At 61.1% G+C, this 55,291-nt stretch carries 56 protein-coding genes, 1 tRNA gene and 1 riboswitch (2 of these 58 only partly in view); of the genes, 31 read left to right on the top strand and 26 right to left on the bottom strand.

Going from position 1 to position 55,291, the window contains the following annotated elements; all coding sequences use genetic code 11:
- The 3 genes from BLQ55_RS00535 to BLQ55_RS00525 form a co-directional block, all read right to left on the bottom strand.
- A protein-coding gene (locus BLQ55_RS00535) for an NADH:flavin oxidoreductase (RefSeq protein WP_060740686.1) crosses the window boundary here: on the bottom strand, positions 1 to 56 show its beginning. 1,048 nt of this gene lie to the left of the window's left edge; the window shows 56 of its 1,104 coding nt (coding positions 1-56); its start codon is at positions 54 to 56; its stop codon lies beyond the left edge, outside the window.
- 324 nt (positions 57 to 380) lie between these two features.
- The gene (locus BLQ55_RS00530; RefSeq protein ID WP_072409398.1) at positions 381 to 863 is read right to left on the bottom strand and encodes a glutathione peroxidase; all 483 of its coding nucleotides are present in this window, start codon (positions 861 to 863) and stop codon (positions 381 to 383) included.
- A 114-nt stretch (positions 864 to 977) separates the two neighbouring features.
- Entirely contained in the window at positions 978 to 1,463 is a 486-nt protein-coding gene (locus BLQ55_RS00525; RefSeq protein ID WP_060740684.1) for an FKBP-type peptidyl-prolyl cis-trans isomerase, read from the bottom strand.
- On the opposite strand from BLQ55_RS00525, the gene BLQ55_RS00520 reads away from it, so the two are divergent.
- Genes BLQ55_RS00520 through BLQ55_RS00510 form a run of 3 tightly spaced genes read left to right on the top strand, consistent with a single transcriptional unit; the run spans position 1,432 to position 4,839 of the window.
- Positions 1,432 to 1,770 (top strand): DUF3565 domain-containing protein, encoded by a 339-nt coding sequence (locus tag BLQ55_RS00520; protein ID WP_060740683.1) that lies wholly within the window; start codon positions 1,432 to 1,434, stop codon positions 1,768 to 1,770. The two genes, BLQ55_RS00525 and BLQ55_RS00520, sit on opposite strands and share 32 nt — an antisense overlap.
- A 60-nt stretch (positions 1,771 to 1,830) precedes the next feature.
- The gene (pta, locus tag BLQ55_RS00515; protein ID WP_092202555.1) at positions 1,831 to 3,930 is read left to right on the top strand and encodes a phosphate acetyltransferase; all 2,100 of its coding nucleotides are present in this window, start codon (positions 1,831 to 1,833) and stop codon (positions 3,928 to 3,930) included.
- A complete protein-coding gene (locus tag BLQ55_RS00510; RefSeq protein WP_092202553.1) occupies positions 3,931 to 4,839 on the top strand; it encodes an acyltransferase in 909 nt (302 codons plus the stop codon).
- Between the two features lie 183 nt (positions 4,840 to 5,022).
- On the opposite strand, the gene cysN is transcribed toward BLQ55_RS00510, so the two are convergent.
- From cysN to BLQ55_RS00495, 3 genes are all read right to left on the bottom strand, one after another.
- Positions 5,023 to 6,921 carry a sulfate adenylyltransferase subunit CysN gene (cysN, locus tag BLQ55_RS00505; protein ID WP_092202551.1) on the bottom strand — a complete coding sequence of 633 codons (1,899 nt, stop codon included), beginning with the start codon at positions 6,919 to 6,921 and terminating at the stop codon, positions 5,023 to 5,025.
- Positions 6,922 to 6,930: 9 nt separating this feature from the next.
- The gene (gene cysD / locus BLQ55_RS00500) at positions 6,931 to 7,848 is read right to left on the bottom strand and encodes a sulfate adenylyltransferase subunit CysD (protein WP_003178041.1); all 918 of its coding nucleotides are present in this window, start codon (positions 7,846 to 7,848) and stop codon (positions 6,931 to 6,933) included.
- A 253-nt stretch (positions 7,849 to 8,101) separates the two neighbouring features.
- Positions 8,102 to 8,860, bottom strand: coding sequence for a Nif3-like dinuclear metal center hexameric protein (locus tag BLQ55_RS00495; protein ID WP_092202549.1), 759 nt, complete (start codon positions 8,858 to 8,860; stop codon positions 8,102 to 8,104).
- A gap of 103 nt (positions 8,861 to 8,963) precedes the next feature.
- On the opposite strand from BLQ55_RS00495, the gene algW reads away from it, so the two are divergent.
- From algW to BLQ55_RS00480, 3 genes are all read left to right on the top strand, one after another.
- Positions 8,964 to 10,124 carry a Do family serine endopeptidase AlgW gene (gene algW, locus BLQ55_RS00490; RefSeq protein WP_092251796.1) on the top strand — a complete coding sequence of 387 codons (1,161 nt, stop codon included), beginning with the start codon at positions 8,964 to 8,966 and terminating at the stop codon, positions 10,122 to 10,124.
- Between the two features lie 297 nt (positions 10,125 to 10,421).
- On the top strand, positions 10,422 to 12,527 hold the full coding sequence (locus BLQ55_RS00485) for a TonB-dependent siderophore receptor (RefSeq protein WP_092251794.1): 2,106 nt from the start codon (positions 10,422 to 10,424) through the stop codon (positions 12,525 to 12,527).
- A gap of 13 nt (positions 12,528 to 12,540) precedes the next feature.
- Positions 12,541 to 13,260 (top strand): DUF4198 domain-containing protein, encoded by a 720-nt coding sequence (locus tag BLQ55_RS00480; RefSeq protein ID WP_092251792.1) that lies wholly within the window; start codon positions 12,541 to 12,543, stop codon positions 13,258 to 13,260.
- 138 nt (positions 13,261 to 13,398) lie between these two features.
- Here the strand turns inward: BLQ55_RS00480 and BLQ55_RS00475 are convergent, their stop codons facing one another.
- From BLQ55_RS00475 to BLQ55_RS00465, 3 genes are read right to left on the bottom strand one after another with little or no spacing between them, the layout of a single operon-like run.
- Positions 13,399 to 14,022, bottom strand: coding sequence for an SOS response-associated peptidase (locus BLQ55_RS00475; RefSeq protein ID WP_092202541.1), 624 nt, complete (start codon positions 14,020 to 14,022; stop codon positions 13,399 to 13,401).
- Positions 14,023 to 14,061: 39 nt separating this feature from the next.
- Entirely contained in the window at positions 14,062 to 14,322 is a 261-nt protein-coding gene (locus tag BLQ55_RS00470; RefSeq protein ID WP_092251790.1) for a putative signal transducing protein, read from the bottom strand.
- 10 nt (positions 14,323 to 14,332) lie between these two features.
- A complete protein-coding gene (locus BLQ55_RS00465) occupies positions 14,333 to 14,515 on the bottom strand; it encodes a CPXCG motif-containing cysteine-rich protein (protein WP_092202537.1) in 183 nt (60 codons plus the stop codon).
- 139 nt (positions 14,516 to 14,654) lie between these two features.
- Here BLQ55_RS00465 and BLQ55_RS00460 point away from each other — a divergent pair, with 139 nt between their 5' ends.
- Positions 14,655 to 15,821 (top strand): 1-acyl-sn-glycerol-3-phosphate acyltransferase, encoded by a 1,167-nt coding sequence (locus BLQ55_RS00460; RefSeq protein ID WP_092202535.1) that lies wholly within the window; start codon positions 14,655 to 14,657, stop codon positions 15,819 to 15,821.
- A gap of 232 nt (positions 15,822 to 16,053) precedes the next feature.
- On the opposite strand, the gene BLQ55_RS00455 is transcribed toward BLQ55_RS00460, so the two are convergent.
- Complete coding sequence (locus BLQ55_RS00455; protein ID WP_060740672.1) at positions 16,054 to 16,335, bottom strand: hypothetical protein; 282 nt, start codon at positions 16,333 to 16,335, stop codon at positions 16,054 to 16,056.
- 356 nt (positions 16,336 to 16,691) lie between these two features.
- Between BLQ55_RS00455 and BLQ55_RS00450 the strand changes: the two genes are divergently transcribed.
- Positions 16,692 to 16,898 (top strand): hypothetical protein, encoded by a 207-nt coding sequence (locus tag BLQ55_RS00450; RefSeq protein WP_003185312.1) that lies wholly within the window; start codon positions 16,692 to 16,694, stop codon positions 16,896 to 16,898.
- 29 nt (positions 16,899 to 16,927) lie between these two features.
- On the opposite strand, the gene BLQ55_RS00445 is transcribed toward BLQ55_RS00450, so the two are convergent.
- Positions 16,928 to 17,512, bottom strand: a complete 585-nt coding sequence (locus tag BLQ55_RS00445) for a YajG family lipoprotein (protein ID WP_003205489.1) — start codon at positions 17,510 to 17,512, stop codon at positions 16,928 to 16,930.
- Positions 17,513 to 17,717: 205 nt separating this feature from the next.
- On the opposite strand from BLQ55_RS00445, the gene BLQ55_RS00440 reads away from it, so the two are divergent.
- Positions 17,718 to 17,951, top strand: coding sequence for a hypothetical protein (locus tag BLQ55_RS00440; RefSeq protein WP_092202533.1), 234 nt, complete (start codon positions 17,718 to 17,720; stop codon positions 17,949 to 17,951).
- A gap of 737 nt (positions 17,952 to 18,688) precedes the next feature.
- A complete protein-coding gene (mqo, locus tag BLQ55_RS00435) occupies positions 18,689 to 20,194 on the top strand; it encodes a malate dehydrogenase (quinone) (protein ID WP_092251788.1) in 1,506 nt (501 codons plus the stop codon).
- A 64-nt stretch (positions 20,195 to 20,258) separates the two neighbouring features.
- Here the strand turns inward: mqo and BLQ55_RS00430 are convergent, their stop codons facing one another.
- The 3 genes from BLQ55_RS00430 to BLQ55_RS00420 form a co-directional block, all read right to left on the bottom strand.
- Positions 20,259 to 20,720 carry a hypothetical protein gene (locus tag BLQ55_RS00430; RefSeq protein WP_092251786.1) on the bottom strand — a complete coding sequence of 154 codons (462 nt, stop codon included), beginning with the start codon at positions 20,718 to 20,720 and terminating at the stop codon, positions 20,259 to 20,261.
- A gap of 190 nt (positions 20,721 to 20,910) precedes the next feature.
- Positions 20,911 to 21,198 carry a PA4642 family protein gene (locus tag BLQ55_RS00425; RefSeq protein WP_060740669.1) on the bottom strand — a complete coding sequence of 96 codons (288 nt, stop codon included), beginning with the start codon at positions 21,196 to 21,198 and terminating at the stop codon, positions 20,911 to 20,913.
- Positions 21,199 to 21,260: 62 nt separating this feature from the next.
- Positions 21,261 to 21,746 carry a hypothetical protein gene (locus BLQ55_RS00420; RefSeq protein ID WP_092202528.1) on the bottom strand — a complete coding sequence of 162 codons (486 nt, stop codon included), beginning with the start codon at positions 21,744 to 21,746 and terminating at the stop codon, positions 21,261 to 21,263.
- Positions 21,747 to 22,081: 335 nt separating this feature from the next.
- On the opposite strand from BLQ55_RS00420, the gene dauA reads away from it, so the two are divergent.
- A complete protein-coding gene (gene dauA, locus BLQ55_RS00415; protein WP_092251784.1) occupies positions 22,082 to 23,821 on the top strand; it encodes a C4-dicarboxylic acid transporter DauA in 1,740 nt (579 codons plus the stop codon).
- A gap of 192 nt (positions 23,822 to 24,013) precedes the next feature.
- Here dauA and BLQ55_RS00410 read toward each other — a convergent pair whose 3' ends face one another.
- Together BLQ55_RS00410 and BLQ55_RS00405 are read right to left on the bottom strand one after the other, a co-directional pair.
- Positions 24,014 to 24,487 (bottom strand): WbuC family cupin fold metalloprotein, encoded by a 474-nt coding sequence (locus tag BLQ55_RS00410; protein WP_092202524.1) that lies wholly within the window; start codon positions 24,485 to 24,487, stop codon positions 24,014 to 24,016.
- Between the two features lie 3 nt (positions 24,488 to 24,490).
- Complete coding sequence (locus BLQ55_RS00405) at positions 24,491 to 25,048, bottom strand: hypoxanthine-guanine phosphoribosyltransferase (protein ID WP_053125250.1); 558 nt, start codon at positions 25,046 to 25,048, stop codon at positions 24,491 to 24,493.
- 164 nt (positions 25,049 to 25,212) lie between these two features.
- Between BLQ55_RS00405 and upp the strand changes: the two genes are divergently transcribed.
- Together upp and BLQ55_RS00395 are read left to right on the top strand one after the other, a co-directional pair.
- A complete protein-coding gene (gene upp / locus BLQ55_RS00400; RefSeq protein ID WP_003185330.1) occupies positions 25,213 to 25,851 on the top strand; it encodes a uracil phosphoribosyltransferase in 639 nt (212 codons plus the stop codon).
- Between the two features lie 2 nt (positions 25,852 to 25,853).
- The gene (locus BLQ55_RS00395; RefSeq protein ID WP_072409362.1) at positions 25,854 to 27,128 is read left to right on the top strand and encodes a uracil-xanthine permease family protein; all 1,275 of its coding nucleotides are present in this window, start codon (positions 25,854 to 25,856) and stop codon (positions 27,126 to 27,128) included.
- 143 nt (positions 27,129 to 27,271) lie between these two features.
- Here BLQ55_RS00395 and hemH read toward each other — a convergent pair whose 3' ends face one another.
- Positions 27,272 to 28,297, bottom strand: a complete 1,026-nt coding sequence (hemH, locus tag BLQ55_RS00390) for a ferrochelatase (RefSeq protein WP_092202522.1) — start codon at positions 28,295 to 28,297, stop codon at positions 27,272 to 27,274.
- Positions 28,298 to 28,310: 13 nt separating this feature from the next.
- Positions 28,311 to 29,210, bottom strand: a complete 900-nt coding sequence (locus BLQ55_RS00385; RefSeq protein WP_092202520.1) for a TIGR01777 family oxidoreductase — start codon at positions 29,208 to 29,210, stop codon at positions 28,311 to 28,313.
- A 196-nt stretch (positions 29,211 to 29,406) separates the two neighbouring features.
- On the opposite strand from BLQ55_RS00385, the gene BLQ55_RS00380 reads away from it, so the two are divergent.
- From BLQ55_RS00380 to BLQ55_RS00355, 6 genes are all read left to right on the top strand, one after another.
- Positions 29,407 to 30,393, top strand: coding sequence for an NAD(P)/FAD-dependent oxidoreductase (locus BLQ55_RS00380; RefSeq protein ID WP_092202518.1), 987 nt, complete (start codon positions 29,407 to 29,409; stop codon positions 30,391 to 30,393).
- A gap of 176 nt (positions 30,394 to 30,569) precedes the next feature.
- Positions 30,570 to 31,532: a YbgA family protein gene (locus BLQ55_RS00375; RefSeq protein ID WP_092202516.1), complete on the top strand. Its 963-nt coding sequence runs from the start codon at positions 30,570 to 30,572 to the stop codon at positions 31,530 to 31,532.
- Positions 31,532 to 32,479 carry a MerR family transcriptional regulator gene (locus BLQ55_RS00370; protein WP_092202514.1) on the top strand — a complete coding sequence of 316 codons (948 nt, stop codon included), beginning with the start codon at positions 31,532 to 31,534 and terminating at the stop codon, positions 32,477 to 32,479. Before BLQ55_RS00375 ends, BLQ55_RS00370 begins: the two co-directional genes overlap by 1 nt.
- Before the next feature lie 12 nt (positions 32,480 to 32,491).
- Positions 32,492 to 33,943 carry a deoxyribodipyrimidine photo-lyase gene (phrB, locus tag BLQ55_RS00365; protein ID WP_092252120.1) on the top strand — a complete coding sequence of 484 codons (1,452 nt, stop codon included), beginning with the start codon at positions 32,492 to 32,494 and terminating at the stop codon, positions 33,941 to 33,943.
- A 120-nt stretch (positions 33,944 to 34,063) separates the two neighbouring features.
- A complete protein-coding gene (locus tag BLQ55_RS00360; RefSeq protein WP_092251781.1) occupies positions 34,064 to 34,837 on the top strand; it encodes an SDR family NAD(P)-dependent oxidoreductase in 774 nt (257 codons plus the stop codon).
- 27 nt (positions 34,838 to 34,864) lie between these two features.
- Entirely contained in the window at positions 34,865 to 35,170 is a 306-nt protein-coding gene (locus tag BLQ55_RS00355) for a YkgJ family cysteine cluster protein (RefSeq protein WP_060740657.1), read from the top strand.
- 113 nt (positions 35,171 to 35,283) lie between these two features.
- Here BLQ55_RS00355 and BLQ55_RS00350 read toward each other — a convergent pair whose 3' ends face one another.
- The 6 genes from BLQ55_RS00350 to hemA all read right to left on the bottom strand — a co-directional run bounded on the left by BLQ55_RS00350 (position 35,284) and on the right by hemA (position 40,662).
- On the bottom strand, positions 35,284 to 35,802 hold the full coding sequence (locus BLQ55_RS00350; protein WP_092202509.1) for an acyloxyacyl hydrolase: 519 nt from the start codon (positions 35,800 to 35,802) through the stop codon (positions 35,284 to 35,286).
- 113 nt (positions 35,803 to 35,915) lie between these two features.
- The gene (gene murI / locus BLQ55_RS00345; protein ID WP_092251778.1) at positions 35,916 to 36,707 is read right to left on the bottom strand and encodes a glutamate racemase; all 792 of its coding nucleotides are present in this window, start codon (positions 36,705 to 36,707) and stop codon (positions 35,916 to 35,918) included.
- A complete protein-coding gene (locus BLQ55_RS00340) occupies positions 36,700 to 37,455 on the bottom strand; it encodes a molybdopterin-synthase adenylyltransferase MoeB (protein ID WP_092252118.1) in 756 nt (251 codons plus the stop codon). Before BLQ55_RS00340 ends, murI begins: the two co-directional genes overlap by 8 nt.
- On the bottom strand, positions 37,449 to 38,279 hold the full coding sequence (gene prmC, locus BLQ55_RS00335) for a peptide chain release factor N(5)-glutamine methyltransferase (RefSeq protein WP_092202505.1): 831 nt from the start codon (positions 38,277 to 38,279) through the stop codon (positions 37,449 to 37,451). Before prmC ends, BLQ55_RS00340 begins: the two co-directional genes overlap by 7 nt.
- A 14-nt stretch (positions 38,280 to 38,293) precedes the next feature.
- The gene (gene prfA / locus BLQ55_RS00330; protein ID WP_092202503.1) at positions 38,294 to 39,376 is read right to left on the bottom strand and encodes a peptide chain release factor 1; all 1,083 of its coding nucleotides are present in this window, start codon (positions 39,374 to 39,376) and stop codon (positions 38,294 to 38,296) included.
- Positions 39,373 to 40,662, bottom strand: a complete 1,290-nt coding sequence (gene hemA / locus BLQ55_RS00325) for a glutamyl-tRNA reductase (RefSeq protein ID WP_092202501.1) — start codon at positions 40,660 to 40,662, stop codon at positions 39,373 to 39,375. The genes prfA and hemA overlap by 4 nt, the downstream gene beginning before the upstream one ends.
- A gap of 172 nt (positions 40,663 to 40,834) precedes the next feature.
- Here hemA and BLQ55_RS00320 point away from each other — a divergent pair, with 172 nt between their 5' ends.
- The 11 genes from BLQ55_RS00320 to BLQ55_RS00270 all read left to right on the top strand — a co-directional run bounded on the left by BLQ55_RS00320 (position 40,835) and on the right by BLQ55_RS00270 (position 53,447).
- A complete protein-coding gene (locus tag BLQ55_RS00320; RefSeq protein ID WP_092202499.1) occupies positions 40,835 to 42,559 on the top strand; it encodes a tetratricopeptide repeat protein in 1,725 nt (574 codons plus the stop codon).
- Between the two features lie 4 nt (positions 42,560 to 42,563).
- Positions 42,564 to 43,181, top strand: coding sequence for a lipoprotein insertase outer membrane protein LolB (gene lolB / locus BLQ55_RS00315; protein WP_092251776.1), 618 nt, complete (start codon positions 42,564 to 42,566; stop codon positions 43,179 to 43,181).
- 1 nt (position 43,182) lies between these two features.
- On the top strand, positions 43,183 to 44,034 hold the full coding sequence (gene ispE, locus BLQ55_RS00310; RefSeq protein ID WP_092251774.1) for a 4-(cytidine 5'-diphospho)-2-C-methyl-D-erythritol kinase: 852 nt from the start codon (positions 43,183 to 43,185) through the stop codon (positions 44,032 to 44,034).
- A 37-nt stretch (positions 44,035 to 44,071) separates the two neighbouring features.
- A tRNA-Gln gene (locus tag BLQ55_RS00305) sits at positions 44,072 to 44,146 on the top strand.
- Positions 44,147 to 44,193: 47 nt separating this feature from the next.
- Positions 44,194 to 45,135 (top strand): ribose-phosphate pyrophosphokinase, encoded by a 942-nt coding sequence (locus BLQ55_RS00300; protein WP_003171603.1) that lies wholly within the window; start codon positions 44,194 to 44,196, stop codon positions 45,133 to 45,135.
- A 142-nt stretch (positions 45,136 to 45,277) separates the two neighbouring features.
- Positions 45,278 to 45,880, top strand: a complete 603-nt coding sequence (locus BLQ55_RS00295; protein WP_060740648.1) for a 50S ribosomal protein L25/general stress protein Ctc — start codon at positions 45,278 to 45,280, stop codon at positions 45,878 to 45,880.
- Between the two features lie 166 nt (positions 45,881 to 46,046).
- Positions 46,047 to 46,631, top strand: coding sequence for an aminoacyl-tRNA hydrolase (gene pth / locus BLQ55_RS00290; RefSeq protein ID WP_003185374.1), 585 nt, complete (start codon positions 46,047 to 46,049; stop codon positions 46,629 to 46,631).
- A gap of 22 nt (positions 46,632 to 46,653) precedes the next feature.
- Positions 46,654 to 47,754: a redox-regulated ATPase YchF gene (ychF, locus tag BLQ55_RS00285; protein ID WP_060740647.1), complete on the top strand. Its 1,101-nt coding sequence runs from the start codon at positions 46,654 to 46,656 to the stop codon at positions 47,752 to 47,754.
- A 155-nt stretch (positions 47,755 to 47,909) separates the two neighbouring features.
- Positions 47,910 to 48,239 carry an Arm DNA-binding domain-containing protein gene (locus BLQ55_RS00280; protein ID WP_256326503.1) on the top strand — a complete coding sequence of 110 codons (330 nt, stop codon included), beginning with the start codon at positions 47,910 to 47,912 and terminating at the stop codon, positions 48,237 to 48,239.
- Positions 48,240 to 48,498: 259 nt separating this feature from the next.
- The gene (locus tag BLQ55_RS00275; protein ID WP_092251772.1) at positions 48,499 to 51,744 is read left to right on the top strand and encodes a DUF726 domain-containing protein; all 3,246 of its coding nucleotides are present in this window, start codon (positions 48,499 to 48,501) and stop codon (positions 51,742 to 51,744) included.
- Entirely contained in the window at positions 51,744 to 53,447 is a 1,704-nt protein-coding gene (locus BLQ55_RS00270; protein ID WP_092251770.1) for a LeoA/HP0731 family dynamin-like GTPase, read from the top strand. Before BLQ55_RS00275 ends, BLQ55_RS00270 begins: the two co-directional genes overlap by 1 nt.
- A gap of 93 nt (positions 53,448 to 53,540) precedes the next feature.
- On the opposite strand, the gene BLQ55_RS00265 is transcribed toward BLQ55_RS00270, so the two are convergent.
- The gene (locus tag BLQ55_RS00265) at positions 53,541 to 54,128 is read right to left on the bottom strand and encodes a hypothetical protein (RefSeq protein ID WP_092251768.1); all 588 of its coding nucleotides are present in this window, start codon (positions 54,126 to 54,128) and stop codon (positions 53,541 to 53,543) included.
- A gap of 3 nt (positions 54,129 to 54,131) precedes the next feature.
- The gene (locus tag BLQ55_RS00260) at positions 54,132 to 54,575 is read right to left on the bottom strand and encodes a DUF3592 domain-containing protein (protein WP_092251766.1); all 444 of its coding nucleotides are present in this window, start codon (positions 54,573 to 54,575) and stop codon (positions 54,132 to 54,134) included.
- Between the two features lie 145 nt (positions 54,576 to 54,720).
- Positions 54,721 to 54,916, top strand: a riboswitch (cobalamin riboswitch).
- Between the two features lie 127 nt (positions 54,917 to 55,043).
- Between BLQ55_RS00260 and BLQ55_RS00255 the strand changes: the two genes are divergently transcribed.
- Positions 55,044 to 55,291, top strand: partial view of an ABC transporter substrate-binding protein gene (locus BLQ55_RS00255; RefSeq protein ID WP_092202487.1) — the start only. Its footprint extends 766 nt past the window's final position; 248 of the gene's 1,014 nt are visible here — the first part of the coding sequence; it begins with the start codon at positions 55,044 to 55,046; the stop codon falls past the right edge of the window.

Genomic DNA, 55,291 nt, shown 5'->3' with positions numbered 1-55,291 from the left:
GTTGGCAACTCGAACGCGCCGAGGTGGAAGGGTTTGAACAGGGCTTTTGCAGGCATGGGGCACTCCACGGGACGAAGTCACAGGTCGGATATGACGACGATAATATGGAGCATGGAAGGCGCTGGGTAGCACTATTGATTTGAATGATTAAGGATCAGAAGAAAGCGCTGAGGGGCGCTCAACCAGAACCCCCGTGGCGAGGGAGCTTGCTCCCGCTGGATTGGTAGGAGCTGCCGAAGGCTGCGATCTTTTGATCTTTCGCTGGAGACTCAAGTGTCTGGGGAAAGATCGCAGCCTCGTTGCACTCGACAGCTCCTACGGGCACAGCCCAGCGGGAGCAGCTCCCTCGCCACAGAGTGATTGTCACAACTTCCTGGGGATCAACCCAGTGCTTTTTCGATCGCCTGGATCACCGTGGGATCATCCGGCGCCGTACGCGGCGAAAAGCGCGCCAGCACCCGGCCGTCCTTGCCGAGCAGGAACTTTTCGAAGTTCCAGGTAATGTCCCCGGGAAACTCGGCCCCCTCGCCCGCCAGCAGGCGATACAGCTGATGACGATCATGACCGTTCACGTCCAGCTTGCTGGACAGCGGGAACGTCACGCCGTAGTTGAGGCTGCAGAATTCCTGGATTTCCTGCTCGGTCCCCGGCTCTTGCCCGGCGAACTGATTGCAGGGCAGGCCCAGCACACTGAACCCCTTGTCCTTGTATTGCTGGTAGAGATTTTCCAGCGCCGCGTACTGAGGCGTCAGGCCACATTTGGAGGCGACGTTGACCACCAGCACGACTTGCCCCTTGAACGGCGCCAGAGCAAGCTCCTGACCATCCAGGGCTTTGAGTTTAAGGTCGTGGAAAGCACTCATGACGAACTCCAGGTTTGCGGATCTTTTCGAAACAGCCATGGGTGATGCTAACAGCAAGCGACTAAAAAGGCGCCATAGGGCGCCTCTCCAGTCAACTTGAGCGTAGCGCACAAATCAATGGTGATGGCCACCTTCGCCATGGACGTGACCATGGGCGATCTCTTCCTGGCTGGCGTCACGGATGTCGACGATCTTGACCTTGAAGTTCAAGCGCTGGCCAGCCAACGGGTGGTTGCCGTCAACGGTGACGTCATCGCCTTCCAGGTCGCGGATGGTGACGATCTGCATCTGGCCATCGGGTGCCGAGGCGTGGAACTGCATGCCCACTTCCAGCTCATCCACGCCTTCGAACATGCTGCGGCTCAGGGTGCTGACCAGTTCGGCGGAGTATTCGCCGTAAGCGTCTTCCGGCTCGACGGCAACGTTCAGGTCGTCACCGACCGCTTTACCTTCCAGGGCTTTTTCCAAGCCCGGGATGATGTTGCCTGCGCCATGCAGGTAGACCAGCGGAGCGCCGCCGGCAGAGCTGTCGATGACCTCACCAGCGTCGTTGGTCAGGGTATAGTCGATGGAGACAGCCTTATTGGCGGCGATCAGCATGGGGCGAGACCTTTTGCATAAGAATGAAGAACGGACAAGTCTAAACAAGGATTTGCCCGAAAGCGAACGGAACCCGGACAAACGGGCCTGCTCGAACAGACCGACGGTCACCGGTTTGCATCAGGATGAGGACGGGCACTGGGTGGCCGAGCTGTCCTGCGGCCATACCCAGCACCTGCGCCACCAGCCACCCTGGCAGTCCCGGGCCTGGGTACTGGACCCTGTGCAACGTATTGAAAAAATAGGCCAGCCCTTTGCTTGCGGCTGGTGCGCTCAAGGCCCGGTTAGCGATAACCTTGGCGACTGAATTGTGGGTAGACGGCCAGTCATAGGCCGCGCCATTGCCATGCTCCTTTAGAGAATCCGCATGCAAACTTTTTTTATCGCACCCACCGATTTTGGTGTGGGCCTGACCTCCATCAGCCTCGGGCTGGTGCGTACCCTCGAACGGGCCGGGCTGAAAGTCGGCTTTTTCAAACCCATTGCCCAGCCGCATCCCGGCGACACCGGGCCGGAGCGTTCCACCGAGCTGGTGGCCCGCACCCATGGCCTCAAGCCTCCGCAGCCCCTGGGCCTGGCGCACGTCGAGCGCATGCTCGGCGACGGCCAGCTCGATGAGCTGCTGGAAGAAATCATCACCCTTTACCAGCAAGCGGCCATCGGCAAGGACGTGCTGGTCGTTGAAGGCATGGTCCCGACCCGCAACGCCAGCTACGCCGCCCGGGTCAACCTGCACCTGGCCAAGAGCCTCGACGCCGAGGTCATCCTGGTGTCGGCACCGGAGAACGAAGTGCTGACCGAGCTTTCCGGGCGGGTGGAGTTGCAGGCGCAGCTGTTCGGCGGGCCGAAGGACCCGAAAGTCCTCGGGGTGATCCTGAACAAGGTGCGCACCGAGGAAAGCATGGAGGCGTTTTCCGCACGGCTCAAGGAGCACTCGCCCTTGCTGCGCAGCGGCGATTTCCGCCTGCTCGGTTGCATCCCGTTTCGCCCAGAACTCAATGCACCGCGCACCCGCGACGTGGCCGACCTGATGGGCGCTCAAGTGCTCAATGCCGGCGACTACGAAACCCGGCGCATGAGCAACATCATCATTTGCGCCCGCACCATGCGCAACACGGTGGAACTGCTCAAGCCCGGCGTGCTGGTGGTGACCCCCGGCGATCGCGACGACATCATCCTCGCCGTGAGCCTGGCGGCGATCAACGGCGTGCCACTGGCCGGCCTGCTGCTGACCAGCGACACCCTGCCCGACCCGCGCATCATGGACCTGTGCCGCGGCGCCTTGCAGGCAGGGTTACCGGTGCTGTCGGTGAGCACCGGCTCCTATGACACCGCCAACCTGCTCAACGGCCTGAACAAGGAAATTCCCATCGATGACCGCGAACGTGCGGAGATCATCACCGATTTCGTCGCCAGCCACCTGGACGCCAAATGGCTGCACCAGCGCTGCGGCACACCGCGGGAAATGCGCTTGTCGCCGGCGGTGTTCCGCTATCAGTTGATCCAGCGCGCCCAAGCCGCCAACAAACGCATCGTGCTGCCCGAAGGCAGCGAACCGCTGACCGTCCAGGCCGCCGCCATTTGCCAGGCCCGGGGCATTGCCCGCTGCGTGTTGCTGGCCAAACCGGCCGACGTCGAAGCGGTGGCCCGCGCCCAAGGCATCGAGCTGCCGCCGGGGCTGGAGATTCTCGACCCGGATTCGATTCGCGAGCGTTATGTCGAACCGATGGTGAGGTTGCGCAAGAGCAAAAGCCTGAACGCGCCGATGGCCGAGCAGCAACTGGAAGACACCGTGGTCATCGGCACCATGATGCTGGCCCTGGATGAAGTGGACGGGCTGGTATCCGGGGTCATCCACTCCACCGCAAACACCATCCGCCCCGCGTTGCAACTGATCAAGACCGCGCCAGGTTGCTCCCTGGTGTCCTCGGTGTTTTTCATGCTGTTTCCCGAAGAAGTGCTGGTCTACGGCGACTGTGTGATGAACCCGCACCCCAGCGCCGCGGAACTGGCGGAAATCGCCCTGCAGAGCGCCGATTCGGCCGCCGCGTTCGGCATCGTGCCGCGGGTGGCGATGCTCAGTTATTCCAGCGGCGAGTCGGCCAGTGGTGAAGAAGTGGAAAAAGTCCGTGAAGCCACCCTGCTGGCCCACGAAGCCCAGCATGGCCTGCTGATCGACGGTCCGCTGCAATACGACGCCGCCGCCAATGAAACCGTGGCGCGGCAATTGGCGCCCAACAGCCAGGTGGCCGGCCGGGCGACGGTGTTCATCTTCCCCGACCTCAACACCGGCAACACCACCCACAAGGCCGTGCAGCGCAGCGCCGATTGCGTCAGCCTCGGGCCGATGCTGCAAGGCCTGCGCAAACCGGTGAATGACTTGCCCCGCGGGGCCCAGGTCGACGACATCGTGTACACCATCGCCCTGACCGCGATCCAAGCCGCCAACCGACCTCTGGATATTTAAATGCTGGACTTCCTGCCTCCCCCTTTGCGCGGCGTCATTGCCTCGCTGCTGTTGGCGCTGAACACCATCGCCTGCTGCACGCCGCTGTTCATCGTGGCGATTTTCAAGCTGTTGCTGCCCTTCCCCGCTGCCCAGCGCTTCACCGACTGGCTGATGGGCCACATCCACGAGGCCTGGATCAGCAACAACAAGGCCTGGATGAACCTGCTGCGCCGTACCCGCTGGCACCTCAGTGGCCTGGAGGGCCTGGACTACCAGCATTCGTACCTGATCACCAGCAACCACCAGAGCTGGGTCGACATCATGGTGTTGCAGTACGTGCTGAACCGGCGCATCCGGCCATTGAAGTTCTTTCTCAAGCAGGAACTGATCTGGGTGCCGGTGATCGGCCTGGCCTGGTGGGCCCTGGGCTTCCCCTTCATGAAGCGCTATTCCAAGGCGTACCTGGAAAAACACCCGGAAAAGAAAGGCAAGGACCTGGAAACCACTCGCAAGACTTGCGCGAAGTTTCGCAACAACCCCGTGGGCATTTTCAACTTCGTCGAAGGCACGCGTTTCACCGACGGCAAGCATGCCCAGCAGCAGTCACCGTTTCGCTATCTGCTCAAGCCCAAGGCCGGTGGTATCGCGTTCGTACTCGATGCCATGGGCGAGCAACTGGAATCGATCATCAACGTAACCATTCATTACCCGGGCGGGCGTCCGGGTTATTGGGATTTGCTCTGCGGCAACGTTGGGGAAGTGGTGGTGCACTTCCAGGAACTGAAGATCCCGCCGCAGTTCATCGGCAGGAACTACGACCAGGACGGTGTGTATCGCCTGGAGTTCCAGGGCTGGATCAACCAGCTGTGGCAGGACAAGGATGCGTTGCTGGAGCAGATGCACCGCGAGTATCCCGGTCAATCCTGAGGTGTCTGTACTGGCCTCATCGCGAGCAAGCTCGCTCCCACAGGAGATGGGGGTGAGCTCCGGTCCTGTGTCCACTGACCACCCCCTGTGGGAGCGAGCTTGCTCGCGATAGCGCCCTTCCAGACAACAAAAAGCCCGCAGACGATCACTCATCCGCGGGCTTTTTACTGACAGCGGCGTTCCTTAGATCGCCCCACGCTTGCGCAGCAGATCCAGCACCTGCTTGACGCTCTCTTCCAGGGTCAGCGCCTGGGTGTCGATGACCAGGTCGGCATCCAGCGGCACGTCATACGGGAAGGACTCACCCGGGATGTTGTCGCCGGCGGCGGCATACAGCCCCTGCGGATCACGCTGGGCACATACCGTTGGCGAGGCCTGGACGTAGACCGTCAGCAGACGCTCACGGCCGATCAGGTCCTTGGCCTGCTCACGCCCTTCGGCACTCGGCGCGACGAACGCGGCGAGGGTCAGCAGGCCGGCTTCGTTGAACTGACGAGCGACATGCGCCGCACGGCGCCAGTTCTCGGTCCGTCCGGCACGATCCTGGGGCAGGCCCTTGTTCAGGTCATGGCGCAGGTTCTGGCCATCGAGGACAAAGACCGCACGACCCGAGTCGAACAACTTGCGCTCGACCGCATAGGCCAGCGTGCTTTTACCCGCGCCCGACAGGCCGCTGAACAAGACCGTGGCCGGTTGCTGGCCGAAGCGCTGGGCGCGTTCTTCCACCGACACATGGGCCAGTTTGCCGTGGTGCGTGCTGCTGCCGTGGGTCAGCGGCTGGGCGACGATCATACCGGCGCCGACCGTGCCGTTGGTCAGGCGATCGATGACGATGAAGGCGCCGGTGGTGCGGTTGCTTTCGTACCCGTCCAGAGCGATCGGCGCATCCAGGGCGATCCTCACCTTGCCGATTTCGTTGAGCTGCAGCGCGCTGGCAGGGCCTTCTTCAAGGGTGTTCACATCCACCTTGTTGACGATACTGGCAATGGAGCCCGGCACGTAGCTGGTGGCGCGCTTGATGTCGTATTTCTTGCCCGGCAGCATCGGCTCTTCGGCCATCCACACCAGCATCGCTTCGAAGCTGTCGGTGACCGGCGGAACGTTGTCGGCATGCACCAACAGGTCGCCACGGGAGATGTCGATCTCGTCTTCCATGGTCAGCGTGACCGCCTGGCCTGGACCGGCATGCTCCAGCTCGCCTTCGAAGGTGACGATGGATTTCACGCGGCTGCTCTTGCCCGACGGCAGCACCACCACTTCGTCGCCCTTGTGCACGATGCCGCTGGCGAGGGTGCCGGCGAAACCGCGGAAGTTCAGGTTCGGACGGTTGACGTATTGCACCGGGAAACGCAGGTCGGTGAAGTTGCGGTCGCCCGCCACTTCCACGGTCTCGAGGATTTCCATCAGCGACTGGCCGGTGTACCACGGCGAACGCTCGGACTTGTTCACCACGTTGTCGCCCTTGAGGGCGGACATCGGCACGAAGTGCATGCTGGTGGGCTTCATCTTCAAGCCTTCGGCGAACTTCAGGTAGTCGGCCTTGATCGACTCGAACACGCCCTGGTCGAAGTCCTTGAGGTCCATCTTGTTGATGGCCACGACGATGTGCTTGATGCCCAGCAACGAGGCGATGAAGCTGTGGCGACGGGTCTGGGTCTGCACGCCGTAGCGGGCATCCACCAGGATGATCGCCAGGTCACAGGTGGAGGCACCGGTGGCCATGTTGCGGGTGTACTGCTCATGGCCGGGGGTATCGGCGATGATGAACTTGCGCTTGGCGGTGGAGAAGTAGCGGTAGGCGACATCGATGGTGATGCCCTGCTCGCGCTCGGCCTGCAGGCCGTCGACCAGCAACGCCAGGTCGATATCGTCCCCGGTGGTGCCGACTTTCTTCGAATCGCGGGTGATGGCTTCCAGGTGATCTTCGTAGATCATCTTGGAGTCGTGCAGCAGGCGCCCGATCAGGGTGCTCTTGCCGTCGTCGACGTTACCGCAGGTCAGGAAGCGCAGCAGCTCTTTACGCTCGTGCTGGCCCAGGTAGGCGAGGATGTCCTCGCTGATCAAATCAGATTGGTGCGACATGACAACCCCTTAGAAATAACCCTGACGTTTCTTATCTTCCATCGAGCCTGCGCCATCGTGGTCGATGACCCGGCCCTGGCGCTCGGAAGTTCGCGTCAGGAGCATTTCCTGAATGATGTCCGTCAGGCTCTCGGCCTCGGACTCCACCGCGCCCGTCAACGGGTAGCAGCCAAGGGTACGGAAACGCACTTTTTTCTTGACGATACGGGCTTTGTCTTCGTCGGACAGGTGCTCGAGGATGCGCTCGTCGTCGATCATGATCAGCGTGCCGTTCTTCTCGATCACCTCGCGCTCGGCGGCGAAGTACAGCGGCACGATCGGGATACCTTCGAGGTAGATGTACTGCCAGATGTCCAGCTCGGTCCAGTTCGACAGCGGGAAGACGCGGATCGACTCGCCTTTGTTGACCTTGCCGTTGTAGACGTTCCACAGTTCCGGACGCTGGTTCTTCGGGTCCCAGCGGTGCTTGCTGTCACGGAACGAGTACACGCGCTCCTTGGCGCGGGATTTCTCTTCATCGCGACGGGCACCGCCGAACGCGGCGTCGAAACCATATTTGTCCAAGGCCTGCTTGAGGCCTTCGGTCTTCATGATGTCGGTGTGCTTGGCACTGCCGTGGGTGAACGGGTTGATGCCCTGCGCCACGCCGTCCGGGTTCACATGGGTGATCAGGTCCAGGCCCAGTTCCTCGACCATGCGGTCGCGGAACTTGTACATTTCCTGGAATTTCCAGCGGGTGTCGACGTGCATCACCGGAAACGGCAGCTTGCCCGGGAAGAACGCCTTGCGTGCCAGGTGCAGCATCACGGCGGAGTCTTTACCGATGGAGTACAGCATCACCGGGTTATCGAACTCGGCGGCCACCTCGCGGATGATGTGGATGCTTTCCGCCTCCAGCTGTTTCAGATGCGTCAGTTTGTCGACCATGGCTACTCACGAAAACTTTCTTATGAACGGCCAGCGGGCCGTGTTCGAGCGGGGAATCCTAGCACAGCGACCTCTTCTAATCAGGGCGCCAACTAGATCGAAACAGCATATGGATATGCCTGGTGGTTCGGGTACTGCAACCGCTTTTTTGTGGGAGCGAGCTTGCTCGCGATAGCAGTGTATCAGTCAGCACCGAGGTTGACTGACCCACCGCCATCGCGAGCAAGCTCGCTCCCACAGGGGTTATAAGCAGTCAGATGGGATTCGGGCAATCGATGAAGATGTGTTCCAGGGCAAACCGTCGCGCCAGGTAGTCACCCAGCGCCTGGACACCGTAGCGTTCGGTCGCATGATGCCCGGCGGCGATGAAGCTGATGCCGTTTTCCCGGGCGCTGTGGAAGGTCTGTTCCGATGCCTCGCCGCTGAGGTACAGGTCGACCCCGGCCAGCACCGCCTGGTCGATATAACCTTGGCCGCCACCGGTGCACCAGCCGACCCGGCGGATCATCTGCCCGCCTTCGATCAGCAAGGGCTCGCGCCCCAGGGCATCCTGGACCTTGCGCGCGAAATCCCGCGCCGTCATCGGTTCGGACAGGGAGCCGACCAGCCCGACAATCTTGGGGTTATCCGGGTCCAGGGGGCCCTCGACGGTGATGTCCAACTGGCGGGCCAGCTGCACGTTATTGCCCACCTCGGGGTGCAGGTCCAGGGGCAAGTGATAGGCCAGCAGGCTGATGTCATGCTTGAGCAACGTCTTGAGGCGACGCTGTTTCATGCCGGTGATGCAAGGATTCTCGCCCTTCCAGAAATAACCGTGATGCACCAGCACCAGGTCGGCCTCGGCCTCGACGGCAGCATCGAGCAGCGCCTGGCTGGCGGTGACACCGCTGACGATGCGCATCACCTGGGGCGCGCCTTCGACCTGCAGGCCGTTGGGGCAATAATCGGCAATCCGGCTGCTGGCCAGGTAACGGTCCGCTTCTTCAACCAGGGTGTTCAGGGCTACGGCCATAAAAGACTCCTAAATATCCCGTTCAGAGGCGCGCGCGGCCTCGTATAATGCGCGACATTATGGGCGGTCTCATACCGCCTGCAACCTTTGTAGGACATGCTTAATGCTCAAGGCGCTGCGTTTTTCCGGCTGGCCGCTGTTGGCCGGCGTGCTTGTCGCTCTACTGATTATCCAGCGCTACCCGGAATGGGTCGGCCTGCCGAGCCTCGACGTCAACCTGCAGCAGGCGCCGCAAACCAAGGCGGTGCAGCAGGGGCCCGTGTCCTATGCCGACGCCGTGACCATCGCCGCGCCGGCCGTGGTGAACCTGTACACCACCAAGGTCATCAACAAGCCCAGCCATCCGCTGTTCGAAGACCCGCAATTCCGTCGTTTCTTCGGCGACAACTCGCCCAAGCAGAAACGCATGGAGTCGAGCCTGGGGTCGGGCGTGATCATGAGCCCGGAAGGCTACATCCTGACCAACAACCACGTCACCAGCGGTGCCGACCAGATCGTGGTGGCCCTCAAGGACGGCCGTGAAACCCTGGCCCGGGTGATCGGCAGCGATCCGGAAACCGACCTCGCGGTGCTGAAGATCGACCTCAAGAACCTGCCGGCCATCACCATCGGCCGCTCCGACAGCATCCGCATCGGTGACGTCGCCCTGGCCATCGGCAACCCGTTCGGCGTCGGCCAGACCGTGACCATGGGCATCATCAGCGCCACCGGGCGCAATCAGTTGGGCCTGAACAACTACGAGGACTTCATCCAGACCGACGCCGCGATCAACCCCGGCAACTCCGGCGGCGCGCTGGTGGATGCCAACGGCAACCTCACCGGGATCAACACGGCGATCTTTTCCAAGTCCGGCGGCAGCCAGGGCATCGGTTTCGCCATTCCGGTAAAGCTGGCGATGGAGGTGATGAAGTCGATCATCGAACACGGCCAGGTGATCCGTGGCTGGCTGGGCATTGAAGTCCAGCCGCTGACCCAGGAACTGGCGGAGTCCTTCGGCTTGTCCGGGCGGCCCGGCATCGTGGTGGCGGGAATTTTCCGCGACGGTCCGGCGCAGAAGGCCGGCCTGCAACTGGGCGATGTGATCCTGAGCATCGATGGCGAACCGGCCGGCGATGGCCGCCGCTCGATGAACCAGGTGGCGCGGATCAAGCCCACCGACAAGGTGACGATCCAGGTCATGCGCAACGGCAAGGAGCTCAAGCTCACCGCTGAAATCGGCCTGCGCCCACCGCCGGCGCCGGTAGTACTCAAGGAAGAGCAGTAGCCGCAGGGCACATCCTGGGGGCCTGAAAAAACTTGTGGCAAGGGGATTTATCCCCGCTGGGTTGCGCAGCAACCCCAAAATCAGACACCGCGGTCCATCTGACGAACCACACAAACTGGTCTACGGCTGCTGCGCAGCCGAACGGGGATAAATCCCCTCGCCACAAAGATGCCTACCTGCACCTCCCATGTGATCCCCCTGGCAAACCTATCCAGATTCCACTTGAAATTACAGATAGCATAAATTCTCATTAGTAGTGTTATATTGTTTCAATATCAAGAATTGGAACAATATAACATGCCACCCATGAAACGGATTTCGGCTGTCAGCCTCGCCCTGGGCCTGTTGGGCGATCCGGCCTACGCCGAAGAAATCCAACCCCTAGAGCTGGACGCCATCACCGTGACGTCCGACTACGAATCCGCCACCGGACCGGTCACGGGTTACCGCGCCACCCGCTCGGCCAGCGCCACCAAAACCGACACCGCCCTGCGCGACATCCCGCAATCGATCAGCGTGATTCCCGCCAGCGTGCTCAAGGACCTGGGCAGCACCAGCGTCGAGCGGGCCTTGGAATATGCCGGCGGCGTGTCGAAGCAGAACAACTTCGGCGGCCTGACGCTCTACGAATACAGTGTGCGCGGCTTCACCACTTCGGAGTTCTACAAGGACGGCTTCAGCGCCAACCGCGGTTATCCAAGCACGCCGGACACTGCGAACATCGAACGCATCGAAGTGCTCAAGGGCCCGGCCGCCAGCCTGTATGGCCGGGGCGATCCCGGCGGTACGGTGAACATTGTCACCAAGAAACCCCAGCCCGAAGCCTTCACCACCTTGCAAACCAGCGCCGGCAGCTGGGATCGCTACCGCACCGCGCTGGACGTCAACACGCCACTGGATACCGAAGGCAACCTGTTATCGCGGGTCAACCTGGCGGTCGAGGACAACCACAGCTTTCGCGATCACGTCGACAGCAAGCGCGTTTTCGTCACGCCTTCCATCAGTTGGCAGTTGAACCCTGACACGCGGTTGCGGGTGGAAAGCGAAATCGTTCGCCACAGCTCGACATTCGACCGAGGCATCGTCGCCCCGAACAATCGCTGGTGCGGCGTTTCCCGTTCGACCTTCTTGGGCGAACCCAACGACGGCGACATCGACAATCACAACAACATGCTCCAGGCCGCCCTCGAACACCAGCTCAACGACACCTGGCAATTGCGCCTGGCCAGCCACTACAAGCAAGGTGAACTCTGGGGCTTCGCCTCCGAAGCGCGCCCGCTGAACGCCGACGGCCATACGGTGAACCGCCGCTATCGCGAGCGCGACAACAATTGGCACGACAGCATCACCCAGCTGGAATTGCGTGGCCTGTTCGACCTCGGCCCGTGGCAGCACGAACTGCTGGTCGGCAGCGAGTACGAGGACTACCGCAAGCACGAGCGCGTGACCACCATCGGTGGCGGCCTCTACCCTATCGACCTCTATCAGCCGATCTACGGCCAGCCGAAACCCAATGGTGCCCGGACCGGCACAAACTTCTTCGAACATGTGCAAAGCCGGGCGCTGAACCTGCAGGACCAGATCATCTTCACCGACAAGCTGCGGGGCATGCTCGGCGTGCGGTATGAGCATTTCGAGCAGCGCATCGACGACCACACCCGCAGTGAAACCAGCCGTCAGCGCCACGACACCCTGACGCACCGGGCCGGCCTGCTGTACCAACTGACGCCCGAAGCCGGGCTGTTCGCCAACGCCTCCACCTCGTTCAAGCCCAACAACGGCCTGGACGCCAGCGGCAAGACTTTCGATCCCGAGGAAGGGGTCGGCTATGAAGTGGGGATCAAGAGCGAACTGTTCGACGATCGCCTGAGCACCACCCTGGCGGCCTTCCATATAGAGAAGGAAAACGTCCTGAGCCCGGTCGCCGGGACCGACTTCAGCCGCGCCATCGGCAAGGCCCGTAGCCAGGGCATCGACCTGCAAGTGACTGGGCAGGTGACCGACGCCGTGCGCGTGATCGGTGCCTATGCCTACATCGATGCCGAAGTGACCCGGGGCGACCGGGACAATCCCGCCGGCAGCCGGATTCTCGGCGTCGCCAAACACAGCGGCAGCGTGCTGGGAGTCTACGAATTCCAGGACGGGCACCTGCGCGGTTCGGACCTCGGCGCGGCGTTCACGTATGTCGGCGATCGCTCGGGCGAAGCCGGCAAGGATTTCGAATTGCCGGCCTACCACACCGTGGACCTGCTGGCCCATTACAAGGCCAGCGACGACGTCACCGTGGGCCTGAACCTGAACAACGTCTTCGACGAAAAGTACTACGAACGCGCCTACAGCAACTACTGGGTCACCCCCGGCGAACCACGCAATTTCACCGTCAGTCTTACCCTCGCTCTGTAAAAGGAAAAACGCCATGAAACACCCCAAGACCTTCGCCCTGCTCGGCCTGCTCCTGGCCACACAGGCCTCGGCCCATGGCCTGTGGACCGAACAGCGTCGCGGCAACATCGAAGTGATCTACGGCCACGGTGCCGAAGACAATGCCTTCAAGGCACAGAAAGTCAGCGGTGCCTGGGCCTATGACCTGGGCGGCAAGATGATTCCGGTCACCGTAGAGCGCCTGCCGGACCACGCCCGCCTGCAACCGCTCAAGCCGCCGGCCGTGCTGGCGGTGGCACTGGACAATGGCATGTGGTCCCAGACGGCGGACAAGAAGTGGATCAACGAAGGCCGCAGCAAAGTGCCCGGGGCGATCGAGTCGACCCAGACGTTCAAGTACAGCCTGGCGATCTATGAGCCGGGGGCGAAACTGCCGGCGCTTGCACCGATCAAGTTCGTGATCCTGCCGGAAGTCGACCCGCTGACCGTAGGCCCGGGCCAGTCATTGCCGGTACGGGTGCTGCTGGATGGCAAACCGGCGGCCGGTGTGAAACTGGTGGGCGACTACCGCAGCGCGCCGAACACCGTCTCGACTGAAACCGACGCGGAAGGCCGGGCCAAGGTGCTGGTGCGCAACGAAGGCCTGAATGTGATCGCGGCGCAGATGGAAATAGCGCTCAAGGACAACAAGGACGTGGCCACCCGCGGCGTGTTCACCTCGCTGACCTTCCTGGGCGAACCGCATCACGAGTAGGTTGATTGACACGACGCCATCGCGAGCAAGCTCGCTCCCACAGTGGGTTACTGGGGTGTTCACAAAAAATGTGTTCACCGCCTAACCCCTGTGGGAGCGAGCTTGCTCGCGATGAGGCCGGCACAATCACCGCAAAGCTCAAGCCGGGGTCAAGCATTCCGGCCCATTGAGCTTCGGATCATTGACCATATTGGCCAATACCCGCTCACGCAGTGGCGCCGGCTCGCTTGCCAACAACCCTTGCAAGGCATGCAGCGGTGTCTGCGGGTCGAGCCACAGGCGCTGGCCTTCGTCATCCAGGATCAACGGCCGGCGCTGGCCCGCCGCCGGCTGGGTGATGACCGCCGTGCTCAGCCACACCTGCTCCTGCACCGGATACGCTTCCCAGATCGCGGCAAAAAACAGTGACGAGCCCTCCCCCGGCGTTAGCCAGTACGGACGCTTGCGCGTGCCGCCGCGCCACTCATAAAAACCGTTGGCCGGCAGCAGGCAGCGGCGCAGGCGCAAGGCCTCGCGAAACATCGGCTGCTCGGCCACGGTTTCGGCCCGGGCGTGGGCCGGGGTGCGGGACAGATCGGTCAGCCACGGCGGCGTCAGGCCCCAGCGCGCCCGGGCCAGCTCGCGCTGGCCCTCGGCGCCGGCCCGCAGTATCAGCACCGAATCGTTGGGCGAAATATTCCACTGGGCCTTCTGATCGGCGGGAAAACCGGGCAGGGCCGCAAAGGTGGGGTTCCAGCGAAACAGGGCATAACGTCCACACATGGGGCAACACGACTCTTGATCGAACGAACGACCGCCAGCCTAACAGACCAGCGTGCCGGGGTAGCTGTCCGGTTCATCGCCGGGCAGCGGCAGCGCGGCATTGTACGCGGCGATCAACTCACGGGCGTATTGCGCCTGCTCGTCCTCCACCGCCAGCCCCAGCAGGCCCTGCATGGGCAACTCTCCCGCGCCGCCCAGCAAATCACGCCCCACCAGATGCGCCGTGATGCCTTCGCTCGCAAGCATCCCTTGCAACAACTCGCCTTCCATCAGGTTTTCCAGCTCGTAGATTAGCTGCATGGGCGCCCCATCATTCGTTTTCGCTGAAGACTTCGAGATGCCATTCCTCGCCATGGACCTGCAGCACAAAGGTGATCGGTCGACAGCACACCTGACAGTCCTCGATGTAGGTCTGGTCGCCGCCAGACAAGTCCACGGTTGTCTCCACATCCTCCCCGCAATAGGGACAATCATAACGAGCCTGCTCCAGCATCGCGGTCTCCCAAGTGACTTGTGCGTATAATCGCCGGTCTATTTGCAGGGCTATTTTCGTCTGGCTTATCTTCCAGGCCGTGCCCCGTCGTTTTTTCGATCGAACCTTTACTTACCCTAGCCGTTTCCAACAAGAGAGCATGATGGGCGAATTCGATGCCATCCGACCTTACGACGACAGCGAAGTCCCAGCGGTGCTGGCACGGCTGCTCGGCGACAAGGCGTTTCTAGATATCCTCACCCACTTCCGCTTCCCACGCCTGGCCGGCGCCTTCGGCTGGATGCTCAAACCCCTTATAGCGCAAAGATTGCGCCGTGAGTTCGCCGGTGTGACGTCGGTCGCCACTTTGCAGGACAAGGTGGAGTTCTACGTCGACCACACCATCGAGCGCGCCACCGATGGCGTGACCTACACCGGCGTGGAGCAATTCAAGTCCGGCAGCGCGTACCTGTTCATCGCCAACCACCGCGATATCGTGATGGACCCGGCCTTCGTCAACTACGCCGTCTACCACGCCGGCCTGCCGACGCCGCGCATCGCCATTGGCGACAACCTGCTGCAAAAGCCTTTTGTCAGCGACCTGATGCGCCTGAACAAGAGCTTCATCGTGCACCGCTCCATCACCGGACGGCGGGAAAAAATGGCGGCGTACCAGTTGCTGTCGGCGTACATCAACCATTCGATCCGCAACGACTGCGCCTCGATCTGGATCGCCCAGGCCGAAGGGCGGGCCAAGGACGGCGACGACCGGACCGAATCGGCGATCCTCAAGATGTTCCACATGAGCCGCAAGGACGAGCCGTTCGGCGAGGTGATCCAGTCGCTGAACCTCACGCCGGTGTCAATCAGCTACGAATATGACCCGTGCGACCAGGCCAAGGCCCGCGAGTTGTACATCCGCGCCACCACCGGCACCTACACCAAGGCACCGGGCGAGGACGACGTGAGCATCGCCAAGGGCATCACCGGCTACAAGGGCCGGGTCCATGTGAACTTCGCCGCGCCCATCACCGAGCTGTTCGAGGACACCAAGCAATTGGCCCTGGAAATGGACCGGCAGATTCTCGGCGGCTACCGCCTGTTCCCGGTGCATTACCTGGCTTACGCCCAATGGGCCGACGCCGACCCGCAGTTGCAGGTGCCGGCAGCGGCCGAGGTGTTTGGTGCCGATGAACTGGCCAAGGCCCAGGAAGAATGGCAGCGCCGGCTGGACGCTTGCCCGCCGGAACACCGGCCGTTCCTGGTGCTGCAATACGCGACGCCGGTGCGTAATCAGTATCGGGTCAAGGCGGGGTTGGCGCTTTAAGCGACAGGTCTGAGGACATGGGTCCCTGTGGCGAGGGAGCTTGCTCCCGCTGGGTTTGGTAGGAGCTGCCGAAGGCTGCGATCTTTTGATCTTTCGCTTGAGACTCAAGTGACAAGGGAAAGATCGCAGCCTCGCTGCACTCGACAGCTCCTACGGGCACAGCCCAGCGGGAGCAAGCTCCCTCGCCACAAAAGCACCTTTGCCTGGTGGCCCTCGCTTGCCCTCTACGCAGTCAGAACTGCGTACTGATCCACGACACCAGCAACGCCAGCGCCAGGCAGCCAAAGCCGAACCGATAGAAGAACCGGTTCATGCGCTGGGTGGCCAGGTCCAGCAGTGCTTCGAAGCGCTCCTCGCCATTGCCATTGCGTGCTTGCAAGCAGGCTCGCGCCCGTTGTTCACGGCGACGCGTCGCGTGCAGCACCCAGCCGCCCGGGCAGGCAAACAGCAACGCGAGCAGGTTGATCAGTTTGGCGGGGTGGGCGGCGAACAACGAAAACAGATGCAGCGACATCACGAACCTCAAGCGAAAAACGGACAGGGCAGACACGCCCATGGCCTACGAACAGGGCGCGGATTCTACCGAAAGCCTGCCGTCCTGCACCGTTTTTTCCGACCAGTAACGACCTTCTCCGGCGCCTACGGATGTTGGCGTAGTGACTTTGTGGCGAGGGGATTTATCCCCGCTGGGCTGCGAAGCAGCCCCGAGCTTTCTGCAGCGCCCAAGAGCTTGCGAGTGCTACGCCCTCGGACGGGGATAAATCCCCTCGCCACAGGAGAAAGGCTTCAATCCATCGTAATTCTTTACGTCACGGTTTCGTCATCTGATTAGGCCACTCTGTCGCCCTTCAAACCCGCACGGAACCCGTCATGCTGCACGCCGAAAACCAGGATCGCCTCTATCTCATCAGTCCAAGCGACGAACAACAGAACCTCGTCGACAGCCTGTCCTTCAATGTGCAGGACCGCCATTGGCTGGTGTACTGCGCCCTCGGCGGCCATCAACATGCCGACCTGCCAGAGACAGACCTGCTGACCGGGATCAGCGTGCTGGAATTCTATTCCCAGGCCGCCTGAAAAAACACAGGGGTTACAGGACTTGATGCTTACTCAGCCAGCACCTGGCCAATGGTCGGGTCCTTGAACAGCCGGGTCAGGGCATCGCTCAATACGTCGCTGACCAGTTTGGTGTTGGTGTCCTGGTTAGGCGCCATGCCGAAGCGCTGGTCCAGGGACGCCCCGTAACGGCCGCTGTAGCGGCGGTTGGCGTTCTGCACGTCGGAGCGGAAGGTCGCGCCGATGGTGGCTTCGGTCACGTACATGCCTTCCTTGGGCGACTGGTACTTGAGTTCGGCCAGGGTCACGGTCAGTTGCGGTGCATTCAAGGCATTGGCGGTCGGCGTGAAGCCCAGCAAACGCACCGCGGCTTCAGCCTGGGCCTGGAGCTTGGGCAGGATCTGCGCCCCCTGCACCGTGATCACGCTGGTTTCCGGGTACAGCCCGCCACGGGTGCCGAGCGTTGGCGACGGACGACCGTCCACGACCCGCACCACCACCGGCTGGCCACGCCCTACAGGCGCCAGTTGGGCATTGAGCTTGGGCTCCGGGTTAAGTTGTTGCGGGCTGTGGGCGCAGCCGACGAGGGTCAGACTGGTCACAGCGATCAAACCGAACAACAGGCGTTGCAACATGCTCTTCTCTCCAGAATCGGGCACAAACAGGCCGGCAGTATAGCGGTGCGCCATCGCCGTGAACTAGCGCCTTGCGATGAATACTGAAATGTCTGACACGGGCCGTGATTGCCGGTTCCTGTCACCCCATTGTCACGGTCCTTACACCGGTATGTCATGGCCCGCTGTCAGGCTTGCTCCAAGCTCCCTGACCCGGTATCCGCTCATGCGCTTCCTCATTTCCCTGTTCACCCCGCGTCCCCAGCACCGCAGCTTCGCCCTGCTCGATCGCAACGGCCGTTGCCAGGCCTTCAAGCAGTGCAGCCTGCAACCCATGGGCGAGGGCTGGGTGGAAATCGACGAAATCCGCCTCAACTGGTTGCACCAGCCATTGCCCGCCAGCGCCCGCGTACAACCGCTTCGTGCCCGCGCACGCAACCGGCAACTGTTGACCATCTGACCGGACGGCTAATAAAAGTCATTAAACACGACCATTTCCCTGCGTTTCTTCGATACAATCTCCCCCCGATTATAAGGACGTCTCCTGATCGGGCCTCGCAACACCGCTGATGCGCTGGTATTGGCACCCCGCACCGCCCACAGAGAGCCGCCCACACAGATCGAGTGAAGCTGGCGCGCTTGCTGTTCTCCAGGCAAATCACCACTTTTCGCGAATCTGCAGAGCTGTCATTACGCTCGGTCACTGAGCTGTCTGCCTGTTTTGCCTGTCATGTACTACATGGGGGCAACCAAACCGGGCACGGTGCCAGGCTGGGACAGCCCTTTTTTGAGGTTCACGTCTTCAAAAGAGCGTGAAAAAACGGGTTTTCACAACTTCACGAGAGTGTGGCGAGCAAATGAAGAGTTTTGCGTCTGAACAAGCACCATTGGCGTCTGAAACAGCCCAACGACACAGGACCGGATATCGCTCAAGAACCGGCGCCTGAAGCCTGTCCGCTACGGATTTGGTTGCACGAACGGATGTCTCGGCCATAAGTCGAATTGCCCGCCCGGCGCTTAAATGAGTTCATGTGACTCTTGAGGCCAGGCTGCATGCATCCGCAGTAGGTGCGAAAAATTGCGAAGATTCGGACATGGCGATCCTGGCCATGGATAACTGGGGCGCAACTGACCTGCCCCGCCACTCCTGGCCGCTATGCCGACAATTTGGTGCTGCAGATTTTGGAGACGCGTTAAATGGCGCATAACGAAGCAGTCGATGTAGTTCTGGTAGGGGCCGGCATCATGAGTGCCACCCTGGCCGTGCTGCTCAAGGAGCTCGACCCCGCGATCTCGCTGGAAGTCGTCGAGCTGATGGACTCCGGTGCCGCGGAGAGTTCCAACCCGTGGAACAACGCCGGTACCGGCCACGCCGGGCTGTGTGAGCTCAACTACACACCCCAGGCGGCCGACGGCACGGTCGACATCAAGAAAGCCGTGCACATCAACACCCAGTTCGAAGTGTCGAAGCAGTTCTGGACGTACCTGACCCGCAAAGGCACGTTCGGCTCCTCCAAGTCCTTCATCGCCCCGGTGCCACACCTGAGTTTCGTACAGGGTGAGAAAGGCGTGGCGTTCCTGAAGAAGCGCTTCGAGCTGATGCGCCAGCATCACGCCTTCGCCGACATGGAATACACCGAAGACAAGGGCCAGATGGCCGAGTGGATGCCGTTGATGATGCCTGGCCGGCCGGCCGATGAAGTCATCGCCGCCACCCGCGTCATGAACGGGACCGACGTCAATTTCGGCGCCCTGACCAATCAGTTGCTCAAGCACCTGACCAGCGCCCCTGACACCCAGGTCAAATACTGCAAGCGCGTCACCGGCCTCAAGCGCAACGGCAACGGCTGGACCGTGAGCATCAAGGACGTCAATTCCGGCAGCACCCGCGAAGTCGACGCCAAGTTCGTGTTCCTCGGTGCCGGCGGCGCGGCCTTGCCGCTGCTGCAAGCCTCGGGCATCGAGGAAAGCAAGGGCTTCGGTGGCTTCCCGGTCAGTGGCCAGTGGCTGCGTTGCGACAACCCGGAAGTGGTCAAGCACCATCAGGCCAAGGTCTACAGCCAGGCCGCCGTGGGCTCGCCGCCAATGTCGGTGCCGCACCTGGACACCCGCGTGGTCGACGGCAAGAAATCCCTGCTGTTCGGGCCATACGCCGGCTTCACCACCAAGTTCCTCAAGCACGGTTCGATCATGGACCTGCCGCTGTCGGTACGCGCCGGCAACATCGGCCCGATGCTGGCCGTGGCCCGGGACAACATGGACCTGACCAAGTACCTGATCAGCGAAGTCATGCAGTCCATGGAGCAGCGCCTGGAATCCCTGCGTCGCTTCTACCCCGAGGCGAAAGCCGAAGACTGGCGCCTGGAAGTGGCCGGCCAGCGGGTGCAGATCATCAAGAAAGACCCGAAGAAAGGTGGCGTCCTGCAGTTCGGCACCGAACTGGTGGCGGCCAAGGACGGCACCCTCGCCGCCCTGCTCGGCGCATCGCCGGGTGCTTCGGTGACCGTATCGATCATGCTGGAACTGATCGAGCGCTGCTTCCCGGACAAGGCCAAGGGCGAGTGGGCTGCCAAGCTCGCAGAGATATTCCCGGCCCGGGAAAAAGTGTTGGAAACCGACGCGGCGCTGTATCGCAAGATCAACGCGCAGAACAACATTGCGTTGGAGTTGGTTGAAGACAGCAAGGCTCAAAGTTACGCCTGACACCTTGCTGCTAATATAAAAAAGCCTCCCGTGCAGACGGGAGGCTTTTTTTATTTCCTCGGTGTTAGTTCATGCTGAATTTGACGCGTGTTCCACCGTGACTCACATAGTCGTCATCATCTTCAACATAAAACAATTCAGCCACACAGAAACTCGCCGGTTCCGCCTTGACCCACCGATGATAAGGCATTGCCTCTTTATCATTGCCCGGTGCCCTTGGGACATGTCCAAAGCTGAAATGACAGGTTCGGCTGCCTTGCCTATAGCTGAAAGCCTCTCGCTCGGCGCGTGACTGGGGCAGGTAGTAGGTTAATTCCTGGCTCTCACCCGGGCTTATCGAAAAGCTGTGGCCCGCGTTGGCCGGATTCTGCGTCCAGGTAAAATCGCTGTCGGGAACGATGACGGCGGCAGTTGCGTTGTAGACTTCGACATTGACAATTTCATCCCGCGCACAGGAAGCTGAACTTGCCAGACACGCCACCAAGGACAACAACACCCCGGCGATACACTTCTTTTGATCTTCCATGATGAATACAACTCCATTTAAACGATGACATCAAAGCCACTTGGCTTCGACGCAAACGTAATGGAAATTCAAATAAAACAAAACAGCCCGAATGGTGACATAACCTTTCGGAGCAACTTGCAGAAGAAGAGATTAGTTGCGCTCGGCTCGAACGAGTCAACGCTCTGAAGAGCGTTGACAGGGGCTCAATTCAGCGGCGCGCCTTGTTGATCAATTCGATATATTCCTCGGCATTGCGCTGGTCCTGGATCAGCGCAACGAAATCGTTGCCGTGCTCATCCTTGCCGTCGAGGTCATGGCCGGCCTCGACGAAGAACGTCAGGAAACGCTCGAAATCGTCGACCCGCAGGCCACGGTAGGCCTTGATCAGTTTGTGCAACGAAGGCGAAGTGGCATCGACCGGCTCGAAATTGAGGAACAGCTTGATCTGCTCATCGCCAATCTCGTCGCCAATCACTTGTTTCTTGTCTTTACGCATTGCCGGCTCCAACTCGCACAATTCACGGGGGCGGGCAGTTTACCCCCGGCAGGCCTCGGGGCTCAACGCGGGCGTTCGATGCCGGTGTGCAGGTCGGCCCAGATATGGCCGTTGGCGTAGGTGAGGAACTGCACGTAGACCGTGTTGTTGCGCAACAGATCGATGACCACCCGGTACTGGGCCTGTGGATAAGACAGCGTCAGGGTCTTGCTCGCCTCGTCGAAGGCCGGTTTCTTCAAGCTTTTGCTTTCGCCATCGAAGTTGAGGATCACCTGGCTGATGGTCGCCCCCTTGTTCAAGGACTTGCCCTTGAGACGGACCAACAAGGGCGAAGTGACCGGGATCGGTTGCTGGTTGGACTGGCGCTGGTTCCCCAGCACCACCGAATACTCGGTCACTTGCAGCAACTGCTGCTGTTCAGGCTGTTCCTGGCGTACCACCAGGTCATCCGGCGGCAGGAACTGGCTGTGCATCGGCGCGGCCACGACCGTCAAAGGCAGGCTGGCGATCAACAGTGAAGTGGCGCAGCGGCGGATCGATACACGCATGACAACCTCCGGAATCTTGGCCGGGCACTCTAGCATGAGCACGGACAGTAAAAATAAGCGATCCGGATCAATACATCCGGACAGCGGGCGCGGCATACTCAAAGAGGCCATCAGCGTCGATCTCACTGGCGCCTGCCTTTGTGGCGAGGGAGCTTGCTCCCGCTGGGTTTGGTAGGAGCTGCCGAAGGCTGCGATCTTTTGATCTTTCGCTTGAGACTCAAGTGACAGGGGAAAGATCGCAGCCTCGTTGCACTCGACAGCTCCTACGGGCGCAGCCCAGCGGGAGCAAGCCCCCTCGCCACGGCCAGTGCCAACCCCCCTTGCGAGGAGTATTCATGGCTTTCTCCGCCCCACCGTTATTCGCCGCCTGGCGCCAGGCCTGGCGCGCCGGCTACACCCTGGAACGCCTGCGCGGCGATCTGGTGGCCGGGCTGACCGTCGGCATTATCGCCATCCCCCTGGCCATGGCCCTGGCGATTGCCGTCGGCGTGCCGCCGCAGAACGGCCTGTACACGGTGTTGGTGGCGGCACCGTTGATCGCCCTCACCGGCGGCTCGCGCTTCAACGTGAGCGGGCCGACAGCGGCGTTCGTGGTGATCCTGCTGCCCATCACCCAACAATACGGCCTGGGCGGCCTGCTGCTGTGCACCATGCTCGCCGGCCTGATCCTGATCGCCCTGGGCCTGTTACGCGCCGGCCGCTTGATCCAGTACATTCCCTATCCGGTCATCCTCGGCTTCACCGCGGGCATCGGCGTGGTCATCGCCACTTTGCAACTGAAGGATCTGCTGGGGCTGACCACCGCAGGCCAAGCCAGACACTACATCGAACAGCTGGGCGAATTGATCGTGGCGCTGCCCGGTGCCCGTCTCGGCGATGGAGTCATCGGGGCCGTGTGCCTGGCGGTGCTGATTGCCTGGCCGCGCTGGGTGCCACGGGTGCCCGGGCATCTGGTGGCGTTGCTGGTGGGCACGTTGCTGGGGCTGGCGATGGAGCGCGGCGGATGGCCGATCGCGACATTGGGCGAACGTTTCAGCTACGTCGTCGATGGCATCGCTCACCCGGGCATCCCGCCCTTTCTACCCAGCTTCGACTGGCCCTGGAACCTGCCGGACAGCCAGGGACATCCCTTGATCCTGTCCTATGACCTGATCCGCCAATTGCTGGCGCCCGCCTTTGCCATCGCCATGCTCGGTGCCATCGAATCACTGTTGTGCGCGGTGGTGGCGGACGGCATGACCGGCAGCAAGCACGATCCCAATGCCGAACTGATGGGCCAGGGCCTGGGCAACCTGGTGGCGCCGCTGTTCGGTGGCATCACCGCCACCGCTGCCATTGCCCGCAGCGCCACCAATGTGCGCAGTGGCGCCTTTTCACCGCTGGCCGCGATCATCCACAGCCTTGTGGTGCTGGTGGCGATTGTGCTGCTGGCGCCGCTGTTCAGTTACTTGCCCATGGCCGCACTGGCCGCGCTACTGGTGATGGTCGCCTGGAACATGAGCGAAGCCGGGCATGTGCTGCACACCCTGCGTATCGCCCCGCGCAGCGACGTGCTGGTGCTGCTGACCTGCCTGGGCCTGACGGTGCTGTTCGACATGGTCCTGGCCGTCGCCGTCGGCCTGCTGCTGGCCGCCGGGCTGTTCATCAAGCGCATGAGCGAATTGACCGACAGCGCCGAGTTGCCGCGCCATTTTCACCAGGCCCTGCTGGACATGCCCGAGCACGTTCGCTGCTACGCCATTCGTGGACCGTTGTTCTTTGGCGCGGCGGAAAAAGCCCTGGATGTGCTGCGCCGGTTCGACCCGGGCGTTCGGGTGGTGGTCGTGGAAATGAGTGCCGTGCCCATGCTGGACATGACCGCGCTGGCTGCGTTTGAAAACATCCTGAAGGATTACCGCAAGCACGGCATCGGCCTGATCCTGGTGGCGACCGCACCCAGGGTGCGCCTGAAACTGCGCCGCGCCGGCATTCATCGCGAACAGCGGCAATTGGCGTATGTGCAGACCCTGGAGCAGGCGCGGGTCAAGAGTGAGCAATGGTTGACCGGCGGCGCGACCCACTCAAGGCTGGCTTGATCCGTGGCCAAAGACTCCCGCTCGACTCTGTAGGAGCTGGCGAAGCCTGCGATCTTTTGATCTTGATCTTTCGCTCTTGATTCAATTGGTATTGGAAAGATCGCAGCCTCGTTGCACTCGACAGCTCCTACAGCTCCTACAGCTTCTACACAGTTCCTACAGGCTGCTACAAGCTCAGCTGGAGCACGGTACTCAGTCGAACTGAGCACGCATCCAGGCCTGGTACTCGGCCACGCCCGCCTCGCCTTCGCGGGGTGCCCAGTGAGCCAGTTCGCCCTCGCCCACGGGCCGGTAGGGACCGGCCTTGCATTCGAACATCAGGCTGTCGGCTTCCAGCACCACCAACCCGTGATACACGCCAGAGGGCAGGTCGACGCCGAGGCAATCGCCACCGGCCTGCAGGATGCGCTTGTCCACCACCGCACCGGCCTCGTCGAAAATCAACACCCCCAGCCGCCCCTTGAGCACCAGCAACGTTTCCGCCTTATCGGCGCTCAGGTGGCGGTGCGGCGGGATGTAGGTGCAAGGCTGCAAGCCAACCGCCATGCGGTGGCACGGCTCATCCATCTCATGGAAGTTATGGTGCTGGCGTCCGCGAGGACTGGCCGCGGCTTTCTCGGCCAATTCATCGAACAATGCGTGTTCCAGGAAACTTGGCCGAGTCATCGATTACATCCCCTTGACGGCGAAAATGCCATTGGCGTTACGCCAGTAACCTTTGTAGTCCATGCCGTAGCCGAAGATGTAGCGGTCGATACACGGCAGGCCGACGAAATCGGCTTTCAAGTCCGGCCGCGCCTTGCGGTCGTGGTCCTTGTCGATCAGCACGGCGGTGTGCACGGCGCGGGCGCCGGCGTGTTTGCAGAAGTCGATGATCGCGCCCAGGGTGTGACCTTCGTCGAGGATGTCGTCGATGATCAGCACGTCGCGGTCGATGAACGAGACTTCCGGCTTGGCTTTCCAGAACAGGTCGCCACCGCTGGTTTCGTTGCGATAACGCGTCGCGTGCAGGTAGGACGCTTCCAGGGGGAAGTTCAGGTAGGTCAGCAGCTTGCCGGAGAAGATCAGCCCGCCGTTCATGACGCAGAACACCACCGGATTGGCATCGGCCAGTTGCTCGTTGATTTGCGCACCGACACGGGCGATGGCCGCTTCGACTTCGGCTTCGGTGTACAGGCAGTCAGCCTCTCGCATGATTTGACGGATATGCTCGAGATCAGCGGACATGGCGCTCTCCAGGGGTGGCAGGGTTCGGAAAAGCCGGCAAAGGTACGCATCCCGCCCGGCCAGATCAAGCGTTTGTGGACTAACGTTCTGTATTGTCTATAGGACAACACCCTCGGATAGATTAATCTAGGCCGGTTTTTTTGCCCGCCGCCGGAGCCTTCCCCATGCCCATCCTCGAGATCCGCCATCCGCTGATCAGACACAAACTCGGCCTGATGCGCCGCGCCGATATCAGCACGAAGAACTTCCGTGAACTGGCCCAGGAAGTCGGTGCCCTGCTCACCTACGAAGCCACCAAGGACCTGCCGCTGGAGTCCTACGAAATCGATGGCTGGGCCGGTACGGTCCAGGTCGAGAAAATCGCCGGCAAGAAAATCACCGTGGTGCCGATCCTGCGCGCCGGCATCGGCATGCTCGAAGGCGTACTGAGCCTGATCCCGGGGGCCAAGGTCAGCGCCGTGGGCGTGGCTCGCAACGAGCAGACCCTGCAAGCCCACACCTACCTGGAAAAACTGGTGCCGGAAATCGACGAGCGCCTGGCGATGATCATCGACCCGATGCTCGCCACCGGCAGCTCCATGGTCGCCACCATCGACCTGTTGAAAAAGGCCGGTTGCCGGGACATCCGCGCCATGGTGCTGGTCGCCGCTCCCGAAGGCATCAAGGCCGTGCAGGACGCCCACCCGGATGTGACCATCTACACCGCGTCCATCGACCAGAAACTCAACGAGCATGGCTACATCATCCCGGGCCTGGGCGATGCCGGCGACAAGATCTTCGGCACCAAGCAGAAGGACGCTTGAGCATGCGGGATGAGTTCAACGATCCGCTCTGGCGCCAGGTCTTGTCCGGCGCGCAGATGCTGTTCGTCGCCTTCGGCGCGCTGGTACTGATGCCGCTGATCACCGGGCTGGACCCTAACGTGGCGCTGTTCACCGCCGGCCTGGGAACGATCCTGTTCCAGCTCGTGACCGGGCGCCAGGTGCCGGTGTTCCTGGCTTCGAGCTTTGCCTTCATCACCCCGATCATCCTCGCCAAGGGCCAGTTCGGCCTGGCCGCGACCATGGGTGGGGTGATGGCGGCGGGTTTCGTCTACACCTTCCTGGGCCTGGCCGTGAAGATCAAAGGCACCGGGTTCATCGACCGGCTGCTGCCGCCAGTGGTCATCGGTCCGGTGATCATTTCCATCGGCCTGGCCATGGCGCCGATTGCCGCCAACATGGCAATGGGCAAGGCCGGCGACGGCACCGAGCTGATTCATTATCAGACCGCGATGATGATCTCGATGCCGGCCCTGCTCACCACCCTGATCGTGGCGGTGTTCGGCAAAGGCATTTTCCGCCTGGTGCCGATCATTTCCGGTGTGCTGGTGGGCTTTGCCATGGCGTTTTTCTTCGGGGTCGTGGACACCGCGAAAATCGCCGCCGCCCCCTGGTTCGCCCTGCCAGCCTTCACCGCGCCGGAGTTCAATTGGCAGGCGATCCTGTTCATCGTGCCGGTCGCCCTGGCGCCGGCCATCGAGCACATCGGCGGCGTGATCGCCGTGGGCAGCGTGACCGGTCGCGACTACCTGAAGAAACCCGGCCTGCACCGCACCCTGCTCGGTGACGGCATTGCCACCACCGCCGCCGGCCTGTTCGGTGGCCCGCCCAACACCACCTACGCCGAAGTGACCGGCGCGGTGATGCTGACCAAGAACTACAACCCGAAGATCATGACCTGGGCGGCGATCTTTGCCATCAGCCTGGCGTTCATCGGCAAGTTCGGCGCGCTGCTGCAAAGCATCCCGGTGCCGGTGATGGGCGGGATCCTGTGCCTGTTGTTCGGTTCGATTGCGGCGGTGGGCATGAACACGCTGATCCGCCACAAGATCGACCTGGGCGAGGCGCGCAACCTGGTGATCGTTTCGGTGACGCTGGTGTTCGGCATCGGCGGCGTGCTGGTGGGCACCGGCACCGGCCCGGACGACTTCGGCCTCAAAGGCATCGCATTGTGCGCGGTGGTGGCGATCGCGCTGAACCTGCTGCTGCCGGGCAATGACGGCTGGAAGCAGAAGAAGGCGGATGAACCGCTGCTGTGACTCAAGCTTGAAAGCTTTATTGTCAGCCTGATAGCCATCGCGAGCGAGCTCGCTCCCACAGTGGGTCTCGAGTGGTCACAACATTTGTGTCCACCGCAGATTCCATGTGGGAGCGAGCTTGCTCGCGATGAGACCCTTGAACCTCACAACGCGATCGGAGCCCGTTCGCAGAGAGTACTCAACGCCTGTGCCCACTGCGGCTCATCATTGAGGCAAGGCACCAGCACCAACTCCTCCCCCCCTGCCGCGCGGAATTGCTCGCGCCCGCGATCGCCGATTTCTTCCAGGGTTTCGATGCAGTCGGCCACGAACGCCGGGCACATCACCAGCACTTTCTTCACGCCGCTTTTGGCCAGCTCCTCCAGGCGCGCCTCGGTGTAGGGTTCGATCCACTTGGCACGCCCCAATCGCGACTGGAACGACACCGACCATTTGCCATCCGCCAACCCCATGCGTTGGGCAAACCGTTCGGCAGTACGGATGCATTGCGCGCGGTAACAGGTCGCCATGACCTCCGGCGGCGCATTCTTGCAGCAGTCGGCATCCTTGAAGCAATGAAATCCGGTCGGGTCGAGCTTGGTCAGGTGCCGTTCCGGCAAGCCGTGGAAACTCAACAACAGATGATCGTGTTCCTGCATCAGGTACGGCTTGGCGCTGGTCACCAGGGCGTCGAGGTATTCGGGCTGATCGTAGAACGGTTGGAGGATCGAAAACTGCACGTTGAGTTTCTTTTCCCGCACGACCCGCTTGGCCTCCTCGATCACCGTGGTCACGGTGCTGTCGGCAAACTGCGGATACAACGGCGCCAACGTGATCGTCTTGTGACCCTGGCTCGCCAGCCGCACCAGCACCGATTCAATGGACGGCTCGCCATAACGCATCGCCAGCTCCACCGGCCCCTGGGTCCACTGTGCGGTCATGGCCTGTTGCAGCCGGCGACTGAGCACCACCAACGGCGACCCCTCTTCCCACCAGATCGAGGCGTAGGCGTGGGCCGACTGCTCGGGGCGCTTGATCAGGATCAGCGACACCAGCAAGCGCCGCACCGGCCATGGCAGGTCGATGACATACGGGTCCATCAGGAATTGATTGAGGTAGCGGCGCACATCGGCCACCGAGGTGGAGGCAGGCGAACCCAGATTCACCAGAAGCAACGCGTGATCGGTCATGCAACGTCCTATTTCAAAGGCGGCTGGACAAGTCGTCCAGGGCCGCAGGCAAATCAGTGAACCGGAATGTGTAACCCGCCGCCTGCAATCGGGCCGGCGTGGCGCGCTGGCCGCCGAGCAACAGCAAGGACAATTCCCCCAGCGCGACCTTCAGCGCAAGCTCCGGCATCGGCACCACGGCCGGCCGATGCAATACGCGCCCCAGGGCCTTGGCAAAATCGCGGTTGCGCACCGGGTTCGGCGCGCACGCATTATAAGGACCGCTGGCATCGGTGCGGTGCAGAAGAAAATCAATCAGGGCGATTTGATCGTCGATGTGAACCCACGGCATCCACTGCCGCCCATTGCCGATACGCCCGCCCAGCGCCAGTTTGAATGGCAACAGCAGCCGCGACAAAAAGCCGCCCTCGGCGGACAGGACCAGACCGGTACGCACCAGCACCACGCGCAGGCCCAAGGCCTCGGCCCGTTGCGCGGTTTCTTCCCAGGCGATGCACAACTGACTGGCGAAATCTTCGCTCACCGGTCCCGATTCCTCGGTCAATTCACGCTCGCCACCATCGCCGTACCAGCCCACCGCAGAACCGGAAATCAGCACCTGCGGTTTTTGCTCGCAACGCTCCAGCCACGCCAGCAAGACTTCCGTCAACGTGACACGACTGCTCCACAACAACATCTTGCGTTTGTGGCTCCAGGGGCGGTCGGCGATGGGGGCGCCGGCGAGGTTGACCACCACGTCCACCGGTTCATGGATTTCGTCGAGCTTGGCCACGCCCCGCACCGGTGTCCCGCAGATTTTCGCCACTTCTTCGGGTCGGCGACTCCATACCGTCAGGCGATGCCCCTGCTGCAACCAGAGGCGGCAGAGCTGACGTCCGATCAAACCAGTACCGCCGGTCAGCAATATGTGCATGAGATGTTCCTCGCATCGCGTTTTACCCGGTCCATTAGTCTATTTTTATAGGCAGGGATTTTTCGTATCGGACAAGGTCTGTGTTTAACAATAGGACAAGCTGTCCAAACGCGAACGGTAAAACTTATACCAAAAACCCAAATTGTACAGGTTTAAACGACGGCGTAGTCTGTACAGAAAGGTAAACGAGGCCCTCATGACTGTACCTATCGCGATCATCGGCACCGGCATCGCCGGACTTTCAGCCGCCCAGGCCCTGACGGAGGCCGGGCATATCGTTCAACTCTTCGATAAAAGCCACGGCAGTGGCGGACGCATGTCAAGCAAGCGCAGCGACGCTGGCGCACTGGACATGGGCGCGCAGTATTTCACTGCCCGCGATCGCCGCTTTGTCACAGAGGTCCAGCGCTGGCAAGCCAACGGCTGGGCCGCGGAATGGAACCCGCAGCTCTACAACTTCCAGAATGGGCAACTGAGCCCATCGCCGGACGAACAGACTCGCTGGGTCGGCACCCCGCGCATGAGCGCCATCACCCGCGCCTTGCTCGACAAGCTGCAGGTGCAGTTTTCCTGTCGGATCACCGAGGTGTACCGCGGCCAGGAGCATTGGCATCTGCAGGACGCGGAAGGTTTCACCCACGGCCCCTTCGGCCACGTGGTGATCGCCACGCCCGCGCCCCAGGCCACCGCCTTGCTGGCGGCCGTACCGAAGCTGGCCGCCGTGGCCGCTGGCGTGAAGATGGACCCGACCTGGGCTGTGGCCCTGGCCTTCGAAACACCGCTGGATACGCCCATGGAAGGCTGCTTCGTACAGGACAGCCCCCTGGACTGGCTGGCGCGCAACCGCAGCAAACCGGGACGCGACAGCAAGCTCGACACCTGGGTACTGCACGCCACCAGCGACTGGAGCCGGCAGCACATCGACCTGTCCAAGGAGGCAGTGATCGAACACCTGCACGGTGCTTTCGCCGAGCTGCTGCACAGCGCGATGCCTGCACCAAGCTTCAGCGTGGCCCATCGTTGGCTCTATGCCCGCCCCGCCGGCAGCCATGAATGGGGCGCCCTGGCCGATGCCGACCTGGGTCTGTACGTGTGTGGTGACTGGTGCCTGTCCGGCCGTGTCGAAGGCGCATGGCTCAGCGGCCAGGAGGCTGCACGTCGCCTGCACGCAAGCCTGCAATAGATCGCGTCACCCATCGCTCTTCGCTGCTGTCGAAAGAGACAGCAGCCTGCCCGCGGCACCCACTGACGTCGCCCAGCCCCGCTATGAATCCGGTTGACTTGTATGCATTCGGGCCTATGATGAAAATATTGTACATAAATATAAACTTGTACAAGATTAGCCATCAGAGGTCGCCCATGCCCAGCGCAGCCATCGCCAAACCCAGAATCGCCATCAGCGCCTGCCTGATGGGTGACGAAGTTCGCTTCAATGGCGGGCACAAGCAATCGCTGTTGTGCAGCCGCACCCTTATCGATTACTTCGATTTCGTGCCGGTGTGCCCCGAAGTCGCCATCGGCCTGGGCATTCCCCGGGAGCCGATTCGCCTGGTGGGCAATCCTGAACACCCCGAGGCGCTCGGTACGGTGAATCGCGACCTCAACGTGACCCGGCCATTGGCCGACTATGGGCAGCAGATGGCCGGGGAACTGGATGACCTCTGCGGCTATATCTTCATGCAGAAATCGCCATCCTGCGGACTGGAGCGGGTCAAGGTCTACGACCACAACGGTGTCCCCCAGGAGGGCGGCGGGCGCGGTATCTATGCCCAGGCCTTTTGCGAACGCCATCCCGATCTGCCGGTGGAGGAAGACGGTCGCCTCAACGACCCGGTGCTGCGGGAGAACTTCCTGACCCGGGTGTTTGCCTATGCCGCCTGGCAACCCTTGCGCCGCCAGGGCCTGACCCGGCGCGACCTGATCGAATTCCACTCGCGCTACAAATACCTGCTCATGGCCCACAACCCCGAGCAGTACAAGGCCCTGGGCAAATTGCTGGGCGACATGGGCAAGGCCGACCCCAATGAACTGGGTCCACGCTATTTCAGTGCGTTGATGGCCGCGTTGAAGAAATGCGCCACCCGCCGCACCCACACCAATGTGCTGCAACACCTGAGCGGTTACCTCAAGCGCGCCATCGACGCCGACGACAAGCAGGAGGTACAGCACCTCATCGGCCAGTACCGCCTCGGCATCGTGCCCTTGGTGGTGCCGCTGACGTTGCTCAAGCATCACCTGCGCCAGCACCCCGACCCTTACCTGGCGCAGCAGGTCTACCTGCAGCCGCACCCGGAAAACCTCAGTTTGCGAAACGCCATTTGATGAACAACGATCCCGATTCCAGCGCCCGCGAAGACCTGGGGGCCGATTTTGCCAAGGCCTTGGCGCAAGGCTGGCTGCCCATACGCGAAGTCGCCCGGCAGACCGGTGTCAACGCCGTCACGTTACGGGCCTGGGAGCGCCGCTACGGCCTGATCGTGCCGCACCGCACGCCCAAGGGGCATCGACTGTTCAATGCCGACCACGTGCAACGGATCCGCAGCATCCTCACTTGGATCGATCGTGGCGTCGCGGTGAGCAAGATCAAGCCGTTGCTGGACACACCGCCGCTGTCTACAGCACCTACGCCGCCACCGGAGAACGATTGGCAACGTCAGCGCAACGCCCTGGCGCTGGCGGTGACGCAACTGGCCGAGCGTCAGATCGATGACCTGATCAACCAAGCGATGGCGCTGTATCCGCCCTGGACCGTGTGCGAGCAATTGCTCTTGCCGTTGCTGGCCGAGCTGCACTCGCGCTGGCAAGGCCAGTTTGGCGCGCAGCTGGAACGGGTCTTCCTGTACTCGTGGCTGCGCAGCAAGTTTGGCAGCCGGATCTACCACAACAACCGTCAGTTGCGCGGTGCGCCACTGTTGCTGGTCAATCATTCGGATTTGCCCCAGGAGCCGCACCTGTGGCTCACCGCCTGGCTGGCCAGCAGCGCCGATTGCCCGGTGGAGGTGTTCGACAGCCCGCTACCGGCGGGCGAACTGGCCCTGGCGGTCGAACGCCTCAAGGCTCGCGGCGTCCTGTTGTATTCCAGTCATGCCGTCAATCTGTCCCAACTGCCCAGGCTGCTGGGTGGAATCGATTGCCCGATCATCATTGCCGGCCCGGCCGCGTCGATTCATCAAGCCCGGTTATCCACAGGCGTTTCGATGATTGACCTGTCCTGGGCCGAAGACCCGCTATCGGCTCACCGCGAACTGAGCCGCAGAGAACTCCTTTAGATGGAAAACAGCCTGCAACTGATCTGGCTGCGCAGCGACTTGCGCCTGCACGACAACACCGCCCTCGCGGCGGCCGCAGCCCAAGGCCCATGCGTGGCGGTATACCTGACCAGCCCCGAACAATGGCGTGCCCATGACGACGCAGCGTGCAAGATCGATTTCTGGCTGCGCAACCTCGGCGTATTGAGCGTGGCCCTGGATGAATTGAACATCCCGCTCCTGATTCGCGAGGCAACGCATTGGCACCAGGCGCCGCACGTGCTGCTCAAGCTGTGTCGCGAACTGAACGTTGGTGCCGTGCATGTCAACGAAGAGTACGGCCTGAATGAAACGCAGCGCGACAGCGAAGTCGCCCGTGCGTTGAATGATCAGGGCATCGAGTTTCACCGTCACCTCGATCAATTGCTGTTCAGGCCTGGCAGCGTACTGACCAAGACCGGTAATTATTTCCAGGTGTTCAGTCAGTTCCGCAAGGTCTGCTACAACCGTCTGCATGTTTCGCTGCCGAGCCTGGTCGCCACGCCGCGCCAGCAGGCCCGTATCGGCATTGCCCGCGATCCGGTGCCGCCTCATGTCGATGGATTCGCCCCGCCCAGCGAAGCACTGCGCGCCCTCTGGCCCGCCGGTGAAACCGAAGCCCGACGGCGCCTGGACAGTTTTGTCGACCAACACCTCGACGATTACCAGCACGAGCGGGACTTCCCGGCCCGGCCCGGCACCAGCCAGCTCTCGGCCTACCTGGTAGCCGGGGTGGTGTCGCCACGTCAGTGCCTGCATGCCGCGCTGCAAGCCAACCGGGGTGAATTCGAAAGTGGAAGCACCGGCGCCGTGACCTGGATAAATGAATTGCTCTGGCGCGAGTTCTATAAACACATTCTCGTGGGCTATCCACGCGTGTCGCGTCACCGCGCGTTCCGCCCGGAAACCGAGGCGCTGGCGTGGCGCAAGGCCCCCACCGAACTGGAGGCGTGGAAACAGGCACGCACCGGCCTGCCGATTATCGATGCGGCCATGCGCCAATTGCTGGAAACCGGCTGGATGCACAACCGTTTGCGGATGGTGGTCGCCATGTTCCTGACCAAGAACCTGTTGATCGATTGGCGTGAAGGCGAGCGTTTTTTCATGCAGCACCTGATCGACGGCGACCTGGCCGCCAATAATGGCGGCTGGCAGTGGAGCGCCTCCACCGGCACCGACTCGGCGCCGTGGTTCCGCATCTTCAACCCTTTGAGCCAGTCGGAAAAATTTGACCGCGAGGGCCTGTTCATCAAGTACTGGTTACCTGAACTGAACGATCTGGACAGGCAACAGGTCCATAGCCCAAACACCCAGGGCGGCTTGTTTGGCGCAGTGGATTATCCGGCACCGATCGTCGATTTGCGCGAGTCCAGGGCCCGTGCGCTGGCGGCGTTCAGAAACCTGCCGGCGCGACAGGACGCAGCCGTCGAAGGGGCGGGCGATTAGCGCACATAAAATTGCCGGGCCGCGGGATGCAATATTGACCCGATAACATATAGTCGTACTGAACGTACGAGCGCTACTGAAAGTCGTGTATCAGCGTCTGGCAATCGAAAGGAGTACGGAATGGGTTCAAGACTGCCCCGGCGTTATTGGCTCACCGGGGCCGGCAATGGAATCGGCGCTTCGTTGGCTGAAGCGATACTCGAGACAGGTGCATACCTGGCCGTCAGTTCACACTCGCCCCGCTCGTGCGAAACCCTTTCGGTACGTTATCCAGGACAAGTGCTGACCGTGCCCGGCAATTTGACCGACAGCCAGACCGTGCGCGAGATCGGTGAACAGATCACCCGACAATGGGGCGCCCTGGATCAGGTGATCCTCAATGCTGGAACGACTGAGTACGTTGACGAACAGCATACTGACCATACATTGATCGAACATATCGTGCGCAGTAACCTGCTGGCCGCCAGTTTCTGCATTGAAGTGGCCATGCCCTTGTTGCGCGCCGGGACCCAACCTCATCTGGTGGGTATTGCCAGCCCGGCGACTTATCTGCCGCCCTCGAACATCGAGGCGGGCGGAAGCGGGATGCGCCATCTGTTCGAATCGACTCGGGCAGAGCTGGCGTCTGCGGGCGTTGATGTGACCTGGGTGCATCCTGGCTACGACGATCCATCGCTGGGGCCCGACGACTGCTTTCCATTCCCGGCCCATTGGTCGCCAGAAGAAGCGGCGCGGCATGTGCTGAATCACTTGGTGGAACGCCCCCGGGAAGTCGCGCTTCCCATCGCGTCCATGAGCGCGCTTTGGCCCTTGCCTTCATCCACCGAAACCCTGCCGGCCGACAACGACTCATGCCAGGCAAAAACCGGCTATCCGATCAAGGGACGCCCCTGAGCCGCCGATTGCCTTACACTGCGCGCCATGAAAACCATCCCCCTCCATGAAATCCCGGCACCGGCCGTCACATGCTCGACATGCGCGGCGTGCTGCTGCCAGTTGGAAGTGATGCTGATCACCGACACCGGGGTCCCGGAGCGTTTTATCGACACGGACGACTGGGGTGGGGAAGTGATGCTGCGGCTCGACGACGGCTGGTGCGCGGCCCTGGATCGCGACAGCATGATGTGCACTATCTACGAAAAGCGCCCGCTGATCTGCCGCGAGTTCGAGATGGGCGCGCCGGAATGCCTGGAAGAGCGCCAGGGCATTGCGACGGCGTATCGGTAGGCGAAGAAAACCTGTGGGAGCGAGCTTGCTCGTGATAGCGGTAGGTCAGACAACTTCAGGGTGGCTGGTCTATCGCTATCGCGAGCAAGCTCGCTCCCACAATTGTTCAGGTGTTACAGCGGCATCGTGTAGTGCAGCGCGTAGCTTTCCACACCGTCGTTGGTCGACTTGATACCTGCGTTGGAGTAGTGAGTGGCGCGAATGCCCACTTCATGTCCGCCATTGAAGCGCAGGCCGAACCCGATGCGATCCTCGAACTGGAAGGCCGTCCCCAACTTGTTGGTTTCCACCTCGGTGTTGGCAAACAGCGCAACACCTACACCCGCCTCGATGTAAGGCTTCACGTTCTGGCCGGAAAACTCATACACAAAGACCGGCGAGAACGACAGGCTATGGTTGCTGGACGTCTCGTCCCCTTCCCAGTAGGTATAGGCACCGCTCCAGTAACCGGTCAGGCGACCGACATCGCTCTGCCACCAACTCTTGTCCCAGTCGAACTGCATGCCCAGGCGATAGGTCATGGTCGAGTCGCTAGTTTGGCCAACCCCAAACTCCACACCCGCCGCCTGAGCGGTGTAAGTGTGCCCCAGCAATGCAGCCGCAAACGCGGCAAAGCAGAATACACGCTTCATTAGAAACATCCTTTGCGAACAGACTTAGTTAGTTTAGTTACAAACAGACAAAGCTATAGAAATCCGCGGTAAAACAGAAGTTCAGCCCGTTTCACACAATTTTCACGTTTTTCTTACAGTTCGAAGCTTCGCACAACGCCAGACGAATGCCATAGCAGCGGTAGGATTTTTCTCAGATGTATCGGGTCTGCGCTGGTCCAGAATTGCGTTTCATGGGGCGCCCCCTCTGCCAGCCACCCACGTTCGGCCAACAGGCGCTGAAGTTGCCGGGCCACGGCGGCGCCGGTGTCGATCAGGCTGATGTGCCTTGGGATCATGTCCTTGAGCAAAGGCTTGAGGAATGGATAGTGGGTGCAGCCCAGGATCAGCGTATCGCAGCCGGCTGCAAGCAACGGCTCGACGTAGTGTTGCAGCAGTTGATGCAGGGCCTGGCTGTGCAGGTCCCCCGCCTCGATCAATTCGACCAGGCCCGGGCACGGCTGGGTGATGACGCGCACATCGGTGGCGAAACGGTCGAGCAAGGCGGCGAATTTGGCGCTCTGCAAGGTACCGGTGGTCGCCAGCACCCCGACGATACCGCTGCGGGTTGCGGCGGCCGCCGGTTTGACCGCCGGCTCCATGCCGACGATCGGCCAGCGGGGAAAATCGCGCCGCAGATCGGCGACCGCGGCCACCGTAGCGGTGTTGCAGGCGACCACCAACGCCTTGGCGCCCTGACTGAAGAGAAAGTCGGCAATGATCGCGCAACGTTGTCGGATGTATTCCGGGCTCTTCTCGCCGTAGGGAATGTGCCCACAGTCAGCCACGTACAGCAGCGACTCATTGGGCAGCAACTGACGGATCTCCCCCAGCACCGACAGCCCGCCGACGCCCGAGTCCAGCACGCCCACCGGTGCGTCATTCATGCGAGCCACCACAGACACTGCACCCCGGGTCGCGCTTGACCCGCAATTCGCGGAAACGCGTGTCCAGGGCGTCGATCAGCAATAGCCGTCCCACCAACGGCTCGCCGAAACCGACCAGCAGCTTCAAGGCTTCAAGGGCTTGCAGACTGCCCACCAACCCCACCAGCGGCCCGATCACACCGGCTTCGCTGCAGGTCAGCTCAGCTTCGCTGCCATGGCCGTAGAGGCAGTGGTAGCAAGGGCTTTCAGGGCGACGCGGGTCGAACACCGACAACTGCCCTTCCAGGCGAATCGCCGCGCCGCTGACCAGCGGCTTACCCGCCGCGACACAGGCCGCGTTCACCGCTTCGCGGGTCGAGAAATTGTCCGAGCAGTCGAGCACCACATCCACCGCCGCGACCGCAGCGGCCAGGCTGTCTTCGTCCATGGCGGCCCGGTGAGGCACCAACCGAACCTCGGGGTTGATCGCCCCCAGGCGCCGCATCGCCGAATCGACCTTGCCCAGGCCGACGCTGTCGGTGTCGTGAATGACCTGGCGTTGCAGGTTGGTCAGGTCGACGCTGTCGAAATCCGCCAGGTGCATCTCACCCACGCCAGCGGCGGCCAGGTACAACGCCACCGGGGCGCCGAGCCCGCCGAGGCCGATGATCAACACGCGGCTTTGCTTGAGACGCAATTGGCCGTCGATGTCGACATGCTGCAACAGAATCTGCCGGCTGTAGCGCAACAGCTCCTGATCGTTCAGCACGGCAGGCACCCCAGGCTGATGCGCTCATGGCCCCCCAGGTCCTTGCGGCTGTGGACCTCGACAAACCCCTGGGCGCCCAGCAAATCGCGCACCGCCTCGGCCTGATCGTAACCATGCTCGAGCATCAGCCAGCCACCCGGTTCGAGGTGCGCCGGCGCCTGGGCCACGATCTGGCGCAGATCATCGAGCCCGTCCGGCCCGGCCACCAAGGCACTGGCCGGCTCGAAACGCACGTCACCCTCGGCCAGGTGCGGATCGCTGGTCGCGATGTACGGCGGGTTGCTGATGATCAACTGGAAACGCTCGCCCTCCAAGGCGCTGAACCAGTGGCTGCTCAATACCGTGACATTACGCAAGTCCAGGCGCTGGCGATTGCGTTCGGCCAGGGCCACGGCCTCCAGCACCCGGTCGACCGCCGTGACGTTCCAGGCCGCACGCTCACTGGCCAACGCCAGGGCAATCGCGCCGCTGCCGGTGCCCAGGTCCAGGACCCGGGCCGGTGTCGCAGGCAGCAAGGCCAGTGCGGTTTCCACCAGCAGTTCGGTGTCGGGACGCGGGATCAGCGTATGGGGCGCGACTTCCAGGTCGAGTTTCCAGAAACCCTGTTGCCCGAGGATGTAGGCCACCGGCTCGCCGGAGCGACGGCGACGCAGGTATTCGGAGAACAGCAGCGCCGCCTCGCTGGGCACGATCCGCTCGGGCCAGGTATGCAGGAAGCTGCGGGACTTGCCCAGGGCAGCGGCCAGCAACAACTCGACATCCAGCCGTGGCGTGGGCGAATCCGGCAGCTCGGCGGCGCGTAACAGACTGGCGATGATGGTCATTTACTCACCTGTGCTTACTCGCCAATCGCCGCCAACTGGTCGGCCTGGTATTCGGCCAGCAACGGCTCGATGACCGCATCGACACCACCGGCCAGGATCTCGTCCAGGGAATACAGGGTCAGGTTGACGCGATGGTCGGTGACCCGGCCCTGGGCGAAGTTGTAGGTGCGAATCCGTTCGGAGCGATCGCCCGAGCCCACCAGCAACTTGCGTTCGCTGGCGATGGCATTGGCCGCGGCGCTGGTCTGCTGGTCGTTGAGCTTGGCCGACAACCAGGCCATGGCCCGCGCACGGTTCTTGTGCTGGGAACGTTCTTCCTGGCACTCGACCACGATGCCCGAGGGCAAGTGGGTGATGCGGATCGCCGAGTCGGTCTTGTTGACATGCTGGCCGCCCGCCCCGGAGGAACGGTAGGTGTCGATCCGCAGGTCCGCCGGGTTGATCTCGATGGCTTCCTGCTCGTCCGGCTCGGGCAATACCGCCACGGTGCAGGCCGAGGTGTGGATGCGCCCCTGGGATTCGGTGGCCGGCACGCGCTGCACGCGGTGGGCGCCGGATTCGAACTTGAGCTTGCCGTAGACATTGTCGCCTTCGACCCGGGCGATGACTTCTTTATAGCCGCCGTGCTCGCCTTCGTTCTCCGACAGGATCTCCACGCGCCAACCGCGACGCTCGGCATAACGCGAATACATGCGGAACAGGTCGCCGGAAAAAATCGCCGCCTCGTCGCCGCCGGTGCCGGCACGGATCTCGAGGAACACGTTGCGCCCGTCATTCGGGTCCTTGGGCAGCAGCATGCGTTGCAGGTTGCTTTCCAGTTCGAGCAACTGCTCCTTGGCTTCGCGCACTTCCTCCACGGCCATTTCGCGCATGTCCGGGTCGCTGTCCTTGAGCAGCGCCTGGGCGCCTTCGAGGTCGCCCTGCACTTTAAGCAGCTGTTTATAGGTGGCGACAATCGGCTCGACTTCCGCGTATTCCTTGGAATAGGTGCGGAATTTGTTCTGGTCGGCAATGACTTCGCCATCGCCCAGCAAGGCGGTCAATTCTTCGAAACGGTCCTGGAGGATGTCCAGTTTGTTGAGCAGCGACGCTTTCATTGCGGTTTTTTATCCGAAAAGCTATCCGGTGAGCCCTCACCGAGGGCAAAGAGTTCCTGGGCCATGGCCAGCGCATCGAGGCGGCCCTCGGCAGTCAGCTTCTTGAGCTGGACACTGGGGGCGTGGAGCAGCTTGTTGGTCAGGCCGCGGGCCAGTTGCACCAGCACCTCTTCGGCACTGCCGCCGTTGGCCAGCAGGCGCTGGGCCTTTTGCAGCTCCTCGTCGCGCAGGCGTTCGCTCTGTTGACGATACGCCTTGAGCACATCCACCGCCGCCAGCTCGCGCAGGCGCACCATGAAGTCCTCGGCGCCGACGCTGACCATCTCTTCCGCCGCCTGGGCCGCGCCCTGCCGGCTCTTGAGGTTCTCGGCCACCACCTCGTGCAGGTCGTCGACGCTATAGAGGTAAACATCGTCCAGCTCGCCGACTTCCGGCTCGATGTCCCGGGGAACGGCGATGTCCACCATGAAAATCGGCTTGTGCTTGCGCAGCTTCAGGGCACTTTCCACGGCGCCCTTGCCGAGGATCGGCAACTGGCTGGCGGTGGAACTGATGACGATATCGCTGTGCACCAGCTCGGCGGGAATGTCCGACAGCAGCACCGCATGGGCACCGAACTGTTCGGCCAGGGTGCTGGCCCGCTCCAGGGTCCGGTTGGCGACGACAATGCGTTTCACACCCAGGTCGTGGAGATGGCGAGCGACCAGGGTGATGGTCTCGCCGGCGCCGATCAACAGCGCCTGGCTGCGTTGCAAATCACTGAAAATCTGTTTCGCCAGGCTGACGGCGGCGAACGCCACCGACACCGGGTTCTCGCCGATGGCGGTGTCGGTGCGCACCTGCTTGGCGGCATTGAAGGTGGCCTGGAACAAGCGCCCCAGCAGCGGGCCGACGGTGCCGGCCTCGCGGGCCACGGCGTAGGCCGATTTCATCTGGCCGAGGATCTGTGGCTCGCCCAGCACCAGCGAGTCGAGCCCCGAGGCGACGCGCATCATGTGACGAACGGCCGCATCGTCTTCGTGCACATAAGCACTGGCGCGCAGCTCTTCAAGGCTCAGGTTGTGATATTCGGCCAGCCAGCGCAGCACTGAATCGGCCGAAACGTGATCCTGTTCTATATAAAGCTCACTGCGATTGCAGGTGGAGAGGATCGCAGCTTCGCGGCTGTCGGTGAGCCGGCAGAGCTGCTGCAGGGCCTCAACCAGCTGCTCAGGCGTAAAGGCCACGCGCTCGCGGACGTCTACTGAAGCAGTCTTGTGGTTAATACCGAGTGCAAGGAAGGCCATTCAAGGTCGCTGATGGTGACGTGAAGCCGGTAATTGTCCTACTTCGTCAGATTCAGAACAACCACTCGATCTCTATCGCCCTGCCCTGGGTTGTAAATCGACGGGGCGGTTATGTTTGACCCAAGGCTTGTGTCATGATGATCCGACCGCAGGTTAGTCGTCCTCTTCCTATATGAATAGATCTTCCGCGTTGCTCCTCGCCCTTGCCTTGCTCAGCGGCTGCCAGTCCATGGCCCCCGTTTCGACAGACGGTACGCCGCCAGTCGAAGACAGCGTGCAGGCCCCTGAAAAACCCAAGGTCTATGGCTCGTTCAGCGAAGAAACCATCTTCAGCCTGTTGAGCGCCGAATTGGCAGGCCAGCGCAATCGCTTCGACATTGCGCTGGACAACTACGTGACCCAGGCCATCAATACCCAGGACCCGGGCATCTCCGAACGGGCATTTCGCATTGCCGAATACCTGGGCGCCGACCAACCCGCGCTGGATACCGCACTGATCTGGGCCAGGAACGCCCCCGATGACCTGGAAGCGCAGCGCGCCGCCGCCGTGCAACTGGCCCGGGCCGGGCGCTACGACGACTCCATGGTCTATATGGAGAAAGTCCTGCTGGGCAAGGGCGACACCCATTTCGACTTCCTGGCGCTGTCCGCCGCCGATACCGACCAGGAAACCCGCAACGGCCTGATGAAAAGTTTCGATCGCCTGTTGCAGCGCCACCCGAATAACGGCCAGCTGATTTTCGGCAAGGCCCTGCTGCTGCAACAGGATGGCGACACCCAGGGCGCCCTCACCCTGCTGGAAGACAACCCGCCGGAAGCCGGCGAAGTGGCGCCGATCCTGCTGCGTGCCCGCCTGCTGCAAGGCTTGAACCGCGGCGACGAAGCCTTGCCGCTGCTGGAAAAAAGCATCAAGAAGTACCCGGACGACAAACGCCTGCGGCTCACCTACGCCCGCATGCTGGTGGAAAACAACCGCATGGACGACGCCAAGGTGGAGTTCTCCAGCCTGGTCCAGCAATACCCGGAAGACGACGAGCTGCGCTATTCCCTGGCACTGGTCTGCCTGGAGGCCAAGGCCTGGGAAGAGGCCAAGGGTTATCTGGAAGACCTGATCGCCCGGGAAAGCCATGTCGACTCGGCCCATTTGAACCTGGGTCGCATCGCCGAGGAACGCAACGACCCCGAGAGCGCACTGATCGAGTACGCCCAGGTCGGCCCGGGCAACGACTATCTGCCGGCGCAGTTGCGCCAGGCCGATATCCTGATCAGCAATGGCAAGACCGCCGATGCCCAGAGCCGCCTCGCGGTACAACGCGACTCCCAGCCGGACTATGGCATCCAGTTGTACCTGATCGAAGCCGAAACCCTGGCGGCCAACAATCAGAGCGACAAGGCCTGGAACGTACTGCAGCAAGCCCTGAAGCAGTACCCGGACGATCTGAACCTGTTGTATACCCGCGCCATGCTGGCGGAAAAACGCAATGACCTGGCCCAGATGGAAAAAGACCTGCGCCTGATCATCCAGCGTGACCCGGACAACGCCATGGCCCTCAATGCCCTGGGCTACACCTTGTCGGATCGCACCACGCGCTATGACGAAGCCAAGCTGCTGATCGAACAGGCCCACCAGATCAATCCGGAAGACCCGGCGGTACTCGACAGCCTTGGCTGGGTGAATTTCCGCCTGGGCAATCTCGACGAAGCCGAACGCCTGTTGCGCCAGGCCCTGGAGCGCTTTCCCGACCAGGAAGTCGCCGCTCACCTGGGCGAGGTCCTGTGGGCCAACGGCAAACAACGCGAAGCCCGGCAGATCTGGAGCCGATTCCTCAAGGATCAGCCTGACAGCCCCATCTTGCGCAGCACCATCAAACGCCTGACCGGATCCGAGACTCTTTAAGATTATGTTTTTGCGCCATTTCATCGCTTTCAGCTTCATTGCCTTGCTCGCCGGTTGCGCGGGCTTCGGCGCCCGTGAATCCGTCCAGGGCCAGGGCAACCAAGCCCAGTGGCGCGAGCACAAGCAACAACTGAGCGGCCTCGACGGCTGGCAGATCGACGGCAAGATCGGCATCCGCGCCCCGAAAGACTCGGGCAGCGGCACGCTGTTCTGGCTGCAACGCCAGGACTACTACGACATCCGCCTGTCGGGCCCACTGGGGCGCGGCGCGGCCCGCCTGACTGGCCGGCCGGGCCAGGTTTCCCTGGAAGTCGCCAATCAGGGACGCTACGAGGCCCCCACCCCCGAAGCGCTGCTGGAAGAACAACTGGGCTGGAAACTGCCGGTCTCCCACCTGACCTGGTGGGTCCGCGGACTGCCGGCACCGGACAGTAAAAGTCGCCTGACCCTCGACGCCGACAGTCGCCTGTCCAACCTGGAACAGGATGACTGGCAGATCGAGTACCTCAGCTATGCCCAGCAGAACGGCTACTGGCTGCCCGAACGCATCAAGTTGCATGGCAGCGACCTCGACGTCACGCTGGTGATCAAGCAATGGCAGCCGCGCAAGCTGGGGCAATGACATGACCGCTGCACGCCTGACCCTGCCCTCTCCGGCCAAGCTCAACCTGATGCTGCACATCCTCGGCCGTCGTCCGGACGGCTACCACGAGTTGCAGACGATCTTCCAGTTCCTGGACTACGGCGACGACATCACCTTCGCCGTGCGCGACGACGGCGAGATTCATCTGCACACCGAGTTCGAAGGCGTGCCCCACGACAGCAACCTGATCGTCAAGGCCGCGAAACGACTCCAGGCGCAATCCGGTTGCAGGCTGGGCATCGATATCTGGATCGAAAAAATCCTGCCCATGGGCGGCGGCATCGGTGGCGGCAGCTCGAATGCGGCGACGACTTTATTGGGCCTCAACCATTTGTGGCAGCTTGGCTGGAACATCGATCGCCTGGCTGCCCTGGGCCTGACGCTGGGCGCCGACGTGCCGGTTTTCGTGCGTGGCCACGCCGCTTTCGCCGAAGGCGTCGGGGAAAAACTCACCCCAGTAGAACCCGAGGAACCCTGGTACTTGGTGCTGGTGCCGCAAGTATCTGTAAGTACAGCAGAAATTTTTTCAGATCCACTGTTGACACGTAACTCTCCTCCCATTAAAGTGCGCCCCGTTCCCAAGGGAAACAGTCGAAATGACTGCTTACCGGTGGTAGCAAGGCGTTATCCAGATGTTCGTAACGCTTTGAATTTGCTAGGTAAATTTACCGAAGCAAAACTCACCGGAACTGGAAGTTGTGTGTTTGGGGGCTTCCCAAGCAAAGCTGAAGCTGATAAAGTCTCGGCCCTTCTTACAGAGACCCTTACAGGGTTTGTGGCAAAAGGAAGCAACGTTTCGATGTTGCATCGCAAGCTGCAAGACCTGCTCTAAAAGGAATCGAGTGCTGGGCACTCGCAGCAACAGATACAGGGGCGTCGCCAAGCGGTAAGGCAGCAGGTTTTGATCCTGCCATGCGTTGGTTCGAATCCAGCCGCCCCTGCCATTTTCCTATACTCATCCAGGTATACCCTCAGCCTTCAGGTACTGCGCGTGTCCAAGATGATGGTCTTTACGGGGAACGCCAACCCCGATCTGGCTCGGCGTGTCGTACGTCAGCTGCATATCCCTCTCGGTGACATTTCTGTCGGTAAATTTTCCGACGGCGAAATCACTGCCGAGATCAATGAAAACGTTCGCGGTAAAGACGTCTTCATTATTCAGCCGACTTGCGCTCCGACCAACGATAACCTGATGGAACTCGTCGTGATGGCTGATGCCTTCCGCCGTTCCTCGGCTACTCGTATCACTGCTGTTATTCCTTACTTTGGTTATGCCCGTCAGGATCGCCGTCCGCGTTCCGCACGTGTGGCCATCAGCGCGAAAGTCGTGGCTGATATGCTCACCGTAGTCGGCATCGACCGTGTCCTCACGGTTGATCTGCATGCTGACCAGATTCAGGGTTTCTTCGATATTCCCGTGGATAACATCTACGGCTCCCCCGTCCTGGTGGATGATATCGAAGATCAGCGCTTCGAAAACCTGATGATCGTGTCCCCGGACATTGGCGGCGTCGTGCGTGCACGGGCTGTCGCCAAATCCTTGGGCGTGGATCTGGGTATCATCGACAAACGCCGTGAGAAAGCCAATCACTCCGAAGTGATGCATATCATCGGCGACGTCGAAGGGCGCACCTGTATCCTGGTCGATGACATGGTCGATACCGCCGGCACCCTGTGCCACGCGGCCAAGGCCCTGAAAGAGCATGGCGCGGCCAAGGTCTTTGCCTACTGCACACACCCTGTGCTGTCCGGTCGGGCAATCGAGAACATTGAAAATTCCGTGCTGGACGAGCTGGTGGTGACCAATACCATTCCGCTGTCCGCTGCAGCACAAGCCTGTGCGCGTATCCGTCAACTGGATATCGCACCGGTGGTTGCCGAAGCGGTTCGCCGCATCAGCAATGAAGAATCGATCAGCGCGATGTTCCGCTAAGGGCCCCGCCCTTTCCAGGACATCTCGTTGACGAAAAGCGCCCCGCCCCGACATCACCTGTCGGGGCGGGGCTTTTTTGCCCATACCGTGCCTGACGCTGGTCGCAAACGTCACTCGGTCATGGCTATTTTGGAGATACAACATGAACGATTTTACTCTGAATGCTGAAGTGCGTTCCGACCTGGGGAAAGGTGCGAGCCGCCGCCTGCGTCGTCTCGCAAGCCTGGTTCCAGCTGTAGTCTACGGTGGCGACAAAGCCCCTGAGTCCATCAGCATGCTGGCCAAAGAAGTTGCCAAACTGCTCGAAAACGAAGCGGCCTACAGCCACATCATCGAGCTGAACGTTGGCGGCACCAAGCAAAACGTCGTGATCAAAGCCCTGCAGCGTCACCCGGCCAAAGGCCACGTGATGCACGCTGACTTCGTCCGCGTTGTTGCCGGTCAGAAGCTGACTGCTGTTGTTCCAGTGCACTTCATCAACGAAGCTGCTCCGGTCAAGAAAGGCGGCGAAATCTCGCACGTGACTTCCGAGCTGGAAGTTTCCTGCCTGCCGAAAGACCTGCCTGAATTCATCGAAGTCGACCTGGCTGACGCCGAAGTCGGCACGATCATTCACCTGTCCGACCTCAAGGCTCCTAAAGGCGTTGAGTTTGTTGCTCTGGCGCACGGCGACGACAAGGCTGTTGCCAACGTCCACGCTCCACGTGTTGCTCCAGAAGCCACTGAAGAAGGCGCTGCAGAGTAATTTCACTCTGTCGCCGGAGTGACCGGAAACATCGCGGACTGGAACGTAGCGAGACAGCGGGCGAGAACGCGAAGTTTACTCAACGGTAAATCCGCCATTTTCGTCCACTGTCGCAACACCGCCTGATTGCGACATCGTTATCCACACTCCAGGAAGGGCCCCTATCGTGACTGCCATTAAACTGATCGTTGGCCTGGGAAATCCAGGCGCTGAATACGAACAGACCCGGCATAACGCAGGGGCCCTTTTTGTTGAGCGCATCGCGCACGCACAAGGCGTCAGCCTGGCGGCCGATCGCAAGTATTTCGGCCTGACCGGGCGCTTCTCGCACCAGGGTCAGGATGTTCGCCTGTTGATTCCCACCACCTACATGAACCGCAGCGGCCAGGCCGTGGCGGCATTGGCCGGTTTCTTTCGCATCAAGCCTGAAGAAATCCTGGTGGCCCACGACGAACTCGACCTGCCTCCGGGCGTTGCCAAGCTCAAGCAAGGCGGCGGCCATGGCGGTCACAACGGGTTGCGCGACATCATCGCGCAACTGGGCAATCAGAATACCTTTCATCGCCTGCGGCTTGGCATCGGCCACCCGGGCGTTGCCAGTATGGTTTCTAACTTTGTCCTGGGTCGTGCGCCTCGCGCCGAACAGGAAAAACTCGATGCCAGCATCGACTTTGCCCTCGGCGTGCTGCCGGATATTCTCGCCGGTGAATGGAACCGCGCGATGAAAAACCTGCACAGCCAGAAGGCCTGACACTTATCCGAGGGGAAACACCATGGGATTCAATTGCGGCATCGTCGGCCTGCCTAACGTCGGCAAGTCCACCCTGTTCAACGCCCTGACCAAATCCGGTATCGCGGCCGAGAACTTCCCCTTCTGCACCATCGAGCCGAACAGCGGCATCGTGCCGATGCCCGATCCGCGCCTGGAAGCCTTGGCGGCTATCGTCAACCCCAAGCGCATCCTGCCGACCACCATGGAATTCGTCGACATCGCAGGCCTGGTGGCTGGCGCGTCGAAAGGCGAAGGCCTGGGCAACAAGTTCCTGGCCAACATCCGTGAAACCGATGCCATCGCCCACGTGGTGCGCTGCTTCGAAGACGAGAACGTGATTCACGTCTCCAACAGCGTCGACCCGAAGCGCGACATCGAAATCATCGACCTGGAACTGATTTTCGCCGACCTCGACAGCTGCGAAAAACAACTGCAGAAAGTTGCCCGCAACGCCAAGGGCGGTGACAAGGACGCGGTTGTGCAGAAAGGCCTGCTGGAGCAGTTGATCGCCCACTTCACCGAAGGCAAGCCTGCACGCAGCCTGATGAAGAACATGAGCACCGACGAGAAGCTGGTGATCAAGGGCTTCCACCTGTTGACCACCAAACCGGTCATGTACATCGCCAACGTCGCTGAAGACGGTTTCGAGAACAACCCGCACCTGGACGTGGTCAAGGCCATTGCCGAGGAAGAAGGCGCCATGGTCGTTCCGGTCTGCAACAAGATCGAAGCGGAAATCGCCGAGCTGGACGACGGTGAAGAGAAAGACATGTTCCTCGAGGCCCTGGGCCTGGAAGAGCCTGGCCTGAACCGCGTGATCCGCGCCGGCTACGAGATGCTCCACCTGCAGACCTACTTCACCGCCGGTGTCGAAGAAGTGCGCGCCTGGACCGTCCGCGTGGGTGCCACCGCACCGCAAGCCGCCGGTGTGATCCACACTGACTTCGAAAAAGGCTTCATCCGTGCCGAAGTCATCGCCTACTCGGATTTCATCCAGTACAAGGGCGAAGCGGGCGCCAAGGAAGCGGGTAAATGGCGCCTGGAAGGCAAGGAATACATCGTCAAGGATGGCGACGTGATGCACTTCCGCTTTAACGTCTGACCGGCCTATTAAGTTCCAGGGTGTTTGTTGAAACACCTAGGAACCGATACAACCCCAGAAAACCGCGCCTTAGCGCGGTTTTTCTGTTTCAGAACGTCACATTTCGCTTCTGCGGTTTCCATCCAAAAAGTGCGTAGGACTGTGAGTACACGAATTTGCTAAGCACCCGGCCGAAGGAAAAGCTTTATCGGTTCAATGACCAGCACGGTCTGTACTTGGAGATCAAACCTACAAGCGTGAAAGCATGGCGTTATCGCTTTGCGCTGAATGGCAAGTCCAGCATGATCGGACTCGGCGATTACCCCATCGTGCGCCTGTCAGAAGCACATGAACGAAGTGAAGCTGCCCGCAAGCTGGTCAAGGAAGGCGTGAACCCAGCCCAGCAACGACAGCTCGACCGGATTAGGCATGCGAATGAGGCAACCAATACATTTGATGTGAGATTTCGCCAGAAGAATCGCAGGGTGAATCAGCCAAACTGCTAGCTCAGCCACCCAACTTCCTACCGGAGAAAAAGCCGTAAGCCCCCCTTCTGATAGCAACTTGCCACACTCTTAAGGTAAATTAGCCAAAGAGGTGACGCCAACAAGCCCACTCCCCCCGAACAGCACAAGGATGTAGCCATGCCCGCCAGCAACGACCGTCCCCTGGGACCTGCCCTGTAGCCCCCGCTCCCCACGCACCCACGCACATAAGTCTGACAGCCAAGCCTCGAAACGGCATGACCGTGGATAAGGAGAGTCCATGCCTCACCCTTTTCAGTTTCAAACCTCGCCATTCGCCGGACCGGGCACCACTGAAGCCAACATTTTCGTCCATGGCTACAGCGCCGGGCATAGCGAGGAGGACAAGCAGTTTCTGCTCGACAAGATCCCCGACCAGCTAAAGCACTACACCAATATCTTTGCGTTCTGGCCTTCGAATCATCTTCTGCGTTTCGACAAGTCTTCGCTTTGGGCACTTGGCGCGGCAGGTCTGAATTTCGGTAAAACCATGTCGAGTTCGCCCCTCGATTCTTTCGGCCTTGTGGGGGCATTCGCCAAGGACCGGATGGGCAACTTCACTCAGGCCCGCACTCGGGCGGAGCACATGGGAGCGGTGTTGTTTGACCAGTTGCAGGATTACTTGCGTAGCAACCATCCAAAGATCAAGACCATCAACCTGATCGGGCACTCGCTCGGTGGGCGGCTGGTTATCAGCAGCCTGAAGAGTTTTTCGTATCGACAGCAGTTGGCTATCAACGATGTGCTGCTTATGGCCGCCGCCGTTGAAGTCACCGCCATGGAAGCGCGGCAGCTGCGTGAACGGTTCAAGGGGAGGCTTATCAATGCCTATTCCAAGGCAGACAGGACCCTGCTGTTGAACTGGGGTGAAACCTGCCTGGGACGTAACGAGATCGAGCACTTCGAGAGCATCGAAATGAACGATTTCGGTCACACCGATTACTGGGAACGACTGCCAGAAGTGTTGGCGGAGACTCGTTTCAAAGCCCACGCCCCCGGCTCGTCGGAGGCTGCTCAAACACCAGCAGAAGAACTCTTGCCACCGCTGGCGCCCGAACAACTCGCCGAAGAACACGACATGAAACTCGAACTGAACAGCCCTCTTGATGTTTACCAGCAAATCAACGACGAGCTGGCACTCATTATCGGTGAACTGAGACATCCTTCGGACGACGAAGCCTTGAACCTATCCCGCCAGGAGGCGCTTCGGCGGCTGACCGAGCATCGGACGGCGCTGTTTGAGCGGCTCGCGGAACTTGAGAAAAATGCCGAGTGGAACACGTTCACCATTGCCTTCTATGGCGAGACGGGGGCAGGCAAGTCGACCCTCATCGAGACCCTGCGCATCCTGCTTCAGGAGCCCGGCAAGCGGGCGAGTCAAGAGGCGTTTCGCAAGCTGCGCGACCAGTACGGGCTGACTGAAGAAACCCTGCAGGGGCTGCAACGGAGCATCGAGCAAGCCGAAGCGCGACTTGAAGAACTGACGCAGCAACTGAGTGCGACAGTGTCGCAGTTCGAACAGCCTTTCAGGGACGCCCAGAGCGCGCTGGACCAGGCCAACGCCCGGTCCAGCGAGGTGAAACAACGACTGGGCGGTGCGTTTGAGCAACACGAGCAATCACATAAGGACGCCCTTGCCGCCGTCACTCGCCTGCACACGCTTCTTGCGACACGCAAAAGCAACGCTTCGCTCTGGCAAAAGCTGTTGAATCTTTTCAGAACGATGCCGGAAGAGCTTCAGTTGAATGAGGCCACCGCTTCGTTGACCGCAACTACAGCGGCACGGGACAGTGCTGCCGCGACGCTGCACGTCGAACAGACGAAAGCCGAACAGGCGTGCCGTGCGATGGAGCGGCAGGTGAGCGAGATCGTAACCAGGCGCGACGACGCTTGTGCGGCGCTGTCCGCGCAACAGGCGGAGGCGGCGCAGCAGCAGCGAGCGCTCACCCAGCAGCGACTCGAACATGAGACCCAGCTGGCGCAGTTGCTGGGAGAGCTGCAAGTTCATGCTGACGGTCAAATCATCGGTCACGGTTTGAGCGACTTCACCCGCGAGACTCAGCGCTATGAGTTCGAGCTGGACGGCCAACCCTTCGCACTGCTGGATGTACCCGGTATCGAGGGCAAGGAAGGCTTGGTACTCGACCAGATAGAACGTGCCGTCCAGACCGCTCACGCGGTGTTCTATGTCACCAACCAGGCCGCGCCGCCACAAACGGGTGACGGGCAGCACCAGGGCACACTGGAAAAGATCAAACAGCATCTGGGAGCGCAAACCGAGGTGTGGACCATCTTCAACAAGAAGATCACCAACCCCAAGCACTCACTGACCGACCGACCGCTGGTCTCCGACGACGAAATCGCCAGCCTTGCCGGGCTTGACCAGAAAATGAGCGAGCAGCTCGGCAAGCACTATCAAAATGTGTTTCCGCTGAGCGCGCTTCCTGCCTTTCTCGCCTCGACCGACCATCTTGCGCCGGGATCACAGAATGCCAAGCGCCGCAGCAAAGTGCTCGAGGATTTCGGTGCCGACGAGTTGCTGGAAAAATCCCGTCTGCGCCCCTTCCTGGATTTGCTAGGCCGCCAGCTGATTCACAACGGCAAAGCCAAGATCATTCGCGCCAACTTCAACAAGGCCAATGACGCGCTCAACCACACCACCCAGACGCTCTCAGGCGTTCAGCAGACTCTGAATGCGCTGTCGGAAAAGCTTTCCCAGGAAGAGCAAAGCGCCAAGAGCCAGTTGACCAGCAGCTTTGGGGCGCTGAAGAAACGTCTGGAGTCTTGCGGCGAAACCTTGATCGACAACTTCACCAGTAAGGTGCGTAACGACGTTTACGCACGCATCGAAAAAGACATCAGCAACGACGCTTTCAAAAGTGCCCTGACTGAGCAGCTTGAAACCCAGCAGCGCCAGCTCAGCAAGCAGCTGCCCGTGGCAGTGAACATAGAGGTCGGTAAATTTCAGAAGGCCGCCGAGGATATTCTCTCCCGTTTTGAAAAACACGCCCAAGAGTTGACCTCAAGTTACGGAAAGCTGGGCAGCATGCGATTCAACCAACCTTTCAACCTGAACATAAAAATAGACAACGGCGTCAACGTTGCGGGGCTGCTGGCAAGCCTTGTGGGTATCGCGACGGCACCGTTCACCGGCGGAGCCAGCTTGTGGTTCGTTGGGGCTTCAGTACTGACCGCGCTTGTCTCGATCGGCAAGGCACTCTGGAGCGCGCTCAGCACGGACTACAAGATGTCCCAACAACGCCAGGCCCTTGATAAGAATCTGCGCAGCGCCACCGAGCAATTGCGCGACATGCTGCGCGAAAGTCTGGACAGCGCGCTGAGCGAAATGCAGAAGACTATCGACCAACTCGACCTGGCACTTGAAGCGCCTGCCAAGCAGGCGGCCAATCAGGTGAGCACGCTGTCGCGCTCGACCATCCGCCTGAAAAGCCTCTCCCGTCAAATCGAACTCGCAGGAAACCTGTAATGGAAAACACTCTCAAGACGTTCAAGGCCCAACAGGCTAATACGCTGACGCTGCTGGACAGGCTGCAGAATTTCCTCGGTCAGGGCGCCCAGGCCGGCGTTCCGATTGACCCAGCGTTGAGCAGCAAGCTGCAGAATGTCGTCAGCAGCGTGTCTGGTGAGAAACTCAAGGTCGCGCTGATTGGCGGCTTCTCTGAAGGCAAGACTTCGATTGCGGCGGCCTGGATGGAAAAGCTGGACAGGTCCAGCATGAAGATCAGCCATCAGGAATCCTCCAATGAGGTGAAAATCTACGAAATCGACGAAGACTTCGTGCTGATCGACACCCCCGGGCTGTTCGGCTTCAAGGAAATGGAAAATGCCGAAACTCACGCCATCGAGAAGTACAAGGACATCACTAAAAAGTACGTGAGCGAATCTCACCTGGTGCTCTATGTGATGAACTCGACCAACCCCGTCAAGGAAAGCCACAAGGATGACCTGATCTGGTTGTTCCGCACTCTGGATCTGCTGCAACGCACAGTGTTCGTCCTTAGCCGCTTCGACGAAGTGGCTGACGTAGAAGATGAACAGGACTACCTGGCCAACCTGCAGGTCAAACGCGAAAACGTGACAGGCCGGCTTCGTGAACAGATCACGCTGACCGACCAGGAAGCAGCCGAACTGTCCATTGTCGCCGTCGCCGCGAACCCCTTCGACATGGGTGTAGAGCACTGGCTGGGCAACCTCGAACAGTTCAAGGCGCTCTCTCACATCGCCACACTTCAGACGGCCACCACAGGAAAGATGCAGCAGAACGGAGGCAGCGCCGCGCTGATCAACGACATGCGCGCCAGCGTCATCCGTGACGTGCTGAGCAACCAACTGCCCGTTGCCATCGAGAACGATCAGAAGGTTTCGCTGGAGGTCGGCAGGCTCGATGAGCTCAATGCTCGCCTGGGCAAGCAACTGGCAACAACCGGGCAGCAAATCGAAGAGGCACGGATCAGTCTTCGCGATTTTGCCACCCGCTACTTCTCCGACCTGATCCTTCAGGCTAAAGGTTGCAGCCTGGAAACCTTCGCGGACTTCTTCGAACGCGAGGTCGGTGCTGAGGGCATCATCCTGTCCACCCGTCTGCAAAATGAATTCAGCCGCCAGACCCAGTCGATCACCCTTGAGGTCGAGAAGATGCAAGTGGGCTTCGACAGCGAGGTCAACCACTTCAACACCACCGTCAAGGCCTTGGGTAAACAAGGCATAAACCACGTGCTCAAAGGCAACTTCATCAATAACACCACAGTGCTGGCCGCACGGGATGGCCTCACCACCATCGCCAAGACGGTAGGTATGGATATCGGCAAGTACCTGAAATTCAAGCCGTGGGGGGCGGTGAAGTTCGCCAAAGGTGCCAATGGCGCACTGGCCTTCCTCGGCGTGGCCCTCGAAGCCTGGGACAGCTGGGAGCAATACAAGCGCGAAGAAGCCTTCAAGAAAGCAGTCGCGACGATGGTCGGCAACTTCGAACAGCAACGTCAGGACTTCCTTGCCCTCGTGAACTCGGAACGCTTCAAGGAGGAGTTCTTCCCGGAGTACCTGCTGCTCAACACACGCCGCAAAGAACTGCAGAGCAATGTGGATGAAAGCCGTGTACGTCAGCAGCGCTTCCAGGCATGGCGCGTTGAAGCTGAAGCCATCGACGCAGAGTTCAAAAGACTGAACTGACCTCATCCAGGCGCCCGCCGAAAGATGCAGCGGGCGCTTCATGAGCAGAGCTAATTGATTGGCACTGTGGTCTTGCTCACTCCTACAACCTGGCTAGAACAGATAACCTATGTAAATCGCGCCACCACCACCGGCCTGCAGGCCAGCGTTTATACCGGCCATGACCAATGCTCCCTTGGCCGACTTCGCCAGCCGCTGGTTGACCAGGGTGGAAGCGATGAGCGAGGTCGCCGGGTTGGAATTAAGTGCCATCGACAACGCCAGCAACTTGGGATCAAGCCCGAACAACAGCGCCGTGGCCGAACCACCGATTCCCAGGCCCACCCCTACTTCGGTGTACATGCAAGGCCCGGTGATGTTGTCACTGGTCAGGTCGCGAGCGGCCAAGGCATCGTTGACAAACACCTTGCCGGTGCTGGGAAAGGCCTCCGCCGCCCCCGCTGCCGACACGCCCTTGCCCTTGATCTGGATATTGATCTTGCCGAAACGCGGCAGCCGCGCACCAAATCCGGCACCTACTCCGACGCCGCCGTAGCGGTAGCTGACGTCCTCGCCCTGGGGCGAACGCAGGATGATCGAACCGCCACTGCCCGCCACCATGACCACGGTCAGGCCGCCGCCGCTGGCGGTCTGATACTGCCAGCGACTTTCATTGACCGGGATCGGGATGTTGTAGCTCATACGTTAAAGTCCTTTATGTGAATGAACCGTACCGCGACCGCGCTGACGGATAGCTTTTGCCAGACCGACGAGCGTGAACACCAGACCGATAAGACCCAGGATCCCGGAAGTGCCCCAGAGCGCGGCCGAGTCATCGACGATGGCGCTGTTGGCCGGCTGCTCGGGCAGGTAATGCACCCGCACCGGCTGACCCTGCTGATAGCCGAAGATGAAGCCACCCTGGGGGTAGGAGATGTTTTCACCGCTGCTCGTGGTGAAGGCGATCTCAGGATGCGAACCACCGGCATTCAAGTGGCTGACGATGCCATCGGCGGTCTGTGCGCGGTCGAGAAACTCGCGTCGCTCAAGCGTGAGATTGATGGCAATGCTCAACAAACCGATACCAATCAGGGCAAACAGCAGGCCCAGCAATATCTTCCCGATGTGTGACGGGGTGTAGTTAACCATGGCTTGTCTCAGTGTTCGTCCATGAAGAGGGCGATCAGAATAGCAAGAAGCGGCGCTATGCCGCACCTCCCGAAAATCATTCCCGCAATCGTACGATGCCAGGAGAACGCCTCTCAGTGGCGAGTGGTGATAAACACCCCGATCGACTAACATGCCGACCGCCGGTTCCCCCACGGGACTAATAGGGAATCCGAGATGCCTCGCACGGCATCAAACGGAACTGCCCCCGCAACTGTAGGTGCTGAGCCTGCTCCTCAATGGCCACTGGGATCGCCCCGGGAAGGCTGGAGCCAGGCGATGACGCATCAGTCAGGAGACCTGCCGGCCAAGTCAATCACTAACCGGCGGGGTGTCCGGGAAGAGCATCCTTGCGTTGCGCGTCACTGGGCCGATCGGCAGCGACAGCGTTCGATGATGTGTTTTCCAGTCCGTCCCCTGCTCCGTGTACGGTCAACTGGAGTTTGCATCATGCTGCTGCCCCGCCTTGTCCCCTTCGTCATTGCCCTGGGTCTGCCGAGCCTCGCCCACGCGGCCCCGACTCACTATCCCCTGACCCTCGAGAACTGCGGCAGCACACTGACCTTTGAGCAAGCACCCAGTCGCGCCGTGACCATTGGCCAGGCCGGCACTGAAATGCTCTATGCCATGGGGTTGAGCGACAAGGTGGTCGGCACTTCGCTCTGGTTCAACGATGTGCAGATGAAGTACAAGGCGCA

It is taken from the genome of Pseudomonas sp. NFACC13-1, assembly GCF_900104425.1.
In the GTDB taxonomy this organism is placed as follows: Bacteria; Pseudomonadota; Gammaproteobacteria; order Pseudomonadales; family Pseudomonadaceae; genus Aquipseudomonas; species Aquipseudomonas fluorescens_AA.
Note: the sequence above shows the minus strand (reverse complement) of the source record. Positions and strands in the feature narration are given on the sequence as shown.

Excerpts from the sequence above, each read along its gene's own strand:
- BLQ55_RS00530 (WP_072409398.1), bottom strand. The coding sequence starts at position 863 with ATGAGTGCTTTCCACGACCTTAAACTCAAAGCCCTGGATGGTCAGGAG.
- BLQ55_RS00520 (WP_060740683.1), top strand. The coding sequence starts at position 1,432 with ATGGAGACAGCCTTATTGGCGGCGATCAGCATGGGGCGAGACCTTTTG.
- BLQ55_RS00525 (WP_060740684.1), bottom strand. The coding sequence starts at position 1,463 with ATGCTGATCGCCGCCAATAAGGCTGTCTCCATCGACTATACCCTGACC.
- pta (WP_092202555.1), top strand. The coding sequence starts at position 1,831 with ATGCAAACTTTTTTTATCGCACCCACCGATTTTGGTGTGGGCCTGACC.
- BLQ55_RS00510 (WP_092202553.1), top strand. The coding sequence starts at position 3,931 with ATGCTGGACTTCCTGCCTCCCCCTTTGCGCGGCGTCATTGCCTCGCTG.
- cysN (WP_092202551.1), bottom strand. The coding sequence starts at position 6,921 with ATGTCGCACCAATCTGATTTGATCAGCGAGGACATCCTCGCCTACCTG.
- cysD (WP_003178041.1), bottom strand. The coding sequence starts at position 7,848 with ATGGTCGACAAACTGACGCATCTGAAACAGCTGGAGGCGGAAAGCATC.
- BLQ55_RS00495 (WP_092202549.1), bottom strand. The coding sequence starts at position 8,860 with ATGGCCGTAGCCCTGAACACCCTGGTTGAAGAAGCGGACCGTTACCTG.
- algW (WP_092251796.1), top strand. The coding sequence starts at position 8,964 with ATGCTCAAGGCGCTGCGTTTTTCCGGCTGGCCGCTGTTGGCCGGCGTG.
- BLQ55_RS00485 (WP_092251794.1), top strand. The coding sequence starts at position 10,422 with ATGCCACCCATGAAACGGATTTCGGCTGTCAGCCTCGCCCTGGGCCTG.
- BLQ55_RS00480 (WP_092251792.1), top strand. The coding sequence starts at position 12,541 with ATGAAACACCCCAAGACCTTCGCCCTGCTCGGCCTGCTCCTGGCCACA.
- BLQ55_RS00475 (WP_092202541.1), bottom strand. The coding sequence starts at position 14,022 with ATGTGTGGACGTTATGCCCTGTTTCGCTGGAACCCCACCTTTGCGGCC.
- BLQ55_RS00470 (WP_092251790.1), bottom strand. The coding sequence starts at position 14,322 with ATGCAGCTAATCTACGAGCTGGAAAACCTGATGGAAGGCGAGTTGTTG.
- BLQ55_RS00465 (WP_092202537.1), bottom strand. The coding sequence starts at position 14,515 with ATGCTGGAGCAGGCTCGTTATGATTGTCCCTATTGCGGGGAGGATGTG.
- BLQ55_RS00460 (WP_092202535.1), top strand. The coding sequence starts at position 14,655 with ATGATGGGCGAATTCGATGCCATCCGACCTTACGACGACAGCGAAGTC.
- BLQ55_RS00455 (WP_060740672.1), bottom strand. The coding sequence starts at position 16,335 with ATGTCGCTGCATCTGTTTTCGTTGTTCGCCGCCCACCCCGCCAAACTG.
- BLQ55_RS00450 (WP_003185312.1), top strand. The coding sequence starts at position 16,692 with ATGCTGCACGCCGAAAACCAGGATCGCCTCTATCTCATCAGTCCAAGC.
- BLQ55_RS00445 (WP_003205489.1), bottom strand. The coding sequence starts at position 17,512 with ATGTTGCAACGCCTGTTGTTCGGTTTGATCGCTGTGACCAGTCTGACC.
- BLQ55_RS00440 (WP_092202533.1), top strand. The coding sequence starts at position 17,718 with ATGCGCTTCCTCATTTCCCTGTTCACCCCGCGTCCCCAGCACCGCAGC.
- mqo (WP_092251788.1), top strand. The coding sequence starts at position 18,689 with ATGGCGCATAACGAAGCAGTCGATGTAGTTCTGGTAGGGGCCGGCATC.
- BLQ55_RS00430 (WP_092251786.1), bottom strand. The coding sequence starts at position 20,720 with ATGGAAGATCAAAAGAAGTGTATCGCCGGGGTGTTGTTGTCCTTGGTG.
- BLQ55_RS00425 (WP_060740669.1), bottom strand. The coding sequence starts at position 21,198 with ATGCGTAAAGACAAGAAACAAGTGATTGGCGACGAGATTGGCGATGAG.
- BLQ55_RS00420 (WP_092202528.1), bottom strand. The coding sequence starts at position 21,746 with ATGCGTGTATCGATCCGCCGCTGCGCCACTTCACTGTTGATCGCCAGC.
- dauA (WP_092251784.1), top strand. The coding sequence starts at position 22,082 with ATGGCTTTCTCCGCCCCACCGTTATTCGCCGCCTGGCGCCAGGCCTGG.
- BLQ55_RS00410 (WP_092202524.1), bottom strand. The coding sequence starts at position 24,487 with ATGACTCGGCCAAGTTTCCTGGAACACGCATTGTTCGATGAATTGGCC.
- BLQ55_RS00405 (WP_053125250.1), bottom strand. The coding sequence starts at position 25,048 with ATGTCCGCTGATCTCGAGCATATCCGTCAAATCATGCGAGAGGCTGAC.
- upp (WP_003185330.1), top strand. The coding sequence starts at position 25,213 with ATGCCCATCCTCGAGATCCGCCATCCGCTGATCAGACACAAACTCGGC.
- BLQ55_RS00395 (WP_072409362.1), top strand. The coding sequence starts at position 25,854 with ATGCGGGATGAGTTCAACGATCCGCTCTGGCGCCAGGTCTTGTCCGGC.
- hemH (WP_092202522.1), bottom strand. The coding sequence starts at position 28,297 with ATGACCGATCACGCGTTGCTTCTGGTGAATCTGGGTTCGCCTGCCTCC.
- BLQ55_RS00385 (WP_092202520.1), bottom strand. The coding sequence starts at position 29,210 with ATGCACATATTGCTGACCGGCGGTACTGGTTTGATCGGACGTCAGCTC.
- BLQ55_RS00380 (WP_092202518.1), top strand. The coding sequence starts at position 29,407 with ATGACTGTACCTATCGCGATCATCGGCACCGGCATCGCCGGACTTTCA.
- BLQ55_RS00375 (WP_092202516.1), top strand. The coding sequence starts at position 30,570 with ATGCCCAGCGCAGCCATCGCCAAACCCAGAATCGCCATCAGCGCCTGC.
- BLQ55_RS00370 (WP_092202514.1), top strand. The coding sequence starts at position 31,532 with ATGAACAACGATCCCGATTCCAGCGCCCGCGAAGACCTGGGGGCCGAT.
- BLQ55_RS00360 (WP_092251781.1), top strand. The coding sequence starts at position 34,064 with ATGGGTTCAAGACTGCCCCGGCGTTATTGGCTCACCGGGGCCGGCAAT.
- BLQ55_RS00355 (WP_060740657.1), top strand. The coding sequence starts at position 34,865 with ATGAAAACCATCCCCCTCCATGAAATCCCGGCACCGGCCGTCACATGC.
- BLQ55_RS00350 (WP_092202509.1), bottom strand. The coding sequence starts at position 35,802 with ATGAAGCGTGTATTCTGCTTTGCCGCGTTTGCGGCTGCATTGCTGGGG.
- murI (WP_092251778.1), bottom strand. The coding sequence starts at position 36,707 with ATGAATGACGCACCGGTGGGCGTGCTGGACTCGGGCGTCGGCGGGCTG.
- prmC (WP_092202505.1), bottom strand. The coding sequence starts at position 38,279 with ATGACCATCATCGCCAGTCTGTTACGCGCCGCCGAGCTGCCGGATTCG.
- prfA (WP_092202503.1), bottom strand. The coding sequence starts at position 39,376 with ATGAAAGCGTCGCTGCTCAACAAACTGGACATCCTCCAGGACCGTTTC.
- hemA (WP_092202501.1), bottom strand. The coding sequence starts at position 40,662 with ATGGCCTTCCTTGCACTCGGTATTAACCACAAGACTGCTTCAGTAGAC.
- BLQ55_RS00320 (WP_092202499.1), top strand. The coding sequence starts at position 40,835 with ATGAATAGATCTTCCGCGTTGCTCCTCGCCCTTGCCTTGCTCAGCGGC.
- lolB (WP_092251776.1), top strand. The coding sequence starts at position 42,564 with ATGTTTTTGCGCCATTTCATCGCTTTCAGCTTCATTGCCTTGCTCGCC.
- ispE (WP_092251774.1), top strand. The coding sequence starts at position 43,183 with ATGACCGCTGCACGCCTGACCCTGCCCTCTCCGGCCAAGCTCAACCTG.
- BLQ55_RS00295 (WP_060740648.1), top strand. The coding sequence starts at position 45,278 with ATGAACGATTTTACTCTGAATGCTGAAGTGCGTTCCGACCTGGGGAAA.
- ychF (WP_060740647.1), top strand. The coding sequence starts at position 46,654 with ATGGGATTCAATTGCGGCATCGTCGGCCTGCCTAACGTCGGCAAGTCC.
- BLQ55_RS00275 (WP_092251772.1), top strand. The coding sequence starts at position 48,499 with ATGCCTCACCCTTTTCAGTTTCAAACCTCGCCATTCGCCGGACCGGGC.
- BLQ55_RS00270 (WP_092251770.1), top strand. The coding sequence starts at position 51,744 with ATGGAAAACACTCTCAAGACGTTCAAGGCCCAACAGGCTAATACGCTG.
- BLQ55_RS00265 (WP_092251768.1), bottom strand. The coding sequence starts at position 54,128 with ATGAGCTACAACATCCCGATCCCGGTCAATGAAAGTCGCTGGCAGTAT.
- BLQ55_RS00260 (WP_092251766.1), bottom strand. The coding sequence starts at position 54,575 with ATGGTTAACTACACCCCGTCACACATCGGGAAGATATTGCTGGGCCTG.